Consider the following 57,671-nt stretch of genomic DNA (forward strand, 5'->3'; position numbering starts at 1 on the left):
TAATGGCAGGCAGCACCGGGTTCGATCTGGTGGTGCCATCGGCCAGTTTTCTTGAGCGCCAGCTCACCGCGGGCGTTTTTCAGCCGCTGGATAAAAGCAAACTTCCCGGCTGGAAAAACCTCGATCCTGAACTGCTGAAACTGGTAGCGAAGCACGATCCTGACAACAAATACGCCATGCCCTATATGTGGGCCACGACGGGCATTGGCTATAACGTTGATAAAGTGAAAGCGGTGCTGGGGGATGATGCGCCAGTGAATAGCTGGGATTTAGTCCTCAAGCCGGAAAATCTGGAGAAGCTAAAAAGCTGCGGCGTCTCTTTCCTTGATGCGCCTGAAGAAATTTTTGCCACCGTGCTGAACTATCTGGGTAAAGATCCGAATAGCAGCAAAGCGGATGACTATACCGGCCCGGCAACCGATCTGTTGTTGAAGCTACGGCCAAACATTCGCTATTTCCACTCCTCGCAATACATTAACGATCTGGCTAATGGCGATACCTGTGTGGCCATCGGTTGGGCGGGCGATGTCTGGCAGGCCGCTAACCGGGCGAAAGAGGCGAAAAATGGCGTCAATATCTCTTTCTCGATCCCCAAAGAGGGGGCAATGGCGTTTTTTGATGTGTTTGCCATGCCGGCTGACGCCAAAAATAAAGACGAGGCCTACCAGTTCCTTAATTATCTGCTGCGCCCTGATGTGATTGCCCATATTTCCGATCACGTTTTCTACGCCAATGCGAATAAAGAGGCGACGGCGCTGGTCAGCCAGCAGGTGCGCGATAACCCGGGAATTTATCCGCCGGCGGATGTGCGGGCCAAGTTGTTTACCCTGAAAGTGCAGGAGCCGAAGATTGATCGCGTCCGCACCCGCGCATGGACGAAGGTGAAAAGCGGTAAGTAATTGATTAACGGTATGGCCTGATAAGCGTGCGCTATCGGGCATTCCACCGTTTGTATCGTTTGATTGTGTTATGCCGGAGAGCGCCTTGTGAATGATGTCCCCCACCGCCCGCAGGTGAAAACCCGTAAAGCGCTGACGCCGCTTCTGGAAATTCGCAACCTGACGAAGTCATTCGACGGGCAACATGCTGTCGATGATGTCAGTCTGACTATCTATAAAGGCGAGATTTTTGCCCTGCTGGGCGCGTCAGGTTGTGGAAAATCGACTCTGCTACGGATGCTGGCAGGTTTTGAACCGCCGAGCAGCGGGCAAATTATGCTCGACGGCGTCGATCTGGCGCATGTTCCGCCGTATCAGCGTCCGATTAATATGATGTTTCAGTCCTATGCGTTGTTTCCGCATATGACGGTAGAGCAGAACATCGCTTTTGGTCTGAAGCAGGACAAACTGCCGAAGGCGGAGATTATCAGCCGCGTCAATGAGATGCTGGGTCTGGTGCACATGCAGGAGTTTGCAAAACGTAAGCCGCATCAGCTTTCCGGCGGTCAGCGTCAGCGCGTGGCCCTGGCGCGCAGCCTGGCGAAACGTCCTAAGCTGCTCTTGTTGGATGAACCGATGGGCGCGCTGGATAAAAAATTACGCGACCGGATGCAGCTTGAAGTAGTGGATATCCTTGAGCGCGTCGGCGTGACTTGCGTCATGGTGACGCACGATCAGGAAGAAGCGATGACGATGGCGGGGCGCATTGCCATCATGAACCGTGGAAAATTTGTGCAAATTGGCGAACCGGAGGAGATTTACGAGCATCCGACGACCCGCTACAGCGCCGAGTTTATCGGATCGGTAAATGTTTTTGAGGGCTTACTGAAAGCGCGTGAAGAGGACGGTCTGGTCATTGACGCGCCCGGTTTGGTTCATCCGTTAAAAGTCGATGCAGATGCCTCTGTCGTTGATAATGTGCCGGTATATGTGGCGCTACGTCCGGAAAAAATCATGCTCTGTGAGTCGCCGCCTGCCGATGGCTATAATTTCGCCGTCGGCGAAGTGGCGCATATTGCGTATCTCGGCGATCTGTCTATTTATCATGTGCGGCTAAAAAGCGGGCAGATGATCAGCGCTCAACTGCAGAATGCGCACCGTTACCGGAAAGGGTTACCGACCTGGGGCGATGAAGTGCGTTTGTGCTGGGAAGCGGATAGCTGCGTGGTCCTGACGGTATAAGGGGGAAACATGAGCACACTTGAACCTCCGGCACGCATCAGTAAACCTGGCGGCGCGGCGCTATGGTTGGCGCGAATGCAAATGAAACATGGGCGTAAGCTGGTTATTGCTTTGCCTTATATCTGGCTCATTCTGCTGTTTTTACTGCCGTTTCTTATCGTCTTTAAGATAAGCCTGGCGGAAATGGCGCGGGCGATCCCGCCGTATACCGATCTGCTGGAATGGGCTGACGGTCAGTTGTCGATTACGCTCAATCTCGGTAATTTTTTGCAACTGACCGACGATCCGCTTTATTTCGAAGCCTATCTGCAATCGTTACAAATTGCCGGTATTTCCACAATCTGCTGCCTGCTGCTGGGCTACCCGCTGGCGTGGGCGGTGGCGCACAGCAAGCCCTCCACGCGCAATATCCTGCTGCTGTTGGTGATTCTGCCCTCGTGGACGTCTTTTTTAATACGCGTCTATGCCTGGATGGGCATTTTGAAAAACAACGGTGTGCTGAACAATGTGTTGCTGTGGCTCGGGGTTATCGATCAGCCGCTGACGATCCTGCACACTAACCTGGCCGTCTATATCGGCATTGTTTATGCGTATCTGCCGTTTATGGTTCTGCCCATTTATACCGCATTAACGCGTATTGATTATTCGCTGGTGGAAGCGTCGCTGGATCTCGGCGCCCGACCGCTGAAAACATTTTTTAGCATCATTGTCCCGCTCACCAAAGGCGGAATCATCGCCGGCTCGATGCTGGTTTTTATCCCGGCGGTGGGCGAGTTTGTGATCCCGGAACTGCTTGGCGGGCCGGACAGTATCATGATTGGTCGCGTCCTGTGGCAGGAGTTTTTCAATAACCGCGACTGGCCGGTGGCTTCTGCGGTCGCCATTATTATGTTGCTGCTGCTGATAGTACCGATCATGTGGTTCCATAAACATCAGCAAAAAAGTGTGGGGGAGCATGGATGAATAACTTACCGGTCGTTCGCTCGCCCTGGCGCATTCTGATTCTGGTGCTGGGGTTTACTTTTCTCTATGCGCCGATGTTAATGTTGGTGATTTACTCGTTTAACAGTTCGAAGCTGGTGACGGTGTGGGCGGGATGGTCGACGCGCTGGTATGGCGAGCTCTTTCGGGATACCGCCATGATGAGCGCAGTGGGACTAAGCCTGACAATTGCCGCCTGCGCGGCGACGATGGCGGTGGTGCTCGGTACTATCGCCGCGGTGGTGATGGTGCGATTTGGACGATTTCGCGGCGCAAACGGCTTTGCGTTTATGATCACCGCGCCGCTGGTGATGCCGGATGTGATTACCGGGCTGTCGCTGCTGTTGCTGTTTGTCGCGCTCGGTCATGCTATCGGCTGGCCCTCCGATCGCGGGATGCTGACCATCTGGTTGGCGCACGTCACTTTCTGTACCGCCTACGTGGCAGTGGTGATCGCTTCGCGATTACGCGAACTGGATCGTTCGATTGAAGAGGCGGCGATGGATCTTGGCGCGGCGCCGTTAAAGGTCTTTTTTGTCATTACGTTACCGATGATCATGCCAGCGGTGATCTCGGGCTGGCTGTTGGCCTTTACGCTTTCCCTTGACGATCTGGTGATTGCCAGCTTCGTTTCCGGTCCCGGCGCCACCACGCTACCGATGCTGGTTTTCTCCAGCGTGCGCATGGGCGTGAACCCGGAAATCAACGCGCTGGCGACGTTAATCCTCGGCGTGGTAGGAATCGTCGGATTTATTGCCTGGTACCTGATGGCGCGAGCGGAAAAACAGCGGATTCGCGATATCCAGCGTGCAAGACGCGGCTGAAGCCACTAAAATCTTCCACTATGGCAATGCGTTGCCGCGCGGGTCGCGGCATCATTTTCAGGGAAGACATTCATTGGGATTTATAAAGCAATCAACCTCATCACATGCCCGTTTAAATGTGCCTACGCTGGTGCAGGTTGCGGCTATGGCGATTATTTTGATTCGCGGTCTCGATGTGCTGATGATTATGAATACCCTCGGCATACGCGGGATGGGCGAGTTTATTCATCGCAGCGTGCAGACGTGGAGCTTAACCCTGGTCTTTCTGGCCAGCTTAGTGCTGGTCTTTGTTGAAATTTATTGTGCGTTTTCGCTGGTGAAAGGCCGTAGCTGGGCGCGCTGGGTGTACCTGGCGACACAAATTATTGTGAGCGGATATCTGTGGGCGGCGTCGTTAGGCTACGGGTATCCGGAGTTGTTTAGCATCGCGGGAGAATCGAAGCGTGATATCCTGCATTCCCTGGTCATGCAAAAACTCCCCGATCTTTTAATTCTGTTTCTACTGTTTATTCCCGCTCCCAGCCGTCGGTTCTTCCGGCTGCAATAATGTGTATAATCGTCGCCCCGGATAATATGAAGGTTTTTTGGTATGCAGTGCGCACTCTATGACGCGGGTCGCTGCCGTTCCTGTCAATGGATTACGCAGTCGGTTAACGAACAACTTTCCGCAAAAACAGCCGATTTACATCGTTTGCTCGCCGGGCTACCTGTTGAACAGTGGTGCGCGCCGACTGGAGGCCCGGAACAGCGTTTCCGCAACAAAGCGAAAATGGTCGTGAGCGGTAGTGTAGAAAAACCGCTCTTCGGGATGCTGCATCGCGACGGTACGCCGGTCGATCTTTGCGGCTGCCCGCTGTATCCCGCCTCCTTTGCCCCCGTATTCAGCGCGCTAAAACCTTTTATTGCCCGTGCCGGACTCACGCCTTATAACGTGGCGCGAAAACGCGGCGAACTGAAATACCTGTTGCTGACGGAAAGTCAGTTCGATGGTGGCATGATGCTACGCTTCGTGTTGCGTTCAGAAAACAAACTTACGCAACTGCGCGCGGCGTTACCGTGGCTGCGCGCGCAACTGCCGCAGCTCAGAGTGATCACCGCAAATATCCAGCCGGTACATATGGCGATTATGGAAGGGGAGACGGAAATCTACCTGACGGATCAGCAGGCGCTGGCGGAACGTTTTAACGATGTGCCGCTGTGGATTCGTCCGCAAAGTTTCTTTCAGACCAACCCTACGGTCGCCAGCCGATTATATGCGACGGCGCGTGACTGGGTAGGGCAACTGCCGGTACGCCATATGTGGGATCTTTTTTGCGGAGTGGGCGGATTCGGCCTGCACTGCGCGACGCCGCAGATGCAATTAACCGGTATTGAGATCGCGCCGGAGGCGATTGCCTGCGCGAAGCAATCCGCTGCCGAGCTGGGATTGACCCGCCTTCATTTCCAGGCGCTGGATTCCACTCAATTCGCCACCGCCCAAGGCGAAACGCCCGACCTGGTGTTGGTGAATCCTCCCCGCCGCGGCATTGGCAAGCCGTTGTGCGATTACCTTGCACAAATGGCGCCGCGTTTTATCATTTATTCGAGCTGTAACGCGCAGACGATGGCGCAGGATATTCGTCATCTGCCGAACTACCGTATTCAACGTGTTCAGCTTTTCGATATGTTCCCGCATACCGCGCATTATGAGGTTTTAGCGTTACTGCGCAGGTCAATATAATATATTCACAATATTTATTGTTATCCCTTAACTATTCCATAAAAATAATAAATACAATCAATTGATTATTTAATTCAATTGATTGTATTTATATATTATCCTATTTTTGCAAATCAAATCACAAATAATCACTTTAAATCTTTTAATGACTACTTTTGATTATTACAGTGCGTGTAAGGCAAAATCAGACAAGGTGGTTTATCGGGTAACTTTCAATAGCATCAGCGAAGCAATACGTAACGTCAGTAAAGGGGTCAATCATGACAACGAATAGGCACGCTTATGGAGGGCGTTCAGACGATGTTTGCCAAATTTATAGATGTTATTCAAACGTTTTTAACTGAACCGGCAATATTAATTGGGATATTAGTCGGTGTTGGCTATGCGCTGGATAAAAAGACGCCTATAAAAATTATCACCGGTATGATCAGCGCGATGGTCGGTTTGATGATGGTGTTATTTGGCGGCTTTCAATTTTCAGCCACTTTTAAACCGGTTGCAGAGGCAGTCAGCAAAGCTTATGGCGTGCATGGATACTTAATGGATTCATACGCCATGAAAGCCGCGACGCAAATAGCGCTGGGCGATAATTTCGGCTATGTAGGATACGTTTTTGTACTGGCGTTTTTTACTAACCTGTTATTAGTTTTATTTGGCCGTTATACCGGCGCAAAAGGTATATTTCTTACCGGTAATACCGGGGTCTCTCATTCACAGGCGGTACTGTGGTTAATCGTCTTCTGGCTGGGGTTCGGTTGGGTACAATCCATTGTGATTGCCGGGGTATTGACCGGGGTCTTTTGGGCGTTTTCAACTACGCTTATTGTTAAACCCATCGCCAAAGTGACCAATAACGCCGGTTTTACCATTGCGCATAACCAGATGCTGGGACTGTGGTTTTTCTCGAAATTCGCGCATAAATTCGGCGATCCGGAAAAGCATGACGCCGAAAACCTGAAACTTCCCGGTTGGTTAGCCATTTTTAACCACAACGTGACGGCAATCGCCATTGTGATGACGCTCTTCGTTGGCGGTTTTCTATTGGCGACAGGGATCGATAACGTACAGTTAATGGCGAAAGGCAAACCCTGGTATATCTATATCATCAATCTGGGCCTGCAATTCTCTATGTATATGGTCATCTTGCTGCAGGGCGTGCGGATGATGGTAGGTGAAATTAACGGTTCGTTTAAAGGTTGGCAGGATCGCTTTATTCCTAACGCCATACCGGCTGTGGATGTTGCTGCTTTATTACCTTTTTCGCCGAACGCGGCTACGCTGGGATTCGTCTTTTGTACCTTCGGCACGATTTTTTCCATGGGCATTCTGCTGCTCATCCATAGCCCTATTATGGTATTGCCTGGTTTTGTTCCGCTCTTCTTTTCCGGCGGTCCCATCGGCGTATTAGCCAACCGAATGGGGGGATATCGTTCCGTTATTATTTGTACTTTCCTGTTAGGGATTATTCAGACTTTCGGTACGGTATGGGCCATTCCTTTAACCGGGCTGGCAAAAGAAGGTGTGGGCTGGACGGGAATATTTGACTGGGCGACTCTGTGGCCTGCGATTTGTGAATTACTGAAATTTATTGCTTCAACGTTCCATCTTGGTCCTTATTCCATTTAATTGATTCGGTTTATATAAAGGATTTTATTATGAAAGATTCTGTAAATATTTTATTCGTATGCGGTTATGGTGTAGGCAGTAGCGTAATGTTACAGACTGTTGTTAAAAAAGCGTTAGCAAAATATGACTTCTCTTTTGATATGGAGCATACGGCAGCGGGAGAGGTCGGTGGATTTACCGACTGGGCAGATATTTATGCGATTTCGAAAAAATTGCTTGATGTTGTTAGCCTCGATCCTAAACACGGACAATATCTCATTCCCATTGAAAATATCATGGATGGCGAATCAATAGGTAAACAGATTTACGATGTGGTAGAGAAAAATTTTCCGCACCTGCTCAACAAATGAGGGTGAGTCATGAAAGCGATTATTCTGCTGTTTGACAGTCTGAATAAAAACTATTTGCCGCCCTATGGTGATTTGCTAACGAAAGCGCCTAACTTTCAACGCCTGGCGGCACATGCCGCTACCTTTGACAATAGTTATGTCGGCAGTATGCCCTGTATGCCAGCCCGTCGGGAACTGCACACCGGGCGCTATAACTTTCTGCATCGTGAGTGGGGGCCGCTGGAACCCTTTGATGATTCCATGCCGGAATTATTGAAAAAAGCGGGGATCTACACCCATCTTATCAGCGATCATCTGCATTACTGGGAAGACGGCGGCGGTAACTACCATAACCGCTATAGCTCCTGGGACGTAGTACGCGGTCAGGAGGGCGATCACTGGAAGGCAAGTGTTGGCGAGCCGCCCATTCCGGAAGTACTGCGCGTTCCACAAAAACAAACCGGAGGCGGCGTTTCCGGGCTATGGCGTCATGACTGGGCGAACCGCGAATACATCCAGCAGGAAGCCGATTTTCCCCAGACGAAAGTTTTTGACGCCGGGTGCGATTTTATCCATAAAAATCATGCCGAAGATAACTGGTTATTGCAGGTTGAGACGTTCGATCCGCATGAGCCGTTTTATACCACCGAGGAATATTTATCGCTCTATGACGATGAGTGGCAAGGCCCGCATTATGACTGGCCGCGCGGCAAAGTCAGTGAAAGTGAGGAGGCGATAGCGCATATTCGCTGTCGTTATCGGGCCCTGGTTTCCATGTGCGACCGCAATCTGGGACGTATCCTTGATCTGATGGATGAACACGATCTCTGGCGCGATACGATGCTGATTGTCGGTACCGATCACGGCTTCTTGCTGGGGGAGCACGGTTGGTGGGCTAAAAATCAAATGCCCTATTATAACGAGGTGGCGAATAACCCGCTGTTTATCTGGGACCCGCGCAGCGCGGTATGCGGAGCGCGACGGCAGTCGCTGGTGCAGATGATTGACTGGGCGCCAACGCTACTGGATTATTTTCAGCAACCTATTCCCGCAGATATGCAGGGCCAACCGCTGGCGAAAGTCATTGCCAGTGATGAACCCGTCAGGGAAGGCGCGCTGTTTGGCGTGTTTAGCGGACATGTTAATGTTACCGACGGACGCTATGTTTATATGCGGGCCGCGCAGCCGGGGCGTGAGCATGACATTGCGAACTACACGTTAATGCCGATCAAGATGAATGCGCGTTATGACGTGGATGAACTGGGAAAATTATCTCTGGCACCTCCGTTTAAATTCACTAAAGGGCTTCAGGTATTACGTATTCCGGCCAGGGAAAAATATAAAGGTGTGAATAGCTTTGGTCATCTCTTATTTGATCTCAGAGACGATCCGCAGCAGCAACATCCTATTCATGATGAGGCCATCGAAGCAAGGATGATCAACTTACTTATCCGTTTGATGAAAGAAAATGATGCTCCGGCGGAGCAGTATCGCCGTCTGGGTCTGGATGTTGTCTAAAAACGTAACAATGTTGTAAGCCGGGTGCGCGTTAGCGTCACCCGGCAAGTATTAGTCCGAATCGCCTGTTGATGCAGGCGTTTGAGACTGATGACAAACTGTAGAATGCTCAATGGCGCTGCGCTTATCAGGCCAGGATAGTTTCCGATGGCGGCCCGTGGGCTGAATAAGGTATTTATACTGCCATTTCGCAACACGGTGGGCTAATCACATACGTCTTACTGCGGGAACCACTGATCGCTGATTTTCTGATAAGTGCCGTCCGCTTTAATGGCGGCCAGCGCATTATTCAGTTTTTCCAGCAACGCCTTATTGTCCGGGCGCACCGCGATGCCAAGTCCGGTACCGAAGTATTGCGGATCGGTCACTTTCTCTGTTGCCGGACCCAGTTGCGGATTCGTTTTCAGCCACTCATTGACCACTGCGGTATCGCCAAAGACGCCGTCAATACGGCCATTTTTCAGGTCGATAATCGCATTCTGGTAGCTGTCGTAGGCCACGGTTTTGACCTCCGGATGTTTATCCTGGAGATATTTTTGATGCGTGGTGCCATTTTCCATACCGATACGCTTACCTTTTAGATCGGTAAAGGTTTTATAGGTGTCTTTTTTGGCAATCACCAGCGCGGAGTTCGCATAATAGGGATTGCTAAAGGCGACCTGCTTACTGCGCTCCGGGGTAATGTCCATTCCGGAAATGACGGCATCATATTTTCTGAATTTCAGCGCCGGGATAAGACTATCGAAAGCATGATTGGTAAAAGTACATTCTGCCTGCATTTGCTTGCATAATGCGGTTGCCAGATCGATATCGAAGCCCACAATTTTATTACTCGCATCCAGGGATTCAAACGGGGGATAGGTGGCGGAAACCCCGAAATTGATTTTTTCAGCGGCGATGCTGCCAGTGGCGAAAGAGGCGAGTAATGCAGCCAGAACTAACTTTTTCATGATGTCACTCCCGTAATCTTATGATTATGCGCCGTGTCTGCGGCATAGATTTACAATGCCATTAATTGAATTTGTATGCAATAAAAATGATTAAATATTTTGAAATGGATAAAAAAAGACGGACAGGTTAACCACTTGTCCGTCGGGTTTATTCAATATTATGCATCGTAGACCTGATAAGCGCAGCGCCATCTGACCATTGTCGAACGGCGGCGAGAATGCCTTATCCTGCCTGGTTAATTGCGCCGCTCAAACGCCAGGGCTTTACGCTCAATCAAACGCATCATCAGCGTCAATAGACCGTTGACGACCAGGTAAATTACGCCTGCCGCGCCAAATACCACCACATCGTAGGTACGACCATAGAGCAACTGACTGTACCCCATGACTTCCATCAAGGTGATGGTATAGGCCAGCGAGGTACTTTTGAAGACCAGTACCACCTCATTAGAATAGGAGGAGAGGGCGCGTTTAAACGCATAGGGCAACAAAATCGCCAGCGTATCTTTCTTACTCATCCCCAGCGCGCCGCAGGACTGCCACTGACCTTCCGGAATCGCGCGAATCGCGCCATAAAATAGCTGCGTGGTATAAGCGGCGCTGTTTAGCGACAACGCGATCAGTGCGCACAGCCACGGTTCAGACAGTAGATGCCAGAGTAGCGGATACTCTTGCAGCGTCGGGAATTGACCGGGTCCGTAGTAGATCAGGAAAATTTGCACCAACAACGGCGTACCGGTAAACAACGTGATATAGCCGCGCACCAGCCACACCACGAACGGCGTTTTTAGCGTCAGGATAATGGTAAAAACTAACGCCAGCACCAAAGCGACGGCAATAGAAGCCACGGTCAGCGTCAGGCTGGTGTGTAGCCCTTTTAGCAGTTCAGGTAAGTACTCAAGCATTAGTCCGGCCTCCGCTCAAAACGTGTCGCGCGCAGGTCTATGCGTTTGAGAATGTACTGACTGATCAGCGTAATGACCAGGTAAATAGCCGCCGCAATAATGTACCAGTTAAACGGTTCCTGGGTGCGTGTGGCAATACTTTTGGTCTGCAACATCAGATCGTTAACGCTGATAAGGCTGACCAGAGCCGTATCTTTTAGCAACACCAGCCACTGATTACCCAGCCCTGGCAGGGCGTGACGCCACATCTGCGGCATCACCAGACGGAAAAAAATCGCCGTCTTTGATAATCCCAGTGCCTGACCCGACTCCCACTGACCAGACGGAACGGCTTTCAGCGCGCCGCGTAGCGTCTGCGACGCATAGGCCGCATACAGCAGGGACAACGCAATCACGCCGCACAGGAACGGACTGACGTCAAAGTTCTCAATCTCCATTTGCACCGGGATCTGCGTAAAGCCGAGATGGAGGGTAAACCCGTCAGACAGCGTAAGCAGGAGTTGCGAGGAGCCGAAATAGATAAACAGCACCACCAGAATTTCCGGCAGGCCGCGCAAAATAGTGACCAGCGCGGAGCCTATCCAGGCAATCGGGCGCCATTTTACGGACTCCCAGACGGCAAAGAACATGGCTAACGCGAGGCCAATGATCAGCGCACAGACGGCAAGGCCGACGGTCATCCCGGCGGCGCTTGCTAAAGGAAAAAATTCGTTCATCAAAGATTACTTCTGGAACCATTTGTTATAGATGGTCTCGTAAGTCCCATCTTTCTTCACTTTTTCCAGCGCAGTATTGAATTTCTGCTGCAGCTCGGTGTTGCCCTGACGTACCGCGATACCCAGGCCGGTGCCGAAATAATCTTTATCGGTGACTTTATCGCCGACCGGCGCCAGCTTAGGATTGGCTTTCAGCCATTCGGTCACGACCGCCGTGTCGCCGAAAACAGCGTCGATACGGCCATTTTGTAGATCCAGCTTCGCGTTCTGATAGCTGTCATACGGTACGGTGGTGATTTCCGGATGCTTATCCATGATGAATTTCTGGTGCGTCGTACCGTTCTGTACGCCGACTTTCTTACCTTTCAGTTGATCGACGCTGGTGTATTTGCCCTGCTGACCCACGAACAGCGCGGAGTTGTCGTAATATGGCGTGGTAAACAGCACCTGCTTTTCACGTTCCGGCGTGATATCCATTCCCGCCATTACAGCGTCGAAGCGGCGGAATTTCAGGCTGGGGATCAGGCTGTCGAACGCCTGATTGGTAAAGGTACAGGAGGCGTCGATCTCTTTACATAGCGCGTTGGCCAGGTCGACGTCAAAGCCGACAATCTTGTTATTAGCATCCATCGATTCGAACGGCGGATAGGACGCTTCGGTCGCAAAACGAATGGTCTGGGCTGCTGTAGCGGAAAGGCTAAAGCCTGCAATTAGCGCGGCAATCAGAACTTTTTTCATTGTCATTGTCCCGAATCTTAGTGAGAGAGATAGTTTTTGAACGCTTCGGTCTGAGGGTGGGCAAAGCAACCCGCATCACCGTGCTCGACGATGTGACCATTTTCCATATAAATCACACGACTGGCGGTCTTACGCGCCACTTCGACTTCATGCGTAACGATCACCTGAGTAATGTTCGTTTCCGCCAGCTCATGAATAATGCTGACGATTTGAGCGGTAATTTCCGGGTCCAGCGCGGCGGTCGGTTCATCAAACAGCAGCACCTGCGGCTCCATCATCAGCGCGCGGGCAATCGCGACGCGCTGCTGCTGACCGCCGGAAAGGTGCAACGGATAACGATCGCTATATGGCTTCAGACGTAAACGCTCCAGCAGCTTTTCTGCGCGCGCCAGCGCCTGATCTTTTGTCAGACCCAGTACGCGGCAGGGCGCTTCAATCAGATTCTGCACAACGGTGAGATGTGGCCAAAGATTATATTGCTGAAAGACCATTCCGACATTTTGACGTAGCTCACGAATCGCCTTATCGGACGGCGTTTTCGTAAAGTCAAAATGGTTCCCGGCGATAGTCAGAGTGCCGGAGCGCGGCATCTCAAGCAGATTGAGTACACGCAGCAGCGAACTTTTACCCGCCCCGCTTGGGCCAAGCAACACCAGCGTTTCGCCTTCGGGGCAATCCAGCGTGATATCGAACAGCGCCTGATGCGCGCCGTAAAAGCAATTAATGCCGTTTAATTGAATACTCATTGACACTCGTATACAGGCAGTCTGATAGCTATTGAAGCCGCAGATAGTACCTTTCGCAGAATAGTTATGCAATATTTATGCGTTAAAAGTTAAATATATCCCACATTCTTCCCTAAACATAGCACAAAATAGCAGGAGGAATAGTAGGTAAGAAGAATTGTCGGCATCCCGGGCAGAATGCCAGACAATTTACGGGGTTATGGGTGCAAAAGCGGGGGAATACTGGCTGTTAACGGTTTTCTATCGACTGGCGCAGCGTACCGGCAGGGGCATGGACATCTCCGCCCAGATAGCGAACGTCGTCAATCACCCAGCATGAGCCTTCGTGAATCATAAGCACTTCATCCTGCCAGCTTTGATCGCCCTGTTTTAACGCTACCCGCAGAGGAATGTTGCGCGCATCTCGGTTCGGAATGGTTGATGCGCTGGCGACGTTGGCGCTATCCGGCAGCGTAGCGCGGCTGGAGAACAGATCGCCGCTCATCAACTGGCGGTGCTCCGTATCGCGGCTGGCGTCGGTCAACAATTTCGCCAGGTTATCACTCAAGTAGGGGCGAAGCGCGGCGATATCATTGCTGTGGTGTTGAATACGGTAGTCGTAAAATTGTTGAGCCACGCTGTCCGGGCCGCCTTCCACACACGCGCCGATACGCGGGCCATTATCTTTGTAGGCGGGAGTGACGGTCGTACAGGCGCTAAGCAGAAGCGCGCACGGGATGAGCAAAGAGAGTTTAGAATAGCGCATGATGATTTCCTTATAGGCGATCGAGCAAAAACCGATCTACGATAATCAATTATATCCTTTCAATGATAGCGTATCAGCTTGATAATGCGTTTGAGATCGTGTGCTTAGCTAACCCGGGAGATTCACTATGCAGTTTTCAACAACCCCAACGCTGGAAGGACAAAGCATCGTGGAGTATTGCGGTGTGGTAACGGGCGAAGCCATTTTAGGCGCCAATATTTTCCGCGATTTTTTCGCCGGCATTCGGGATATCGTCGGCGGACGTTCCGGCGCGTATGAGAAAGAGCTGCGTAAAGCGCGTGAAATCGCTTTTCAGGAACTTGGCGAGCAGGCTAAAGCGTTGGGCGCCGATGCGGTGGTAGGCATCGATATTGATTACGAAACTGTCGGCAAGGATGGCAGTATGCTGATGGTCAGCGTCAGCGGAACGGCGGTGAAAACGCGCCGATGAGAGCGCTACTGTGGCTGGTGGGTCTCGCGTTGCTGTTAACAGGCTGCGCGAGCGAAAAAGGAATTATCGATAAAGAGGGATATCAGCTTGATACCCGACATCGGGCGCAGGCGGCCTATCCGCGCATTAAAGTCCTGGTGATTCACTATACGGCGGAAAACTTTGACGTTTCGCTGGCGACGTTAACGGGCCGCAACGTCAGTTCGCATTACCTGATTCCCGCAACCCCGCCATTATATGGCGGTAAACCGCGCATCTGGCAACTGGTGTCGGAACAGGATCAGGCCTGGCATGCGGGCGTCAGTTTCTGGCGAGGCGCCACGCGTCTCAATGATACGTCTATTGGCATTGAGCTGGAAAATCGCGGCTGGCGAATGTCCGGCGGGGTGAAATCTTTCGCGCCGTTTGAATCCGCGCAAATTCAGGCATTGATTCCGTTAGCGAAGGACATTATCGCGCGCTATGACATCAAACCGCAGAATGTGGTGGCCCATGCGGATATCGCGCCGCAGCGTAAAGACGATCCCGGCCCGCGCTTCCCGTGGCGCGAGCTGGCGGCGCAGGGGATTGGCGCCTGGCCTGACGCCCAGCGTGTGGCGTTTTATCTGGCTGGACGCGCGCCGTATACGCCAGTCGATACCGCAACGGTGCTTGCGTTACTCTCGCGCTATGGCTATGAAGTCAAAGCCGATATGACGGCGCGCGAGCAGCAGCGGGTGATTATGGCGTTCCAGATGCACTTCCGTCCGGCGCAATGGAACGGTATCGCAGATGCCGAAACGCAGGCGATTGCCGAAGCATTACTGGAGAAGTACGGCCATGATTAACGCGGTAAATTTCCGTGATCGCGCAGCCAGGCGGCAGTGCGCTCAATGCCTTCGTCCAGCGTGACGATGGGCTGGTAGCCCAGCTCTTCCTGCGCGCGAGTCGTATCGAGCGTAAAATCAAAATTCAGTTTTGACACGCCGTAATGCGTTAGCGGGGGCTCTTTGGCGGATTTTTTGCCGAAGCGCTCCATACTGCGGGCGATCATATCCAGCATCGGGTAAGGCACAGAGCGAATGCGGCAGTCGATAGACAGTTCATCAATTAACTTTTGTACGATGCTGCGTAAGGTGCGGTTTTCGCCGTTAGTGATGTTATAAGCGCGGCCAGAAGGCAGATGATCGCAGCCCGGCTGGCTGGCCAGCCACATGGCGTGGATCGCATTTTCATAGTAGGTCATATCGACCAGCGCGCTGCCCCCGTGCGGTAATAAGACGCTACCGTAATGGTGCATCATATGCGCCAGACGTGGGATAAATACTTTATCGTGCGGGCCAAACAGGCTTTGCGGACGCAACACCGTAAAACGTGTTTGCGGATTAGCCTGCGCCAGCAGATTAATCACCTCTTCACCGGCGGCTTTACTGCGGGCGAACTCATTGGCAAACCGATGCGGACGGAAATCTTCTTTGATATCACGGTGATGGTGGTAATCAAAATAGAGTGAGGGAGAGGAGATATGAATAAAATTGCGCACGCCCCAGGCGACCGCCCATTCTCCCAGGCGGCGGGTGGCGCGAACATTCGCCAGATCGAAAGCTTGTTGGGTTCCCCAGGGCGAGGTAAAGCTGGAGCAGTGCCACAACGTGTCGATCCCGGCGAGCATCACTTTAGCCTGCGAGGAGACCAGTTCGGTTAAATCCGCATGGACGAATTCCGCGCCCATTTTTTCAAGCAGCTTGCCCATCGCTTCATTGCGACCCGTCGCTCTGACGCTGATGCCTTTATTGCGCAAAAATTCAACCGCGTTTCGACCTAAGCCGCTGGTGGCGCCGGTAACCAGTACCTTCATATCAATCCACTGTGTTTAATAAACCGTCGTGCGCATTCTTCCGTGAATTACGTCGGTATGCAATGGGAAACACGAAAGAATACAGCAACTTTTTCTCATTTTTCTGTGATTTGTTCTGCAAGTCGGGCAATACGCCTTGCCATTCCCCGGAAAATAAACAGGTGCGCCGGGATCATCAGTAGCCAGTAAATCAGGCCCGGCATTCCGTGTGGATGCCACCAGGCGCGCACGTCAATTTCGCGGTAGCGACCTTTATCGTGCAGCGTGAAGCTAAGCCGCCCCAGACCCGGCGCTTTCATGCCAAACAAGAGCGTGAGCTGTTTTTCTGGCTCGACAATGATCACTTTCCAGCTATCTACCGTATCGCCAGGCTTGAGCAAAGTATGCGACGGGCGGCCTTTCGCCAGTTTATGCCCCACCAGACGGTCCATCGCGGCGCGCGTCTGCCACAAAATATTGCCGAAAAAATAGCCCTCTTTGCCACCCAGCCGATTTACGACCTGCCAGAGCGCCGATAGGCTGGCCGGGGTCTGCGCGGTAAAGCCCGCCTGCTTTGGAAAATAGCCGTATTCGGGACGCCAGCGGGCGAAGGCCAGCGCGTCGTAGCCCCAGTCGCTGGAGTTCACCAGTTTTTCTTCTTCTTTCAGCGTGCGGCGAACGGCGTCATCAAAGGTGATAAGCGTTTGGGGGATCAACTTTTTTAACGCGGCGTCATCGGCCAGCAAATCGTGCCTTAACCCCTGGATTAACGCTTTTGCGGTAGTCGGCGGCACGGAGGTAATAACGTTTAAAAACCAGACCGAAATCCAGCGGGTCGGAAAAGGCACCGGGATCAGCGGACGCCGTTTACCGCTGACGGCCATAAAACGTTCAAACTGCTGCTGATAACTTAATACCTGTGGTCCGGCGGCTTCCAGAATACGATGCTTGTGCGCAGGGTGGTCCAGCAAGCCGACCAGGTAGTAGAGTAAATTTTCCAGAGCGATGGGCGTGGTGCGCGAACGCACCCAGCGCGGCGGCGTGAGTATTGGCAGGTTGTAAACCATGTCACGCATGACTTCGAAGGCGGCGGAGCCTGCGCCGACGATGATCCCGGCGCGTAATTCCGTCACCGGTACGCCTGCGTCGCGCAGTGTGTCAGCCGTAAGCTGGCGGGCGCGCAGGTGATCGGATTGCTCATGCGTTGGCGCCTGCAATGAACTGAGGAAAATAAGTTGTTTAACCGGCGTCTGGCGCAGCGCGTCGCGCACGTTGAGCGCCGCCTGACGCTCATGGGCGATAAAATCGCCGCCTTCGCCCATGCCGTGTACCAGATAGTAAACGGTATCAATGTCGCGAAGCAGCGCGGGTAAATTTTCCGGCCAGTGCAGATCGACCTTATGACAACTGACGTTGGCGAGGCGCTGTTTTTCCAGACGTTCGACGCGTCGCGCCGCCGCCCGCACCTGATGCCCTTGCTGACTTAGCGCAAAGACCAGGTGCTGGCCGATATAGCCGCTGGCGCCGAGAACCAGAATGCGTTGCGCCACGTTGCTCTCCTTAGCGGGCTAAAAAGGCGCGCCAGTGGGCGACGACGTCGGCAAGCTGTTCGCGAGAGACATCCAGATGCGTCACCAGACGCACAATCGGCGCGGCGTTAATCAGGATATTCCGTTCCCGCAAATAGTCGCCAAGCGCGGCGGCCTGTGCTTCGCCAACGCGAACAAACAGCATATTCGTTTCGTGGCGCATGACCTCCGCGCCCGCTTCCCGAAGCTGCTGCGCCAGCCAGGCGGCGTTATCATGATCCTCTTGCAGACGCGCCACGTTATGCTTCAGCGCATACAGTCCGGCCGCTGCCAGAATCCCGGCCTGACGCATTCCGCCGCCGACCATTTTACGCCAGCGCGTCGCGCGTTTAATGTAGTCGCGGTTGCCGACCAGCAGCGAACCGACCGGCGTCCCGAGACCTTTTGACAGGCAGATGGTAAAAGAGTCGCAATACTGCGTAATCTCTTTTAACTCACAGCCGTAGGCAACCACCGCGTTAAAAATTCGGGCGCCGTCAACGTGCAGCGCCAGTCCACGTTCGCGGGTAAATGTCCAGGCGTCTTTCAGATACGCGCGCGGCAGCACTTTCCCGTTATGCGTATTTTCCAGACTGAGCAAGCGCGTGCGCGCGAAGTGGATGTCATCCGCTTTAATCTTCGCCGCCACGTTCTCCAGCGGCAGCGTACCGTCCGCGGCGGCGTCGATGGGCTGCGGCTGAATGCTGCCGAGCACCGCCGCGCCGCCAGCTTCATAGAGATAATTATGCGCGCCCTGACCGACGATATACTCTTCGCCGCGTTCACAATGGCTAAGCAGCGCGACCAGATTGGCCTGGGTGCCGGTGGGTAAAAAAAGCGCCGCTTCTTTACCGGAAAGGTCGGCGGCGTAGCGCTGAAGGGCGTTAACAGTAGGGTCATCGCCGTATACGTCGTCCCCGACCGGGGCGGTCATCATCGCCTCGAGCATAGCGCGGCCCGGTCGGGTAACGGTATCACTGCGTAAATCAATCATGGCACATCCCTGGATTTTAAAAGGTGATGTGCACTGTTTTACCTTAGCCAGTTCGTTTTCGCCAGTTCGATCACTTCATCGCCGCGGCCGCTAATAATGGCGCGCAGCATGTACAGGCTAAAGCCTTTCGCTTGTTCCAGTTTGATCTGCGGCGGGATCGCCAGCTCTTCTTTTGCCACGACCACGTCAACCAGTACCGGGCCATCGATGGAAAACGCGCGCTGTAGCGCTCCGTCCACGTCTGCGGCTTTTTCCACGCGAATACCGGTAATGCCGCAGGCTTCGGCGATACGCGCGAAATTGGTGTCGTGCAGTTCGGTACCGTCGGTAAGGTAGCCGCCGGCTTTCATTTCCATCGCCACAAAGCCCAGCACGCTGTTATTAAAGACGACGATTTTTATCGGCAGCTTCATCTGTACCACCGAGAGAAAATCGCCCATCAGCATACTGAAGCCGCCATCACCGCACATCGCGATAACCTGCCGACCCGGCGCGGTGGCCTGAGCGCCGAGCGCCTGCGGCATGGCGTTGGCCATTGACCCGTGGTTAAACGAGCCCAGCAGGCGGCGCTTGCCGTTCATTTTTAGATAGCGGGCCGCCCAGACGGTCGGCGTGCCGACATCGCAGGTAAAAATAGCGTCGTCAGCGGCGAAATGGCTAATTTGTTGCGCCAGATATTGTGGGTGGATGGCTTTATCGCTGAGTTTGGCTAAGTCATCAAGTCCCTTACGGGCGTCCCGATAGTGCTCCAGAGCTTTATCGAGGAATTTACGATTGCTTTTTTCTTCCACCAGCGGCAGCAGGGCGCGAAGCGTGGGTTTAATATCGCCCACCAGCGCCATGTCGACTTTGCTGTGCGCGCCAATACTGCCCGGGTTGATGTCAATCTGAATGATTTTGGCATCGCTCGGATAAAAGGCGCGGTAGGGGAACTGGGTGCCGAGCAGGATCAGCGTATCGGCGTTCATCATGGTGTGGAAGCCAGAAGAAAAGCCAATCAGGCCGGTCATTCCCACATCATAAGGGTTATCGTACTCAACGTGCTCTTTGCCGCGCAGGGCATGAACGATTGGCGCTTTTAGTTTTGCCGCCAACGCGACCAACTCCTCATGCGCGCCCGCGCAGCCGCTGCCGCACATCAATGCGATATTGCTGGAGTAGCGCAGCAGTTGCGCCAGTTTTTTTAGCTCTTCCTCCGCCGGCGTGACGACGGGGTGCGGGGCATGGTACCAATGAGTGACGGCGTTTTCAGGTGCGGGTTTCAGCGCCACGTCACCCGGCAGTACGACCACGGAGACGCCGCGGTTTAGCACCGCTTTGCGCATGGCGATGGCGAGTACCTGCGGGATCTGCTCCGGGCTGGAAACCAACTCGCAATAGTGGCTGCATTCACGGAACAACTCCTGCGGGTGGGTCTCCTGGAAATAACCGCTGCCGATTTCACTGGACGGAATATGGGCGGCGATCGCCAGAACAGGGACGTGGTTACGGTGGCAATCAAACAGGCCATTGATCAGGTGCAGGTTGCCCGGTCCGCATGAACCGGCGCACACTGCCAGCTCGCCGGTAAGCTGCGCTTGTGCGCCGGCGGCGAAAGCGGCGACCTCTTCGTGGCGGGTTGGCATCCATTCAATGGTTCCCATACGATTAAGACTATCGCTCAGGCCGTTCAGGGAGTCGCCAGTGACGCCCCAGATTCGTTTTACGCCAGCCTGTTCCAGCGTTTTGGCGATGAAAGCAGCAACGGTTTGTTTCATGGTTCTCCATCTCCTTAAATGTGATAACGGTTACAAGTTTAGTTGAAGATGACGATGACGTTTTTCTTTGGCGGAGAGAGGGGCGAAAGGATGAAGCGAGTGGTAAATCGCCCGGTGGCGCTAACGCTTACCGGGCCTACGATGGAACGTTTACCGATTATGCGAGAACAAGATCGCCCTGCGGATGGCAGGAGCAGGCCAGTACGTAACCTTCGGCAATCTCCGCCTCGCTCAGCGTCATGGTGCTGCTCACCGTATAGTCGCCGGAAACGACTTTGGTTTTACAGCAGCCGCAAACACCTGCCCGACAGGCAGCGGCAACCGGTACTTTATTACTCTCCAGCGCCTCCAACAGCGTTGTACCGATCGGGGCATAAAATTCCTGCGCTGGCTGTAGTTTGGTGAATTTCAGGCCGCTGGTTGCCGTTTCCGCCACCGGCGTGAAGAACTTCTCTTTAAAGAAGCGCGTTACGCCAAGCGCTTTCACTCCCTGTTCGACGAAATCCATATAGGGCGCCGGGCCGCAGGTCATGATGGTGCGCGATGCCAAATCCGGTACGCGCTGTAACAATTCCGTGGTCAGACGGCCCGCGACAAAACCTTCCGTGGCATGATTTTCCGCCACTAGCGTGACCGGATACTGTCGCCACTCGTCGGCAAAAATCACATCATCCGGCGAACGGACGTTAAAGATGACCTGCACATCGGCCTGCGGGCGGTATTTCGCCAGCCAGCGACGCATCGACATGATTGGCGTTACGCCACAACCGGCGGCGAGCAGCAGAAACTTATCTTCTGTTTTATCGTCACAGGTAAAATCGCCCATTGCATCAGACAGCCAGATGTAATCGCCGCGCTTGATGTCATGGGTCAACCACTGTGAACCCGTGCCATCGTCAATCCGACGAACGGTCAGCGTAATATATTCACTGACGCCCGGCGTAGACGAAAGGGTGTAGGCGCGCAGCGTTTCCGCTGAATTACGCACGCTCACCAGCGCATACTGCCCGGCGCGGTAAGGGTAGTAATCATGGCATAATAGCGCAATTGTCCATACATCCGGCGTCTCCTGACGGATGTGATGCACCTGCATTCGCCAGGGACATTGTGAGGTTGGCATCGTCATCATTGACCTCCTTACGCGCTCAGCAATTGCTTCATGTCTTCTTCAACGGTGGTCACGGAGCGCAGACCGAACTTCTCGTTGAGGATAGCCAGCAGATCCGGCGTGAAGAAGCCCGGCGCGGTCGGCCCGGTGACAATATTTTTCACGCCTAATGACAGCAGCGTCAGCAGAATCACGATCGCTTTCTGCTCAAACCAGGAGAGCACCAGCGATAGCGGCAGATCGTTGACGCCGCAGCCCAGTTTTTCCGCCAGCGTCACCGCCAGGATAATTGCGGAGTAAGCATCGTTACACTGACCGGCATCGACCAGACGCGGCAGCCCTTCGATGTCGCCGAACTCCAGTTTGTTGAAACGGTATTTACCGCAGGCCAGGGTCAGGATCAGGCAGTCATCCGGTACGCTGGTGGCGAAATCGGTAAAGTAGTTACGCTCGCCGCGCGCGCCGTCACAGCCGCCGACCAGGAAGATGTGGCGCAGTTTTTCACGACTGACCAGATCGATGAGCGTATCGGCAGCGCCGAGCAGGGTCTGACGGCCAAAACCGACGGTGATGAGATGCGGAATTTCGCTATACGGGAAGCCCGCCATTTGCTGCGCCTGGGCAATGACCGGCCCGAAGTCATCGCCTTCAAGATGGCTAACGCCCGGCCAGCCGACGATGCTACGGGTCCAGATACGGTCGTCATAGCTGCCCACGGTCGGGTCGATAATGCAGTTAGAGGTCATCACGATTGGGCCAGGGAAGCGGGCGAATTCGACCTGCTGATTCTGCCAGCCGCTGCCGTAGTTACCGACCAGATGCTTGAATTTACGCAGTTCCGGATAGCCATGTGCGGGCAGCATTTCACCGTGAGTGTAGACGTTAACGCCGGTGCCTTCGGTCTGCTCCAGCAGGTTGTAGAGATCTTTCAGATCGTGACCGGAGATCAGAATGCACTTGCCTTCAGTCGCTTTGACGTTGACCTGAGTCGGCGTTGGGTGACCGTATTTGGTGGTTTCACCGGCATCCAGAATGCTCATCACTTTGAAGTTCATCTGGCCGATTTCCATTGCGCACTCCAGCAGCGCGTTCATGTCAGCAGGCCAGGTGCCCAGCCAGGCCATGATTTTGTGGTACTGCGCATAAATGTCGTTGTCGTATTGACCGAGAACGTGCGCGTGCTCCATATACGCCGCCGCGCCTTTCAGACCGTACAGGCACAGCAGACGCAGGCCGAGGATGTTCTCGCCAATGGCGGCTTTGTCTTTATTCGGGGTAAATTCCGCCGCCTGACGTTGCAGTTCGCCCAGATCGTCGCTAACCAGTTGCAGATTGGCCATCGGATTGTCGCAATGCGCATTGGCATCCACGCTCAGGCACTGCGCTTTCAACGCTTCACGCAAGGCAATCGCTTCACGGGCGTAGCCGACGATACGCGGAGAGTCGAAGTTAACATTGGTCAGCGTGGAGAAAAACGCGCGCGGCGCAAAGTTATCAACGTCGTGATTAATGATGCCATATTCACGGGCCTTCACCGCCCAGGCAGACAAACCTTGCAAAGCCGCAATCAGCAGATCCTGCAGATCGGACGTTTCAGCTGTTTTACCGCACATTCCCTGCGCGTAGGAGCAGCCGTTTCCGGCTGGTGTACGGATGGTTTGTTCACATTGCACACAAAACATGGTCACACCTTTTAAAGTTATATTTGATATACATGTTTAAGGTTATGCCTGTGAACAAAGGGATAAAAGGGATTTCTGCCATAATGTGCAAGGAGATTGATTTAGCGCAATTTTGGCGGCAGATGCCTACCGCCAAAGAGGTATCAGGCCGAGAAGAACGCCATTAAGAGGGGGACCAGCAGGCTGAGGATAAAGCCATGTACGATAGCCGCCGGAACAATCTCTACGCCGCCGGAGCGCTGTAATACCGGCAACGTAAAGTCCATTGAGGTCGCTCCGCACAGGCCCAACGCCGTTGAACGGCTGCGGCGAACCAGACCGGGAATAAGCATAATGGCTAAGAGCTCGCGGGCCAGATCGTTAAAAAATGCCGCGCTGCCGATAACCGGTCCAAACGACTCCGTCAGCAAAATACCGGAAAGAGAGTACCAGCCGAAACCTGACGCCATCGCCATGGCGGTTTTTAGCGGTAAGTCCAGGATAAACGCATTAATCACGCCGCCCAGTAATGAGCTTGCCACGACAACGACCGCGACCATCATTCCCCGACGGTTAAGCACAATTTGCTTTAAGGTCATGCCGCTATTTCGTAGCTGAATCCCCACCAGGAACAATAAAAAGATCAGCGTATATTCACTGGCTTCGGTGGCGTGCTGTAAAACAGAGAGTCCGCTCAGGCCGATAACAAACCCCAATACCACTACGCCGCACAGTTGTAGCGACTCCAGCGCCATGGCAATACGCGAAGGCAGTTTTTCCTGCTGATGATGGTGACGCCACGGGAGGATACGTTCCAGCCACAATAAGGCAGCGATATTACACAATAAAATAATCGTAATACTGACGGCGGAATAATGAAAAATCGCCACCAGATTACTGGCGAGGTTATCCAAAAACGCCAGGCTTATTCCCATAAAAAAGAGAATAAGATACACGATCCAGCTCAGTAGCCGGTTAATGAGTTGTAATGCGGCTTTATGTCGCAGTGGAATGAGATAGCCCACAATCAGTGGAACCAGAATGATTAAAAGTCCTGAAAACATGAACAGCCGGGCCCTTTTTTATTGTTTGAATAGCGTACATGACACTACCGAATTCCAGACTATCAGTAAAGCGACACCGTCAGCCGTACATTTATCAGACATTTGCCCCAGGCAAAGGGGGGGAATATCACGCCAGGCGGACGCATTTGCCGTTATACTGCGGTGAATTTTATGGAGTGATGACGTTTTTCTGGAGGAAGCATGATTCTCGAACGCGTTGAAATAGTAGGATTTCGCGGTATCAACCGACTGTCGTTGATGCTGGAGCAAAACAACGTGCTGATTGGGGAAAACGCCTGGGGCAAATCCAGCCTGCTGGATGCGCTGACTCTGTTATTGTCGCCGGAACTCGATCTCTACCATTTTGTCCGTGAGGATTTCTGGTTTCCGCCTGGCGACATAAAAGGACGCGAGCATCACCTGCATATTATTCTGACTTTTCGCGAAACGCAGCCAGGGCGGCATCGGGTACGTCGTTATCGAGCGCTGGAAGCATGCTGGTCGCCTTGCGAGGATGATTTTCACCGTATTTTTTATCGGCTAGAGGGAGAATGCGGCGCTGATGGCAGCGTGATGACGCTGCGCAGTTTTCTCAATAGTGATGGGCAGCCATTACCGGTGGAAAATATTAACGATCAGGTGCGCCACCTGGTTCGTCTGATGCCAGTGCTACGTTTGCGCGATGCGCGCTTTATGCGACGTATTCGCAACGGTACGGTGCCCAATGTGCCGGATGTTGAAGTCACGGCCCGACAGCTGGATTTTCTGGCGCGTGAGCTGGCGACCAGGCCGCAAAATTTAACCGACGGGCAGATTCGCCAGGGACTGTCCGCGATGGTGCAACTGCTTGAACACTATTTCTCAGAGCAGGGCGCAGGACAGGCGCGTCACCGACTCATGCGCCGGCGTTCGCAAAATGAGCAGCGTAGCTGGCGCTATCTGGATATTATTAATCGGATGATCGACAAACCGGGCAGCCGGTCGCATCGGGTGATCCTGCTGGGGCTTTTCTCCACGCTGTTACAGGCGAAAGGGACGCTGCGGTTACATAAAGACGCGCGACCATTACTGCTGGTGGAAGATCCGGAAACCCGTTTACATCCCATTATGCTTTCAGTCGCCTGGCAATTGCTCAATCTGTTACCGCTACAGCGGATAGCGACAACCAACTCAGGCGAATTGCTCTCGCTAACGCCGGTGGAGCATGTCGTACGGCTGGTGCGCGAATCTTCCCGCGTCGCCGCCTGGCGTCTGGGCCCGGGCGGGTTAAGCGCGGAAGATGGACGGCGCATCGCCTTTCATATCCGCTTTAATCGCGCGTCGTCGCTGTTTGCGCGTTGCTGGCTACTGGTGGAAGGCGAGACGGAAACCTGGGTTATTAATGAGCTGGCGCGTCAGTGTGGACATCATTTTGATGCGGAGGGTATTAAAGTCATTGAGTTTGCTCAGTCTGGCCTGAAACCGCTGGTGAAGTTCGCCCGCCGTATGGGAATCGAGTGGCATGTCCTGGTGGATGGCGACGAAGCGGGGAAAAAATATGCCGCGACGGTCCGCAGTCTGCTTAATAACGATCGGGAAGAAGAACGCGAACATCTCACGGCGCTGCCTGCGCTGGATATGGAACATTTTATGTATCGTCAGGGCTTTGCCGATGTTTTTCACCGGGTTGCGCAGCTTCCGCCTAATGTGCCGATGAATACCCGGAAAATTATCACTAAAGCTATCCACCGCTCGTCAAAGCCGGATTTGGCGATTGAAGTCGCGATGGAAGCCGGGCGGCGGGGAATTGACGCCGTGCCGCCGCTGTTCAGAAAGATGTTCTCGCGCGTGGTTTGGCTGGCGCGGGGCCGGGCGGATTAGCGTTTGAATGTGGCCGGAACCTGTTCGACGACGCTATCGAGTAACGCATAGCGGCGGCGATACTCGGCCCGTTTTTTACTGGCGATCTCCGATTCGCTTTTTCGGGCGATCGCCAGCGGCAGCGCATAGTAATTTCCTTTAATTCTTTCACCGCCTAACGATTCCCAAAACGCGTCATAGTCGGCATGCATTTGCGTCTTTTTATCCATGTATCGCCAGCTACGGTAAACGTGCGCATCGTTACTCACGGCTATAATCTTTTCTGCCTGAAAGACTTGCGCAAACTGACAGAGAGCCTCCATCACGATGCGTTTGGGAAAAAGACCATGGCAGGCTTTGGTCGCCTGCTGGATAATTTCGTGAGGGACGTCGTTTGCCGCGCCCTGTAATCCGCCGATAAATAGTGTGCGTTGTTGGTTAAAGCGACACAGAGTAAATGTGATCTCTGCCAGAATACGTAACTGTGCGTCGCGAACAACAATAGTGCTTTCACCTTCTTTATCCAGTGAGACCAGACTGACTAAATCAAGTTGAAACAACTCGCCGGTTTTAGTTTCAAATTTAGCAAGATTCAGGCCATACTGACTTAAATAGCTAACTTGTTGTTCCCGCGATAAAAGTTGGCGCATCTGTTGATAATGAAAACACAGCGCATCTAAGGCGAAATCGCGTTTAATATTTACAGCCATATAAGGACGATGTAGCCGAATAGGCAAACGCGGCTGACGAGCAAGTAACGTATTTAACTCCGGCCATTGGGTGAGATTGGTCAGTAATTGGCTGGTCGCACGCGGCATGACTAATGAGCGGATTAAAAACTTGCGACGAAAGCTGGCTTTACGCCAGAATTTTCCTGGCTGTAATTGCCCGCGCGTCAGACGAATAAATAATTGTAAAGGAGAGATGTAATCTGAAGTGTACCAGGTATTATCTGTAAGCTGTGTCATGATCGTAATCCGCGACATAAGATTGTCGAGATTGAACCACAGGAAACATTAACCAATCGTCAATACAGCCGACGCTATCTTTATTGTGTCAGGTTTGTTTAGATACGGTTTACTTTCTGGTTGAAATTTTGCCGTCAGGGTTTCTATGCGTGCTAAGGGAAAGAAATTTAAAAAGCGTTATCTGGTCATTATTTTAATTCTTTTAGTGGGGGGGATGGCTGGCTGGCGAATGCTAAATGCGCCGCTGCCAACTTATCAGACATTAATCGTGCGGCCAGGCGATCTTGAACAGAGTGTACTGGCGACTGGAAAACTGGACGCGTTGCGTAAAGTGGATGTCGGCGCGCAGGTGAGCGGCCAGTTGAAAACGCTGCTGGTCTCCATTGGCGATAACGTTAAAAAAGATCAGCTACTCGGCGTGATTGATCCGGATCAGGCGGAGAACCAGATAAAAGAGGTCGAGGCCACCCTGATGGAGCTGAACGCAGAGCGTCAGCAGGCAGCCGCTGAGTTAAAGCTGGCGCGGGTTACGCTGGCGCGCCAGCAGCAGTTAGCTAAGACTCAGGCGGTATCGCAACAGGATCTGGATACCGCGGCGACGGAGATGGCGGTTAAACAGGCGCGTATTGGCACCATAGATGCCCAGATCAAACGTAATCGGGCCTCGTTGGACACCGCGAAAACCAACCTGGAATATACCCGTATTGTTGCTCCCATGGCGGGGGAAGTGACGCAAATCACTACCCTGCAAGGACAAACGGTGATTGCAGCTCAGCAGGCGCCCAATATTCTGACGCTGGCGGATATGAGCACCATGCTGGTAAAAGCGCAGGTCTCGGAAGCGGACGTGATCCATCTTCGGGCGGGGCAGAAAGCATGGTTCACCATTGCAGGCGATCCGCAAACGCGCTATGAAGGCGTTTTAAAGGATATTCTGCCGACGCCGGAAAAGATCAACGACGCTATTTTTTATTACGCCCGGTTTGAAGTGCCGAATCCCAAAAGAATCTTGCGTCTTGATATGACCGCACAGGTTTATATTCAACTCATGGATGTCAAAAATGTGCTGATTATTCCTCTCGCCGCGCTTGGCGAACCGGTGGGCGGCAATCGTTATAAAGTGGCGCTGTTGCGTAACGGCGAAAAACGTGAGCGCGAAGTGATCATTGGCGAGCGTAACGATACAGACGTGGAAGTGGTTAAAGGTCTGGAAGCGGGCGATGAGGTGATCATCGGCGAGAGCAGGCCAGGAGCGACGCCATGACGGCATTGCTTGAACTGCGCAATGTGAGTCGCAGCTACCCCTCCGGAGAAGAGCAGGTGGCGGTGTTGAAAGATATCTCCCTGCAAATCCACGCCGGGGAGATGGTGGCGATCGTCGGCGTTTCCGGTTCTGGAAAATCAACGCTGATGAATATCCTCGGGTGCCTGGATAAACCGACCAGCGGCACTTATCGGGTGGCGGGGCGGGACGTCTCGACGCTGGACCCGGACGCGCTGGCACAGCTGCGGCGTGAGCATTTTGGCTTTATCTTTCAGCGCTACCATCTATTGTCGCATTTAACGGCAGCGCAAAATGTTGAAATCCCCGCCGTCTACGCCGGCATTGAACGCAAAAAACGCCAGGCGCGCGCCAGAGAGTTGCTTTTGCGGCTGGGATTAAGCGATCGCGTCGATTACCCACCTTCACAGCTTTCTGGCGGACAGCAGCAGCGTGTCAGTATTGCCCGCGCGCTGATGAACGGCGGACAGGTGATTCTGGCGGATGAGCCAACCGGCGCGCTGGATAGCCATTCCGGCGAAGAGGTGATGGCGATTTTGCGCCAACTGCGCGATCGCGGACATACGGTGATCATTGTGACGCACGATCCGCTGATTGCCGCCCAGGCGGAGCGGATTATTGAAATTCACGATGGCAAGATTGTCCATAATCCGCCCGCGCAGGAAAAGAAACGCGAACAGGGCGTTGACGCTGCCGTAGTTAATACGGCTCCCGGCTGGCGGCAATTTGCCAGCAGCTTTCGCGAAGCGCTGTCAATGGCGTGGTTAGCGATGGCCGCTAACAAAATGCGTACTTTACTGACCATGCTGGGAATTATTATCGGTATTGCGTCGGTGGTGTCGATTGTGGTGGTCGGCGACGCCGCAAAACAGATGGTACTGGCGGATATCCGCGCTATGGGCACTAACACGATTGATATTCATCCAGGCAAAGATTTCGGCGACGACAACCCGCAGTATCGACAGGCGCTGAAATATGACGATCTGGTCGCTATTCAGAAACAGCCGTGGGTTAACTCTGCGACGCCCAGCGTTTCAAAGAGCTTACGTCTTCGCTATGGCAATATTGATATTGCCGTAAATGCTAATGGCGTCAGTGGCGATTATTTTAACGTTTACGGCATGTCCTTTAGGGAGGGGAACACCTTCAATGCTGTACAGCAACAGGATCGCGCGCAGGTGGTGGTGCTGGATGCCAACACGCGACGCCAGCTATTTCCAAATAAAGCGAATGTCGTAGGGGAAGTGGTGCTGGTGGGTAATATGCCGGTTATTGTTATTGGCGTGGCGGAAGAGAAACCGTCCATGTACGGCAATAGCAATCTGTTGCAAATTTGGTTGCCCTATAGCACGATGTCAGATCGCATAATGGGTCAGTCATGGCTTAACTCGATCACCGTTCGTGTGAAAGATGGCGTTGATAGCGATCAGGCTGAACAGCAGCTTACTCGCCTGCTCACCTTACGCCACGGTAAAAAAGACTTCTTCACCTGGAATATGGACAGCGTCCTGAAAACGGCTGAAAAAACCACCTATACTCTTCAGTTATTTCTGACGCTGGTGGCTGTCATTTCGCTGGTTGTCGGCGGCATCGGCGTTATGAATATTATGCTGGTTTCCGTCACCGAGCGAACGCGTGAAATCGGCATCCGTATGGCGGTAGGCGCGCGCGCCAGCGATGTGCTACAGCAGTTTCTTATTGAAGCGGTGCTGGTTTGCCTGGTTGGTGGAGCGCTGGGGATTAGCTTGTCGATGTTCATCGCATTTATGCTACAGCTTTTCCTGCCCGGCTGGGAGATCGGTTTTTCACTGACTGCGCTGGCGAGCGCGTTTTTATGTTCGACGTTTACCGGGATACTGTTTGGCTGGCTACCGGCGAGAAACGCGGCGCGACTGGACCCGGTGGATGCGCTGGCAAGGGAGTAATCTTGCTGACGTCATTTGTCGGCCTGATAAGATGCAACAGTGTCGCCACCAGGCACTGGCGTTAAATAAAAATGCCAGCCGATCGGGCTGGCATTTTGCCTCCTGGATGTACACAATGAGACAGAGGAGCTATGCAACGGCCTCTGCTTCGATGGGCACGATGACGCTGGCGTGATTGCCTTTTGGCCCCTGGTGGACATCAAACCGGACAGACTGTCCGGCTTTAAGCGTTCTGTAACCATCCATTTGAATGGTGGAATAATGGGCGAAAATATCCTCGCCGCCGCCTTCAGGGCAGATGAAACCAAACCCTTTGGCATTGTTGAACCACTTTACAGTACCCGTTTCCATGCTTCGACATCCTTCGTAAATCTTATATAAGTAAGATGGAATGAACCGGTGACGGAGTGGGGGCTGTTCAAAACCTCACCAACTCTCGACATTACAATTTAGAGAAATCAGGCGAGGCGTCAAGCATCAGGCAGGGGGGATCGGGTAAAAATGAATCAAAAATTTGAAGCAGTTAACGCTATTGCCGGGAATGTGACAGATGTCGCGGATGGTACTGATAGATGTTAGTTATCTATCAATTGAGGTAGATTGATTGTGTGCATAGACTCTGGTCAGCGGCAGATTTTCCTGCCGACAACCGTAACCGATAATGACGACTGACAATGGGTAAGACGAACGATTGGCTGGATTTTGACCAGTTGGTGGAAGATAGCGTGCGCGACGCGCTAAAACCGCCATCTATGTATAAAGTGATATTAGTCAATGATGACTACACTCCGATGGAGTTTGTTATTGACGTGTTACAAAAATTCTTTTCTTATGATGTAGAACGTGCAACGCAATTGATGCTTGCGGTTCACTATCAAGGCAAAGCTATCTGCGGCGTGTTTACCGCCGAGGTGGCGGAAACCAAAGTGGCGATGGTGAACAAGTATGCAAGGGAGAACGAGCATCCGTTGCTGTGTACGCTGGAAAAAGCCTGAATGCAGGTATAAAAATTGGGGGAGGTGCCTATGCTCAATCAAGAACTGGAACTCAGTTTAAACATGGCTTTCGCCAGAGCGCGCGAGCACCGTCATGAGTTTATGACCGTCGAGCATCTGTTGCTGGCGCTGCTCAGCAACCCATCGGCTCGCGAAGCGCTGGAAGCATGCTCCGTGGATCTGGTGGCGCTCCGTCAGGAACTCGAAGCCTTCATTGAACAAACCACACCCGTACTGCCTGCCAGTGAAGAAGAACGTGATACGCAGCCGACGTTAAGTTTCCAGCGTGTCCTGCAACGTGCCGTCTTCCATGTTCAGTCTTCCGGGCGTAGTGAAGTGACTGGCGCGAATGTGCTGGTGGCTATCTTTAGCGAACAGGAATCACAGGCGGCTTATCTGCTGCGCAAGCATGAAGTGAGCCGTCTGGATATCGTGAACTTTATTTCTCACGGGACGCGAAAAGACGAACCGAGCCAATCTTCCGATCTCGGCAATCAGCCAACTGGCGACGAACAAGCTGGCGGGGAGGAGCGTATGGAAAACTTCACGACGAATCTTAACCAACTTGCTCGCGTGGGCGGCATCGATCCGCTGATTGGTCGTGAAAAAGAACTGGAACGCGCGATCCAGGTCTTGTGTCGTCGCCGTAAAAATAACCCGTTGCTGGTAGGGGAATCCGGCGTCGGCAAAACGGCGATTGCCGAAGGGCTGGCCTGGCGTATCGTGCAGGGCGATGTGCCGGAAGTGATGGCCGATTGCACCATTTACTCGCTGGATATCGGTTCGCTGCTGGCGGGCACCAAATACCGCGGCGATTTTGAAAAACGGTTTAAGGCGTTGCTGAAACAGCTTGAGCAGGATACCAACAGCATCCTGTTTATCGATGAAATCCATACCATTATCGGCGCTGGCGCGGCGTCGGGCGGACAGGTGGATGCGGCAAATCTGATTAAACCGCTGCTTTCCAGCGGTAAGATCCGGGTGATCGGCTCAACGACCTATCAGGAATTCAGCAATATTTTTGAGAAAGACCGCGCATTAGCGCGCCGTTTCCAGAAAATTGATATTACCGAGCCTTCGGTGGAAGAGACGGTGCAAATTATCAACGGCTTGAAACCTAAGTACGAAGCGCACCACGACGTGCGTTATACCGCGAAAGCGGTGCGTGCGGCGGTCGAGCTGGCGGTAAAATATATCAATGACCGCCATCTGCCGGATAAAGCCATTGACGTGATTGACGAAGCGGGCGCTCGGGCGCGTCTGATGCCGGTGAGCAAACGTAAGAAAACGGTCAACGTGGCGGATATTGAGTCCGTAGTGGCGCGAATTGCGCGAATTCCTGAAAAGAGCGTCTCGCAGAGCGATCGCGATACGCTGAAGAACCTGGGCGATCGTCTGAAAATGCTGGTCTTCGGCCAGGATAACGCGATTGAGGCGCTGACCGAAGCTATTAAGATGAGTCGTGCGGGTCTGGGCCATGAGCATAAACCTGTCGGCTCATTCTTGTTCGCCGGGCCAACTGGCGTAGGGAAAACTGAAGTTACGGTACAGCTTTCAAAAGCGCTGGGTATTGAGCTGTTGCGCTTCGATATGTCCGAATATATGGAGCGCCATACGGTGAGCCGTTTGATCGGCGCACCTCCGGGATACGTCGGTTTCGACCAGGGCGGGCTGCTGACGGATGCGGTGATTAAGCATCCTCATGCGGTGCTGTTGCTGGATGAGATCGAAAAAGCGCACCCGGATGTCTTTAACCTGCTGCTGCAGGTGATGGATAACGGTACGCTGACCGATAACAACGGCCGTAAGGCGGATTTCCGCAATGTGGTGCTGGTGATGACCACCAACGCCGGCGTGCGAGAAACCGAACGTAAATCTATTGGTCTTATTCATCAGGACAACAGTACCGATGCGATGGGCGAGATCAAGAAAGTGTTTACGCCGGAGTTCCGTAACCGTCTCGACAACATCATTTGGTTCGATCATCTGTCTGGCGAGGTGATTCATCAGGTTGTCGATAAGTTTATCGTCGAGTTGCAGGCTCAGTTGGATCAGAAAGGCGTCTCCCTGGAAGTCAGTCAGGAAGCGCGCGACTGGCTGGCGGAAAAGGGCTATGACCGGGCGATGGGCGCACGACCAATGGCGCGTGTGATTCAGGATAACCTGAAAAAACCGCTGGCCAATGAGTTGCTGTTTGGATCGCTGGTTGATGGCGGACAGGTCACCGTCGCGCTGGATAAAGAGAAAAATGCGTTGACGTATGGCTTTCAGAGCGCGCAAAAGCACAAGCCGGAAGCCGCGCATTAATCTTCGTTTCACTGCCGTACAAACCGGGCCTTAGCGCCCGGTTTTTTTATGCCGGCTAATAGTTAGCCTAATGGCGTTGTGCTCGCGGTAGGCGGATAAGGCGCTTGTAAGTTGCGCCATCATCCGGTAATCGACGGGTCATATGTGAAAAAAAAGCCCGTACTTTCGTACGAGCTCTTTCTTGAATATGGCGGTGAGGGGGGGATTGACTCGCTGCGCTCGCCCTTCGGGCAGCCCGTTCGCTGCGCGCCCGGTCTGTCCAACTGGCTGCGCCGCTACTCAGCCCATCCCTGGGCCTCGCCCCTTCGGGGCCAGAGCAAGCTCTGTTCAAAAACGCTCCCGGCGTTTTTGTGTCGAACCCCGGTCGGGTGTTCTCATCCCCCCTTGGTTTGGGGGATACATATAAGCAAAAAGCCCGTACTTCTGTACAGGCTCTCAACTTAAATATGGCGGTGAGGGGGGGATTCGAACCCCCGATACGTTGCCGTATACACACTTTCCAGGCGTGCTCCTTCAGCCACTCGGACACCTCACCATATTGTATTGCTGCCTGACCACTTGGGGGGCAACGGGGCGCTACTATAGGGAGTTGCGCTAAAACGGTCAAGCAGAATTTACATATTCACTGTCGTTTGCTCATGCAATAGACATAATCCCCGCCCAAACTGGCGCGGGGAGGCAAATTAGCGCTGTGAATCCAACATTTCGTTGTTTTTCACCACATCCTGCGCTTTGCTGTAGCTTTCGATCAGCAGTTGATAGGCCGGGAACACCTGAGTATAAACGTCGGCCCACGCGGCGGCGTCTTCACGGTTCCAGGTGCCTTGCAGCTCAGAGGCGACTGCGGCAGTATCCATCGGTACGACGCCAGCCTGTACGATACGCGCCAGGGTGATCTCCTGCGCCATCTTACTGTAGGTACCGGATGCGTCGATCACGGCAAATACCTTATAACCTTCCGCTACCGCGCTAATGGCCGGGAATGCCATGCACACGCTGGTAATCGTCCCGGCAATGATCAGCGTCTTACGACCCGTCGCTTTTACCGCCTTAACGAAATCTTCGTTATCCCAGGCGTTAATTTCACCTTTGCGCGCAATGTACTGCGCATGTGGCGCATTAGCGTGGATCTCCGGGATCAGCGGGCCGTTCGGACCTTGCGGTACGGATGCCGTGGTAATGACCGGCATTTTCGCTAACGTCGCCATCTTCGCCAACGCCGCGGCGCGAGCGCGTAATTCCGGCATTGGCATATCGCCTACGGTCTGGAAAAGACCGCTTTGATGATCGATTAAAAGCATCACGGAATCGTTAACATCAATTACCGGGCGCAAACCATTAAAATTAGCAGGACTTGACATCGTGTTCTCCTTCATGTTTTCAGATTTGGCCAAAACGGCCGGAGTTGAAATCGCGGACTGCTTCTGCGATCTCTTGTTTCGTGTTCATAACAAATGGGCCGTAACCCACAATCGGTTCATTCAGCGGCTCGCCTGATAACAGCAATACGCTGGCGTCGCTGCTGGCCTCAAGGTGCAGCGTTTTCCCTTGCTGGCTCAACACCACCAGTTGCGCTTCGTTGACCGGCGTCGTGCCGTTCACCGTGATATTGCCTTTCAGTACCACCAGCGCGGTGCTCCATCCTTCCGGCTGCGCCAATGTAAGCTGGCGATTGCGTTGCAGGCGCATATCCCAGACATTGAGCGGCGAGAAAGTGTGCGCCGGGCCTTTTGTCTCTTCATAACGCCCTGCGATGACCCGCACGACTCCGGCGTCATCCGGCAACGTAACGGTCGGGATAACATCGTGGGTAATGCTTTGATAACCCGGGGTGGTCATTTTGTCCTTCATGGGAAGGTTAACCCACAACTGCACCATTTCCAGTTCGCCGCCCCGACGGGTAAACGCGTCGGAATGGAACTCTTCATGCAAAATGCCTGCGCCTGCGGTCATCCACTGAACGTCGCCCGGGCCGATAACGCCGCCGCGACCGGTAGAGTCCCGATGCTCGACTTCGCCACTATAAACAATCGTCACGGTCTCGAAACCGCGGTGTGGATGCTCTCCAACGCCGCGTTTTTCATTACCCGGCGTAAATGTGTGCGGCCCGGCATAATCCAGCAGCAGGAATGGACTCAACTGCTGCGCATGTGACTGATAAGAAAAGAGTGAACGAACCGGAAATCCATCGCCAACCCAGTGCGGGCGAGGTGCGGTATAGACGCCTGTAATCTGTTTCATGGTGTTCTCCTCAGTGGCGTTGTCTTGATGTGAATAAGCTTATATTCATGACAAAAGGTTCGGTAGTGGCTAAAATGGCTCATACCGTTCCATTAATAGGACAATGTAATGATAAAAACGGATCTCAATGATTTTGCGTGGTTTGTGCATGTGGTCGAAGAGGGTGGGTTTGCCGCGGCGGGGCGTGCGCTTGATGAACCAAAATCAAAACTGAGCCGGCGTATTGCGCAACTGGAGGAACGGCTGGGCGTGCGATTGATTCAGCGAACCACCCGGCAGTTTAACGTTACCGAAGTGGGGCAAACATTCTATGAGCACTGTAAAGCGATGCTGGTGGAAGCTCAGGCGGCGCAGGATGCCATTGCCGCATTGCAGGTAGAGCCTCGCGGTATCGTGAAGCTGACCTGCCCGGTGACGCTGCTGCATGTACACATCGGCCCAATGCTGGCGAAATTTATGGCGCGTTATCCTGATGTTTCGCTACAGCTTGAAGCGACCAATCGTCGGGTGGACGTCGTAGGGGAGGGGGTGGATGTGGCGATTCGCGTCAGGCCGCGCCCGTTTGAAGATAGCGACCTGGTGATGCGCGTCCTGGCTGACAGAGGGCATCGCCTGTTTGCCAGCCCGGATCTTATCGCACGGATGGGAATCCCTTCCGCGCCGGCGGAGTTGAGTCATTGGCCAGGGCTAAGTCTTGCATCCGGCAAGCATATCCACCGCTGGGAACTTTACGGCCCGCAGGGCGCGCGTGCGGAAGTCCATTTTACCCCGCGTATGATTACTACAGACATGTTGGCGCTACGCGAGGCGGCGATGGCGGGCGTGGGGCTTGTGCAGTTACCTGTCTTAATGGTGAAAGAACAACTGGCCGCCGGTGAACTGGTCGCGGTGCTGGAAGAGTGGGAGCCCCGGCGGGAGGTTATTCATGCTGTGTTCCCATCCCGGCGAGGATTATTACCTTCCGTACGCGCGTTGGTCGATTTTTTGACGGAAGAGTATGCGCGGATGGTGGAAGAGTAACCTGCTCGTCATTCATCGACTTAATGGACGCAAAAAAGGCCGGTTAAACCGACCTTTTATCCAGCCGCCCTTCAGGGCGTGAGGAGACAATTAGCGACTACGGAAGACAATGCGGCCTTTGCTCAGGTCGTACGGGGTCAGCTCAACGGTCACTTTGTCGCCCGTCAGGATGCGGATGTAGTTCTTACGCATTTTACCGGAGATGTGTGCAGTAACCACGTGACCGTTTTCTAACTCTACGCGGAACATGGTATTAGGTAACGTTTCGAGAACGGTACCTTGCATTTCAATATTGTCTTCTTTGGCCATCTAATCCTCTGGGGTATCACTACCATAATTTGAACCGGCAAGATAATGCCGAACTTCTTTTGATAAGTAAAGATTTGTGCGTTTAAAACACAGCAAACCAGGTTTAGCACATGATTCCGCGACACACGACAACGCCGCGTTATACACCTTTTCCCTGATACTACCGCCTGATGTATCGACATAAGCGCAACATATAAGGGAACGGTGAAATAAACGATGGGCGTTACCTGACAACGGGCTGCGGGATAATGAGCTAAACCAATTCTGCGGCAGCAATTATAACACCCCAATAAAAAATGTGCCGAAAACATTCACTTCCGGGGCAAAAATAATGTCCGCGGCACCCAAAAACGGGAGGCCAGCGGCTGTTGGCGTAAGGCCGCGAGGTGATCGAGGTAGTCACGACGTGGAATTTCAATGGCGCCGAGCGAGGCGGTATGACTATTAAGTACCTGACAATCAATAAGTTTACCGCCGTGACGGATAAATTCAGCGCAAAAAACCAGCAGTGCGGTTTTAGAAGCATTCTCCTGGCGGCTAAACATCGATTCGCCGCAAAACAGCGCCCCCTGCGAGACGCCATACATCCCGCCGACCAGTTCCCGATCGCGCCACACTTCAATGGAGTGCGCGTGGCCCAATTCATGTAATCGGCGATAGGCTTCCTCAATACCACGCGTTATCCAGGTGCCTTCGTCACGGTGATTGGCGCATCCATCAATGACCCGGTCGAAAGCGTAATTGAGCGTCACGCGGTAAGGGGATGCGTTGTGAAAGCGCTTCATGCTGCGACTGAGGTGAAACTTTTCAGGCCACAGCACGGCGCGCGGATCGGGCGACCACCACAGAATCGGGTCGCCCGGCGAAAACCACGGGAAAATCCCGTGCTGGTAGGCCATTAACAACCGGGCAGGGCTGAGATCGCCGCCCAGTGCCAGTAAACCGTTAGGCTCGCGTAAAGCGCCTTCCGGCGAAGGGAAGGCGATAGAATGTCGGGAAAGCTGAACCAGACGCATGACGGCGAAACTCCAGTACGCAAGTCGGATCGTTCAATAATAGCTTACAGACGTTGTTTAAACTGATAATAGCGCCCTTGCCCGGCTAACAATTCTGCATGAGTGCCTCGCTCAATGATGCGCCCGTCGTCCATTACGATGATTTGATCAAAACGGGCCAGGCCGCGCAAACGGTGAGTCACCATCAGGACGGTTTTTTCGCGCATCACATCGGCAAGTAATTCCAGCATTTCGCTCTCGGTGGTCGCATCCAGCCCCTCAGTGGGCTCATCCAACAGCATTAACGGAGCATCATGCAACAGCGCGCGGGCGATGGCCAGACGACGAAGTTCGCCGCCGGATAGCAGGCGACCGCCTTCGCCGAGCCAGCTATTAAGCCCACTATCTTCGAGCAGATTTTCGAGGCCGACGCGACGCAGCATGTCGGAAAGGGCTTCGTCGCTGGCATTGGGCGCCGCCAGTAATAAATTATCACGCAGCGTGGCGCTGAACAGGTGGACACGCTGCGGCACCACGCTGATAGTCCGGCGTAAGGCGGATTCGCTCAGCGAGGATAGCGGAAGATCGTTGAGCAGAATTTCGCCTTGTTGCGGGTCCCAGGCGCGGGTGAGTAGCTGCAACAGCGTTGATTTTCCGCAGCCGGTACGCCCCAGAATAGCGACATGCTCGCCAGGATTAGCCTGTAATGAGAGGGCATTGAGCGCATTAATCGGCTGGTCGGGATAACGAAACGAAACGTCCCGCAGGGTGAGTGTGACCTTTTCCGGCGCGGGAGTTTCTGCCTGTGGAAAGGTCACCTCCGGTTTTTGCTCCGTTAATTCAGTGATACGAAGCGCAGAGGCGATAACCTGCCCCAGATGCTGGAATGCGCCGGTAACGGGCGCAAGCGCCTCGAAAGCCGCCAGCGCGCAGAAGACAAACAGCGCGATGAGCGCGCCGGGCTGCGTATTGCCGCCAACGCCGCCGGAGGCCATCCACAACATTAACGTCACCGCCAGCGCGCCAATCAACAGCATTAACGCCTGCGATAAGGCGGTCAGTTCAGACTGTCGGCGTTGGGCCTCATGCCATTGTAATTCGGTGGCTTCCATTTGCGCCCGATAGCGTTTGCTGGCGCCAAAAATGGTGAGTTCCGCCTGGCCCTGTAACCATGACGTGAGCTGTTGGCGATACTGACCTCGTAGATGCGTCAGATTTTGGCCGGTATTTTTGCCGGCGCGATAAAACACCGGCGGCATAATAAACAGCGTCAACAGCATAATGCCGCCCAGCGTGATCGCCAGCGTCACGTCGAGAACGCTAAGCCCCAGGGTGACAATCATAATCACTACAAAAGCGCCGACCAGCGGGGAGATGACGCGCAAATAGAGATGGTCCAGCGTGTCGACGTCGGCAACGATGCGGTTCAGCAGTTCACCTTGCTGATATCGCGCCAGACCCGCGGGGGAGAGCGGTAAAAGTTTGCTAAAGGTATAAATACGCAGATGTTGCAGCACGCGGAACGTGGCGTCATGACTTACCAGACGTTCAAAATAACGACCAGCGGTACGGGTAATGGCCGCGCCGCGCACGCCGGCCGCCGGGAGCATATAGTTAAAACTGTAAATTCCCGCGAAGCCTGCGATAGCGGACGCGGACAGGAACCAGCCGGAAAGCGTCAGCAGCCCGATACTGGCAAGCAGGGTCAGGATTGCCAGCGCAATTCCCAGCGTTAGCATCCATTTGTGGCGTTTATAAAGCGTCAGATAAGGGAGTAGCGCGCGCATTTAAATATCCTCCTGACGGTGAGCCAATAACGTCGCAAAAGCGCCGTTGGCGGCGCTGAGTTCGGCATAACTGCCTTGTTCGACAATCGCGCCATCTTGCATAACCCAGATAGCGTCCCAGTCGGAGAGATCTTCCAACTGATGCGTCACCATTAATGTGGTCTGGCGTTTTGACGCCGCTTTTAACGCCTGCATGACGCGTTGCTCGCTGTGAGCGTCCAGGCTTGCCGCCGGTTCATCCAGCAGTAGCAGTTGACAGGGATTAAGTAGCGCACGGGCGACCGCTACACGCTGTGCCTGGCCGACGGAAAGTCTGCTGGCATGATTGCCGAGCGGGGTGTCTACTCCCTGCGGCAGCAGCGGTAAAAACTCGCTTACCCATGCGGCGTCAAGCGCGGCATAAAGTTCCTGCTCGCTGGCGTCCGGGCGCGCCAGTAATACATTTTCGCGTAGCGTCGCCGCAGGTAATTGCGGGTTTTGTCCGACCCAGGAGAGATGCTGGCGCCAGGATTCCGGCGAGAGATCGCGAAGCTCGACACCGTTAATACGCAAAGAGCCCTGATAGGAGAGAAAACCGGATAATACATTCAACAGAGAGCTTTTACCGGAACCGCTGCGTCCTACCAGGACGGCGCGTTCTCCTGCCGCTAATGAGAAATTCAGCGGCCCGGCAAGCGTTTTGCCTTCTGGCGAGGTGATAATAAGATTGACTGCGTCAATGGTTACAGGTTCGTTTTCCGCCAGCTCAACTTCGCCGCGCGCCGGGTGGGCGAGGGGCGTTTCCAGAAACGTCTTCAGACTATCCGCCGCGCCAACCGCCTGCGCCTTAGCATGATAAAACGTGCCGAGGTCGCGTAATGGCTGGAAAAACTCCGGCGCGAGGATCAAGGCGAGGAACCCGGCGGCGAGCGTCACACCGGTACCGTAATGACCAAAGTTCAGCTCGCCCAGGTAAGAGAAGCCAAAATAAACGGCGACCAGCGCAATAGAAAGCGAGGTGAAAAATTCCAGCACGCCGGAAGATAAAAAGGCGAGGCGCAGAACTTCCATCGTGCGCTGACGAAAATCCTGCGATGCTGCGCGAATGCTCTCGGTTTCCGCTTCTCCACGACCGAAAATTCGCAGCGTTTCCATCCCGCGCAGACGGTCAAGAAAATGGCCGCTTAGCCGGGCAAGCGCCAGGAAATTGCGGCGGTTGGCGTCAGCCGCGCCCATTCCTACCATCGCCATAAATAGGGGAATGAGCGGGGCGGTGCCCAGCAGAATCAGCGCCGCCGCCCAGTTTGACGGGAAAATCGCCGCCACGATTAAGAGCGGTACGCAAACGGCAAGCGCCATTTGCGGCAGATAGCGCGCATAATAGTCATGCATATCGTCAATCTGCTCCAACACCAGCGTCGCCCAGCTACCGGCGGGCTTGCCCTGAATCCAGGCTGGGCCGGCTTGCTGCAGACGATCCAACACCTGACGGCGGATCTCAAAGCGAATATGCTGTCCGGCATGAAAACCGACGCGCTCGCGCAACCACACCACCCAGGCGCGGAGGACAAAGACCAGTATCAGCAGGATAAAAGGGAGCAACAGCGCTTCCCGTGGAATGTTCTCCATGATCATATGTTGCAGGATACGCGCCATGATCCAGGCCTGAGCGACAATTAATACGCCACTCATGAACCCCAACAGGCGGGAAATATTCAACCACCGTTGGGAGATTACGCTTTGCTGTTTTAACCAGCGGGTCAGCTCTTTTTGACGGGTTTTATTCATTGCACGCTTAGCAGGTGAGTTATTGGAATTTCAGGCAGGGCAATGTTACAATGACGCAAAAATAAAGGCGACTTATAGTCGCCTTTTTTACTTTTGTTACTGATTTGTAAAAACTATTTGCTCGCGTCGGCCAGACCATCGAGATAGCGTTCAGCATCCAGCGCCGCCATACAGCCCGTACCTGCAGAGGTGATCGCCTGACGGTAAATATGATCCATGACGTCACCCGCCGCGAATACGCCAGGGATGCTGGTTTGTGTGGCGTTGCCATGGGTGCCGGACTGAACTTTGATATAACCATTTTCCAGCTCAAGCTGGCCTTCGAAGAGCGCCGTGTTTGGGCTATGACCGATGGCTACGAAAAGTCCGGCGATGTCCAGCGTCTCAATATTATCGCTTTGCTGCGTGTCGCGAAGACGCAGACCAGTAACGCCCATCTGATCGCCGGTCACTTCTTCCAGCGTCCGGTTGGTGTGCAGAATGATATTGCCATTTTCGACTTTATCCATCAGGCGCTTAATGAGGATTTTTTCAGCGCGGAAACCGTCACGGCGATGGATAAGGTGCACTTCCGAAGCGATGTTGGACAGATAAAGCGCTTCTTCAACCGCGGTGTTGCCGCCGCCGATCACCGCCACTTTCTGATTGCGGTAGAAGAAACCGTCGCAGGTTGCGCAGGCGGAAACGCCGCGCCCTTTAAAGGCTTCTTCCGATGGCAGCCCCAGATAGCGCGCGGAAGCGCCGGTCGCAATGATCAACGCATCACAAGTGTACTCTGCGCTGTCACCTGTCAGACGGAACGGACGATTTTGCAGATCCACGTTGTTGATGTGATCAAAGATTATCTCGGTTTCAAATTTTGCCGCATGTTCATGCATGCGTTCCATTAGCAGCGGGCCGGTCAAATCGTTTGGATCGCCGGGCCAGTTTTCCACTTCCGTCGTGGTAGTCAGTTGACCGCCTTTTTCCATACCGGTAATAAGTACCGGCTGTAAATTTGCGCGTGCGGCATACACCGCCGCGGTATATCCCGCCGGTCCTGAGCCCAGAATAAGCAGCTTACTGTGTTTGGTCGTGCCCATGAGATCCCCATAGTTGTTGGCAGACAATGAGCAGAATTGTAGGGAATTTACAGACGTAAAAAAAGAGCATAACGATTTTGTTAACAATATGTGTAATAGCATGAACCGATGAACGACCGCGACAGCGACGTTATCATCACAAACTTTAATTAAAATCGGTAACTTATAAGGTGACGAAATGACAGTTTACCGCCCTCTCTAATGAATAACTGGCATGTTGTACTAAAAATCGATGTTTTGCTTTGACAATCACCTGCTGTTTTGCGAAAACATTCGAGGAAGAAAAAAACTGTGTTATGTATGTGCTGCATAATCATGCATGTAAATACCATGTTTACCGGGCTAGTGAAATCTACGCATGGCGTGGACAGACGCCATTCGTGATGTCGATAGCTGCCGTGAGGCAACGGTCTTCTCACCATAGACCAGGCATTGCGCGCCGTTAATCCCTCTGGGTTTCGGTCTATTGTGATGGGCAGCGACTCTGAACAGTGATGTGAGTAGAGTCAGGCAGGAGTAGGGAAGGAATACAGAGAGACAATAATAATGGTAGATAGCAAGAAGCGCCCTGGCAAAGATCTCGACCGTATCGATCGTAACATTCTTAATGAACTGCAAAAGGATGGGCGTATTTCCAACGTCGAGCTTTCTAAACGAGTAGGACTTTCGCCGACACCTTGCCTTGAGCGTGTGCGTCGGCTGGAGCGACAGGGGTTTATCCAGGGCTATACGGCGCTGTTGAACCCGCATTATCTGGATGCGTCACTTCTGGTATTCGTTGAGATTACCTTAAATCGCGGCGCGCCGGATGTGTTTGAACAGTTTAATGCCGCCGTGCAAAAGCTTGAAGAGATTCAGGAGTGTCATTTGGTTTCCGGCGATTTCGACTACCTGTTGAAAACCCGTGTACCGGATATGTCAGCGTATCGAAAACTATTGGGAGAGACGTTGCTGCGCTTGCCTGGTGTGAACGACACCCGAACTTACGTAGTGATGGAAGAGGTAAAACAGAGTAATCGTCTGGTTATTAAGACACGCTAACACGGAACAGGTGCAAAATCGCCGTAGTTTGATTACACTCCTGTTAATCCATACAGCAACAGTGCCGGGGCAACCCGGTGCTGTTGTCCGTTTTAGCATCGGGCGGGAAAAGCCTGGAACCTGGAGAGCCTTTTTTGAGCCAGGAATATACTGAAGACAAAGACGTCACATTGACGAAGTTAAGCAGCGGGCGCCGACTTCTGGAAGCGTTGTTGATACTTATTGCCCTTTTTGCCGTCTGGTTGATGGCGGCCTTGTTGAGCTTTAACCCTTCGGACCCCAGTTGGTCGCAAACCGCCTGGCATGAACCCATCCATAATTTAGGCGGCGCGCCGGGCGCGTGGCTGGCCGATACACTGTTCTTTATTTTTGGCGTAATGGCCTACACCATCCCTGTCATTATTGTCGGCGGGTGTTGGTTTGCGTGGCGTCATCAGTCTACGGATGATTACATCGACTATTTTGCTGTGTCGCTACGCCTTATCGGCGTGCTGGCGCTGATTCTCACTTCCTGCGGTCTGGCGGCCATTAATGCTGACGATATCTGGTATTTCGCCTCTGGCGGCGTAATTGGCAGCCTGTTAAGCACCACGCTGCAGCCGTTGTTGCATAGTAGCGGCGGAACGATAATGCTTCTCTGTATTTGGGCTGCCGGGCTGACGCTCTTTACCGGCTGGTCCTGGGTCAGTATCGCCGAAAAATTAGGCGGCTGGCTGCTTAATATACTGACCTTCGCCAGCAACCGTACCCGGCGTGATGATACGTGGGTTGACGACGAAGAGTATGATGACGAATACGATGAAGAAACCGACGGCGTGCAGCGTGAATCTCGCCGGGCGCGTATTTTGCGCGGCGCGTTGGCGCGTCGTAAGCGACTGGCTGAAAAATTCAGCAATCCACGGGGCCGTCAGACCGATGCCGCGCTCTTTTCCGGCAAACGGATGGATGATGACGAGGACATTCAGTATAGCGCGCGCGGCGTCGCTGCCGATCCCGACGACGTTCTGTTTTCGGGCAACCGTGCGACGCAGCCGGAATATGATGAATATGATCCGCTGTTAAACGGCCATTCTGTCACCGAACCGGTCGCCGCCGCTGCGGCTGCAACTGCCGTCACCCAGACGTGGGCAGCGTCCGCCGATCCCATAATGCAAACGCCGCCCATGCCTGGGGCTGAGCCGGTTGTCGCGCAACCGACCGTGGAGTGGCAGCCCGTACCGGGGCCGCAAACCGGCGAACCGGTTATCGCGCCTGCGCCGGAGGGGTATCAGCCGCATCCGCAATATGCTCAACCGCAAGAGGCGCAAAGTGCGCCGTGGCAGCAACCTGTGCCTGTCGCTTCCGCGCCGCAATACGCCGCGACGCCAGCGACCGCAGCAGAATATGACTCTCTTGCGCCGCAGGAAACACAGCCGCAATGGCAGGCGCCGGATGCCGAACAACACTGGCAGCCGGAGCCGACCCATCAGCCGACGCCGGTTTATCAGCCGGAGCCGATAGCGGCTGAACCTTCTCACATGCCGCCGCCGGCTATCGAACAGCCGGTTGCCACCGAGCCTGAACCTGACACAGAAGAGACCAGACCTGCCCGTCCTCCGCTTTACTATTTTGAAGAGGTGGAAGAGAAACGCGCCCGTGAGCGCGAACAACTGGCGGCATGGTATCAACCGATTCCGGAGCCGGTAAAAGAGAACGTGCCGGTCAAACCTACGGTATCTGTCGCGCCGTCCATACCGCCAGTGGAAGCGGTAGCCGCCGCCGCGTCGCTTGACGCAGGTATTAAGAGTGGCGCCCTGGCAGCAGGCGCCGCGGCCGCTGCGCCTGCATTTAGTCTGGCTACCGGCGGCGCGCCGCGTCCGCAGGTGAAAGAGGGGATTGGTCCGCAACTGCCGCGTCCGAACCGCGTTCGCGTGCCGACCCGACGGGAACTGGCATCGTACGGTATTAAGCTGCCGTCACAGAGGATTGCAGAAGAAAAAGCCCGCGAGGCGGAGCGCAATCAGTACGAGACGGGCGTGCAGCTAACCGATGAAGAAATAGATGCAATGCATCAGGACGAGTTAGCCCGTCAGTTTGCGCAGTCGCAGCAGCATCGTTATGGTGAGACGTATCAGCATGATACGCAACAGGCAGAAGATGACGATACCGCTGCGGAAGCTGAATTAGCCCGCCAGTTTGCCGCTTCGCAACAGCAGCGCTATTCCGGCGAGCAACCCGCTGGCGCGCAGCCGTTCTCACTGGACGATCTGGATTTCTCGCCAATGAAGGTATTGGTTGATGAAGGTCCGCACGAACCGCTGTTCACGCCGGGTGTCATGCCCGAATCAACGCCTGTTCAGCAACCGGTAGCGCCGCAGCCGCAGTATCAGCAGCCGCAGTATCAGCAGCCGCAACAGCCGGTAGCGCCTCAGCCGCAGTATCAGCAGCCGCAACAGCCGGTAGCGCCTCAGCCGCAGTACCAGCAGCCGCAACAGCCGGTAGCGCCGCAGCCGCAGTATCAGCAGCCGCAGTATCAGCAGCCGCAACAGCCGGTAGCGCCTCAGCCGCAGTATCAGCAGCCGCAACAGCCGGTAGCGCCGCAACCGCAGTATCAGCAGCCGCAACAGCCGACAGCGCCGCAAGACAGCCTGATCCACCCGCTGTTGATGCGTAACGGCGACAGTCGTCCATTACAGCGTCCGACGACGCCGCTGCCTTCGTTAGATCTTTTGACGCCGCCGCCGAGCGAAGTTGAACCGGTAGATACCTTTGCGCTGGAACAAATGGCGCGTCTGGTTGAAGCGCGTCTGGCGGATTTCCGCATTAAAGCTGATGTGGTGAACTATTCGCCAGGCCCGGTCATTACTCGTTTTGAACTGAATCTGGCCCCGGGCGTTAAAGCAGCGCGTATCTCCAACCTTTCCCGGGATCTGGCGCGCTCATTGTCAACGGTAGCCGTACGCGTTGTGGAAGTCATTCCAGGCAAACCTTACGTAGGGTTGGAATTGCCGAACAAGAAACGGCAAACCGTTTATCTGCGCGAAGTGTTGGATAACGCCAAATTCCGCGAGAATCCGTCGCCGCTTACCGTGGTGTTAGGTAAGGATATCGCGGGCGATCCGGTAGTGGCGGATCTGGCGAAAATGCCTCACCTGCTGGTGGCCGGTACGACCGGTTCCGGTAAGTCGGTCGGGGTTAACGCCATGATCCTCAGTATGCTGTATAAAGCGCAGCCGGAAGACGTTCGCTTTATCATGATCGACCCGAAAATGTTAGAACTCTCGGTCTATGAAGGTATACCGCATCTGCTGACAGAAGTTGTTACCGACATGAAAGACGCGGCTAACGCGTTACGCTGGAGCGTCAATGAGATGGAGCGTCGCTATAAGCTGATGTCCGCGCTCGGCGTACGTAATCTGGCTGGGTATAACGAGAAAATCGCCGAAGCGGCCCGCATGGGACGCCCGATTCCGGACCCGTACTGGAAGCCGGGCGACAGTATGGATGTTCAGCATCCGGTTCTGGAAAAACTGCCGTATATCGTGGTACTGGTTGATGAATTTGCCGACCTGATGATGACCGTCGGTAAAAAAGTTGAAGAGCTGATCGCGCGTCTGGCGCAGAAAGCGCGCGCCGCGGGGATTCATCTGGTACTGGCGACGCAGCGTCCGTCGGTCGATGTGATTACTGGTTTAATTAAAGCCAACATTCCAACCCGTATCGCTTTTACCGTATCCAGCAAGATCGACTCCCGCACCATTCTTGATCAGGGTGGCGCTGAGTCGCTATTGGGAATGGGGGACATGCTCTATTCCGGACCAAACTCCACCATGCCGGTACGTGTCCATGGGGCGTTTGTGCGTGACCAGGAAGTCCATGCGGTGGTGCAGGACTGGAAAGCGCGCGGTCGTCCGCAATATGTGGATGGCATTACCTCCGACAGCGAAAGCGAAGGTGGCGGTGGCGGTTTTGACGGCGGCGAAGAATTAGATGCGCTATTCGATCAGGCCGTTAATTTCGTCACCCAGAAGCGTAAAGCGTCCATTTCCGGCGTTCAGCGTCAGTTCCGCATCGGCTATAACCGTGCGGCGCGTATTATCGAACAGATGGAAGCGCAGGGTATTGTCAGCGCTCAGGGGCATAACGGTAATCGTGAAGTGCTGGCTCCGCCGCCTTTTGAGTAAACCTGTAAGCCGGATGGCGCTGTGCAGGCTGCCATCCGGCAACAAAATTCAGTATTTTCTTCTTTCCTCATGCTGATTTTTGGCCTGGAATAGAAAGCAAAAGGAGCTCCTGGTCGGGAGTGTCGAAACCTGAGGAATAATGATGAAAAAAATGGCAATCGCCTGTGCATTACTTTCAAGCGTTGTAGCCAGCAGCGTATGGGCTGACGCCGCCAGCTCTCTGAAAAGCCGTCTGGATAAAGTGAGCAGCTTTCATGCCACCTTTACTCAAAAAGTCACCGATGGCAGCGGTGCCGCGGTGCAGGAGGGACAGGGTGATTTATGGGTTAAGCGGCCAAATCTATTCAACTGGCATATGACGCAACCTGACGAGAGTATTCTGGTTTCTGACGGCAAAACGTTATGGTTCTATAACCCGTTTGTAGAACAGGCTACCGCCACGTGGTTGAAAGATGCCACCGGAAATACACCGTTTATGCTGATTGCCCGCAACCAGGCCAGCGACTGGCAGCAATATAATATTAAGCAGGATGGCGATAATTTTGTGCTGACGCCGAAAGCCAGCAACGGCAATCTGAAACAGTTCACCATCAATGTGGGACGCGACGGGACTATCCACCAGTTTAGCGCCGTAGAACAAGACGATCAGCGTAGCGCCTATCAGCTAAAATCCCAGCAAAACGGCGCGGTTGATCCGTCAAAATTTACGTTTACTCCGCCGCAAGGGGTAACGATAGACGACCAACGTAAGTAGAGGCGATGAGTGAGCAATCTGTCGCTCGATTTTTCTGATAATACGTTTCAACCGCTGGCCGCGCGAATGCGGCCGGAAAATTTAGCGCAGTATATCGGCCAGCAGCATTTGCTGGCCGCAGGTAAGCCGTTGCCTCGCGCTATTGAGGCCGGGCATCTGCACTCCATGATTTTATGGGGGCCGCCAGGGACGGGGAAAACCACGCTCGCTGAAGTGATCGCCCGCTACGCCAGCGCCGATGTCGAGCGTATTTCCGCCGTCACTTCTGGGGTAAAAGAGATTCGTGAAGCTATCGAGCGCGCCCGCCAGAATCGTAATGCCGGTCGCCGTACCATCCTGTTTGTCGATGAAGTGCATCGCTTTAACAAAAGCCAGCAGGACGCCTTTTTACCGCATATCGAAGATGGCACTATCACCTTTATCGGCGCGACCACGGAAAATCCCTCTTTTGAGCTGAACTCGGCGCTCTTGTCGCGAGCGCGGGTCTATCTGCTGAAATCGTTGACCACTGACGATATCGAGCAAGTACTGGACCAGGCGATGCAGGACAAAACGCGTGGTTACGGCGATCAGGATATTGTGTTACCGGATGAGACACGGCGAGCGATTGCTGAGCTGGTCAATGGCGACGCGCGGCGCGCCTTAAATACGCTGGAAATGATGGCTGATATGGCGGAGGCGGATGACAGCGGCAAACGCGTTTTATTGCCCGCCTTGTTGACCGAGATCGCCGGCGAGCGCAGCGCGCGTTTTGATAACAAAGGCGATCGCTTCTACGATCTTATTTCCGCCTTACATAAATCAGTGCGCGGCAGCGCGCCGGATGCCGCCCTCTATTGGTATGCCCGTATCATTACCGCGGGAGGCGATCCGCTGTACGTGGCGCGTCGCTGCCTGGCGATTGCCTCGGAAGATGTGGGTAATGCCGATCCGCGCGCGATGCAGGTCGCTATTGCCGCGTGGGATTGTTTCACCCGCGTCGGTCCGGCTGAAGGCGAAAGGGCGATCGCGCAGGCTATCGTTTATCTCGCCTGCGCGCCGAAGAGCAACGCCGTCTATACCGCCTTTAAGGCTGCGCTGGCCGACGCGCGCGAACGCCCTGATTATGACGTTCCTGTCCATCTGCGTAATGCGCCAACCAAACTGATGAAAGAGATGGGCTATGGCCAGGAATACCGCTATGCCCACGATGAGCCCAATGCCTATGCTGCGGGTGAAGTGTACTTCCCGCCGGAAATCGCGCAAACGCGCTATTATCATCCGACAAATCGTGGTCTGGAAGGCAAGATTGGCGAAAAGCTCGCCTGGCTGGCTGAACAGGATCAAAATAGCCCCACAAAACGCTACCGCTAGTGTAAACGTTGCGGTAAGGTTATCTCTAAATATGATGCTCCAGGTATCATGGCGTTGATGATGAGTCTCGTTATGCCTGATAGCACGTTGCTTATGAGGTCCGCGGGTATAGCGCAATGGATGCGTTGTTGCTGTCGTCGGTCAGGTAAGGCGAAAGCGTCGCTATTACGTAAACGGGGTTTACGTTCATCAATACAATCAGAGGCGATCATCAATTGATCGCGTTTCCTTTTATTATTCGATAAGCACAGGATAAGCATGCTCGATCCCAATCTGCTGCGTAATGAGCCAGACGCAGTCGCTGAAAAACTGGCACGCCGGGGCTTTAAGCTGGATGTAGATAAGCTGCGCGCTCTTGAAGAGCGTCGTAAAGTTTTGCAGGTCAACACGGAAAACCTGCAGGCGGAGCGTAATTCTCGATCGAAATCCATCGGCCAGGCGAAAGCGCGCGGGGAAGATATCGAGCCTTTACGCCTGGAAGTGAATAAACTGGGCGAAGAGCTGGATGCGGCGAAAGCCGAGCTGGATACCTTGCTGGCGGAGATCCGCGATATCGCGCTGACCATCCCAAACCTGCCTGCGGATGAAGTGCCGGTAGGTAAAGATGAAAACGACAACGTTGAAGTCAGCCGCTGGGGTACCCCGCGTGAGTTTGATTTTGAAATCCGCGATCACGTCACCTTAGGGGAAATGCACTCCGGCCTCGACTTTGCCGCCGCGGTTAAGCTGACCGGCTCCCGTTTTGTGGTGATGAAAGGACAGATTGCGCGTATGCATCGCGCATTGTCGCAGTTCATGTTGGATCTGCATACGGAACAGCACGGCTATAGCGAAAACTACGTGCCGTATCTGGTTAACCACGACACGCTGTATGGCACGGGTCAACTGCCGAAATTCGCAGGCGACTTGTTCCATACCCGTCCGCTGGAAGAAGAAGCAGACAGCAGCAACTATGCTTTGATCCCGACGGCGGAGGTTCCGCTGACCAATCTGGTACGCGATGAAATCATCGACGAAGATCAGCTGCCGATTAAAATGACGGCGCATACGCCTTGTTTCCGTTCTGAAGCAGGTTCTTATGGTCGTGATACCCGTGGCCTGATTCGTATGCATCAGTTTGACAAAGTTGAGATGGTGCAGATCGTTCGCCCGGAAGATTCTATGGCTGCGTTGGAAGAGATGACCGGCCACGCGGAAAAAGTGCTCCAGCTACTGGGACTGCCGTATCGTAAAATCATTCTGTGCACTGGCGATATGGGCTTCGGCGCCTGCAAAACCTATGACCTCGAAGTCTGGGTTCCGGCGCAGAATACCTACCGCGAGATCTCTTCCTGCTCTAACGTCTGGGACTTCCAGGCGCGTCGTATGCAGGCACGCTGTCGCAGCAAGTCCGACAAAAAGACCCGTCTGGTCCATACCCTGAATGGTTCTGGTCTGGCGGTAGGTCGTACCCTGGTGGCCGTGATGGAAAACTATCAGCAGGCTGATGGCCGCATTGAAGTGCCGGAAGTATTACGTCCGTACATGAACGGACTGGAATATATCGGCTAATCCTCGCTTTCTCCTCTTCTAAAAAGCGCCTTCGGGCGCTTTTTTTATGCCAGTTTGATACCGGACAATAATCCCTACCCTATTAGGGGTAATACTGATTTCGAATGAAGGTCAGTTTTTAACACTATTTTTCTACTTTTTCGATATATATCAGACTTTATAGCGATGCTATCGCTATATAAAATTCTATACATCGTTTTATTGTTTTTTTTATTGTGAGCAGCAGAGTGAGCCCTTATGAAAACTAAGATCCCTGATGCCGTGCTGGCAGCCGAGGTGAGCCGTCGTGGTTTAGTCAAAACCACCGCGATAGGCGGCCTGGCGATGGCCAGTAGCGCATTTACCCTGCCATTTACCCGCATCGCTAACGCCGCAGAGGCGATAAGCCCGGCGAAAACCGGCGAGAAAGTCGTCTGGAGCGCTTGTACGGTAAACTGTGGCAGCCGTTGTCCGCTACGTATGCATGTTGTGGATGGCGAAATCAAATATGTAGAAACGGATAATACCGGATACGATGATTACGATGGCCTGCACCAGGTTCGCGCCTGCTTGCGCGGTCGTTCTATGCGTCGTCGCGTCTATAACCCGGATCGTCTCAAGTATCCGATGAAGCGCGTCGGCGCGCGCGGCGAAGGTAAATTTGAGCGTATTAGCTGGGACGAAGCCTACGATATCATTGCCACCAATATGCAGCGTCTTATCAAAGAGTATGGCAACGAGTCCATTTATCTGAACTATGGCACGGGAACGCTGGGCGGCACTTTGACACGTTCATGGCCGCCAGGAAAAACGCTGGTCGCTCGTCTGATGAACTGCTGCGGCGGTTATCTGAACCACTACGGTGATTACTCTTCCGCGCAAATCGCAGCGGGTCTGAACTACACCTATGGCGGCTGGGCGGATGGCAATAGTCCGTCCGACATTGAAAACAGTAAGCTGGTGGTATTGTTTGGCAATAACCCTGGCGAAACCCGCATGAGCGGGGGCGGTGTAACCTATTATCTTGAACAGGCGCGGCAGAAATCAAACGCGCGGATGATCATTATCGATCCTCGTTACACCGACACTGGCGCTGGTCGCGAAGATGAGTGGATTCCGATTCGTCCAGGTACCGATGCGGCGCTGGTCAATGGTCTGGCATATGTCTTAATCACCGAGAACATGGTCGATCAGCCGTTCCTGGATAAATATTGCGTCGGTTATGACGAAAAAACCTTGCCTGCCAGCGCGCCGAAAAACGGTCACTACAAAGCCTATATTCTGGGCCAGGGTAAAGACGGTATTGCAAAGACGCCGGAGTGGGCGGCGCAAATTACCGGTATTCCGGCGGATCGCATTATTAAGCTGGCGCGAGAAATCGGCAGCGCTAAACCCGCCTATATTTGCCAGGGGTGGGGGCCACAGCGTCATGCTAATGGAGAAATCGCCACGCGCGCCATCTCGATGCTGGCGATCCTGACGGGTAATGTTGGGATTAACGGCGGTAACAGCGGCGCGCGCGAAGGGTCTTATGCCCTGCCATTTGAACGTATGCCCACGTTGGAAAATCCGGTTGAAACCAGCATCTCCATGTTTATGTGGACCGATGCCATTGAACGCGGCCCGGAAATGACGGCGTTGCGTGATGGCGTGCGGGGGAAAGATAAGCTGGACGTGCCGATCAAAATGATCTGGAACTATGCTGGCAACTGTTTGATTAACCAGCACTCTGAGATTAATCGCACCCACGAAATCCTGCAGGATGACAAGAAATGCGAAATGATCGTCGTTATCGACTGTCATATGACTTCGTCGGCAAAATACGCCGATATTCTGTTGCCTGATTGCACTGCTTCTGAGCAGATGGACTTTGCGCTGGATGCCTCCTGCGGGAACATGTCTTACGTTATCTTCACTGACCAGGCGATTAAACCTCGTTTCGAGTGTAAGACGATTTATGAGATGACCAGCGAACTGGCGAAACGTCTTGGCGTGGAACAACAGTTTACCGAAGGCCGGACGCAAGAAGAGTGGATGCGTCATCTGTACGAACAGTCGCGTAAATCCATTCCGAATCTGCCTACCTTTGAGGAGTTCCGTAAGCAAGGCATCTTCAAACAGCGTGACCCCGAAGGCCACCATGTCGCCTATAAAGACTTCCGCGAAGATCCGCAAGCGAATCCACTTACAACGCCATCGGGCAAGATTGAAATCTATTCACAGGCGTTGGCGGATATCGCCGCCACCTGGGAGCTGCCGGAAGGCGACGTGATCGATCCATTACCGATCTACACGCCAGGTTTTGAAAACTATAACGATCCGCTAACGGATAAATTCCCGCTGCAGTTGACGGGTTTCCACTATAAAGCGCGTGTGCATTCCACTTATGGCAACGTAGACGTACTGAAAGCCGCCTGTCGCCAGGAAATGTGGATTAACCCAATGGATGCGCAGAAACGCGGTATCAACAATGGCGATAAAGTCCGCATCTTCAACGATCGCGGCGAAGTACATATCGAGGCTAAAGTGACGCCGCGCATGATGCCGGGTGTGGTCGCCCTGGGAGAAGGCGCATGGTATGACCCGGATGCAAAACGCGTGGATCAGGGCGGATGTATTAACGTACTGACGACCCAACGTCCTTCTCCGCTGGCGAAGGGGAACCCGTCACATACGAACCTCGTTCAGGTTGAAAAGGCGTAAGGAGTAACCGATGACAACCCAGTATGGATTTTTTATTGATTCCAGCCGTTGCACCGGTTGCAAAACCTGCGAACTGGCCTGTAAGGACTACAAAGATTTGACCCCGGATGTCAGCTTCCGCCGCATTTATGAGTATGCGGGCGGCGACTGGCAGGAAGATAACGGCGTCTGGCACCAGAACGTCTTTGCCTACTATCTCTCCATCTCCTGTAACCACTGCGAAGACCCGGCCTGTACCAAAGTCTGTCCGAGCGGCGCGATGCACAAGCGCGATGACGGTTTTGTGGTGGTGAACGAAGAGGTCTGTATCGGCTGCCGCTACTGCCACATGGCCTGCCCGTACGGCGCGCCGCAGTACAACGCGGCCAAAGGTCATATGACCAAGTGCGACGGCTGTTATGACCGGGTGGCGGAAGGCAAGAAACCGATTTGCGTGGAATCCTGCCCGCTGCGGGCGCTGGATTTTGGCCCGATAGACGAACTGCGTAAAAAACACGGTGAGCTGGCTGCCGTCGCGCCGTTGCCGCGCGCGCATTTCACGAAGCCGAATATTGTGATTAAACCCAACGCCAACAGCCGCCCGACCGGGGATACTACCGGTTATCTGGCCAATCCGAAGGAGGTATAAGATGGGAAGTGGATGGCATGAATGGCCGTTGATGATCTTCACGGTCTTTGGTCAGTGCGTGGCCGGTGGTTTTATTGTTCTGGCTCTGGCGCTGATGAAGGGCGACCTGCGCGCGGAAACGCAGCAGCGGGTGATCGCCTGTATGTTTGGTCTGTGGGTGCTGATGGGGATTGGCTTTATCGCCTCGATGCTGCATCTGGGCTCGCCGATGCGCGCGTTTAACTCGCTTAACCGCGTGGGTGCTTCCGCACTGAGCAATGAAATTGCCAGCGGCTCGGTGTTTTTTGCGGTCGGCGGGATTGGCTGGCTGCTGGCGGTACTGAAAAAGCTGCCGCCGGCACTGCGCACACTCTGGCTGATTATCACGATGGTACTGGGCGTCGTCTTCGTTTGGATGATGGTACGCGTCTATAACAGCATCGATACAGTACCGACCTGGTATAGCGTCTGGACGCCGCTGGGCTTCTTCCTGACGCTCTTTATGGGTGGCCCGCTACTGGGTTATCTGCTGCTGCGCATCGCAGGCGTGAACGGTTGGGCGATGCGTTTGTTGCCTGCGGTGTCGGTGCTGGCGCTGGTGGTTATTGCCATTATGGTGGCCATGCAGGGCGCGGAACTGGCGACGATTCACAGTTCCATTCAGCAGGCGTCTGCTCTGGTGCCGGATTATGGTTCGCTGATGGCCTGGCGTATGGTGCTGCTTGCGGCGGCGTTGTGCTGCTGGATTGTGCCACAGTTAAAAGGGTATCAACCTGCGGTACCGTTGCTCTCTGTCGCCTTCATTCTGATGCTGGCGGGGGAATTGATTGGCCGCGGCGTATTCTATGGGCTGCATATGACCGTGGGCATGGCGGTAGCCAGCTAACGCGTTGACGCGCATTCGGCCTGCAGAACGTGCAGGCCGAATACGTCTTTAGCCGCCATCAATCTAAGGAATATAACCGGGGCGTAGAAGACGCATATAAATCCATAGAGAAGAAAACGAAGCTAAAGGAACCATGAAATTTTTCGACTGAACAAAACGCCGATTTTGCGGGTTAGATCAATAAAAACAAGGGGATGAATTTTTAGCCTTTCAATATATTCACGCGCAGAATAAGTAAATCAAATCGATAGTCTCAAAACTTGCGGATCGCCCATGCGGAGCCGATTGACAATGTTTTTGGCGATGGCATGATGCGCATGAAATTTGAACTTCCTCACGGTTTTTATTCATGTCCACCTATACCCGTCCCGTCATGCTTTTGCTGTGCGGGCTACTTTTGTTGACCCTGGCCATTGCGGTACTGAATACGCTTGTGCCGCTGTGGCTTGCTCAGGCAAACCTTCCGACCTGGCAGGTGGGGATGGTCAGCTCGTCTTATTTTACCGGCAATCTGGTCGGGACGTTATTTACCGGGTATTTAATTAAACGCATTGGGTTTAACCGTAGCTATTATCTTGCCTCGCTGATCTTCGCCGCGGGTTGTGTCGGGTTGGGGGTGATGGTGGGGTTCTGGAGCTGGATGAGCTGGCGTTTTATTGCCGGTATCGGCTGCGCCATGATTTGGGTGGTTGTCGAAAGCGCGTTGATGTGCAGCGGAACCTCGCATAATCGCGGGCGCCTGCTGGCTGCCTATATGATGGTCTATTACATGGGGACCTTCCTTGGACAATTATTGGTCAGTAAAGTATCTGGTGAATTGCTGCATGTCCTTCCTTGGGTGACCGGAATGATTCTGGCGGGAATTCTGCCGCTACTCTTTACCCGAATTGTAAATCAGCAAACGCAGGCACGTCATTCTACTTCTATTAGCGCCATGCTGAAGCTACGCCAGGCGCGTCTTGGCGTGAATGGTTGTATTATTTCCGGCATTGTTCTTGGTTCATTATATGGTCTGATGCCGTTATATCTGAAGCATCAGGGGATGGCTAACGCCAGCATCGGTTTCTGGATGGCGGTGCTGGTGAGCGCCGGTATTTTGGGGCAATGGCCAATGGGACGTCTGGCGGACAAATTTGGTCGCTTGCTGGTGTTACGCGTACAGGTATTCGTTGTCATACTCGGCAGTATTGCCATGTTAACCCAGGCGGCGATGGCGCCAGCTCTGTTTATTCTGGGGGCGGCGGGTTTTACGCTTTATCCCGTTGCAATGGCCTGGGCCTGTGAAAAAGTCGAACACCACCAGCTTGTGGCAATGAACCAGGCGCTGTTGTTAAGTTATACGGTAGGGAGCCTGTTGGGGCCGTCTTTTGCTGCGATGTTAATGCAGAATTATTCAGATAATCTGCTGTTTATTATGATCGCCAGCGTATCGTTTATTTATCTGCTGATGCTGTTACGTAACGCCGGCCAGACGCCTAATCCTGTCGCCCACATCTGACTGTTCTCTGAATCGTATGCAGGACGTGAGTCTTGCATACTCTTTGTTTATGTTTTACGTGAAATAATTGACCTGCATAATTTTCTTGCTTTACTGAAAAATAAAATGTGCCGAAGGTTATAATTTTGCGCTCCTCTATTTTCTCTCTTCGTCTTTACCGCGCATAATCCCCCGCTTCATTTATAGTAATAGCATTGTGTTCACGAAGGATCGCGTTATGCCGAATGTGCAGGAAAAACAGTTGCGATGGTACAACATCGCCCTGATGTCGTTTATTACCGT

The 57,671-nt window shown here is 53.6% G+C and carries 50 protein-coding genes and 1 tRNA gene (2 of these 51 running past the window's edge); 28 read left to right on the top strand and 23 right to left on the bottom strand.

Annotated features, from left to right (window positions below):
- From potF to NA986_RS17235, 9 genes are all read left to right on the top strand, one after another.
- On the top strand, positions 1–899 hold the 3' portion of the coding sequence (gene potF, locus NA986_RS17195; protein ID WP_000125769.1) for a spermidine/putrescine ABC transporter substrate-binding protein PotF. 214 nt of this gene lie to the left of the window's left edge; only the last 899 of its 1,113 coding nucleotides appear in the window; its start codon lies beyond the left edge, outside the window; the stop codon is at positions 897–899.
- 87 nt (positions 900–986) lie between these two features.
- Positions 987–2,120 (top strand): putrescine ABC transporter ATP-binding subunit PotG, encoded by a 1,134-nt coding sequence (gene potG, locus NA986_RS17200; protein WP_023216246.1) that lies wholly within the window; start codon positions 987–989, stop codon positions 2,118–2,120.
- A gap of 9 nt (positions 2,121–2,129) precedes the next feature.
- Entirely contained in the window at positions 2,130–3,083 is a 954-nt protein-coding gene (gene potH, locus NA986_RS17205) for a putrescine ABC transporter permease PotH (RefSeq protein WP_000105453.1), read from the top strand.
- Positions 3,080–3,925, top strand: a complete 846-nt coding sequence (potI, locus tag NA986_RS17210; protein WP_001061629.1) for a putrescine ABC transporter permease PotI — start codon at positions 3,080–3,082, stop codon at positions 3,923–3,925. The genes potH and potI overlap by 4 nt, the downstream gene beginning before the upstream one ends.
- Before the next feature lie 73 nt (positions 3,926–3,998).
- Positions 3,999–4,472 carry a YbjO family protein gene (locus NA986_RS17215; protein ID WP_000505788.1) on the top strand — a complete coding sequence of 158 codons (474 nt, stop codon included), beginning with the start codon at positions 3,999–4,001 and terminating at the stop codon, positions 4,470–4,472.
- Between the two features lie 42 nt (positions 4,473–4,514).
- Positions 4,515–5,645, top strand: coding sequence for a 23S rRNA (uracil(747)-C(5))-methyltransferase RlmC (gene rlmC, locus NA986_RS17220; protein ID WP_023181382.1), 1,131 nt, complete (start codon positions 4,515–4,517; stop codon positions 5,643–5,645).
- A 282-nt stretch (positions 5,646–5,927) separates the two neighbouring features.
- Complete coding sequence (locus NA986_RS17225; RefSeq protein ID WP_000399323.1) at positions 5,928–7,271, top strand: PTS sugar transporter subunit IIC; 1,344 nt, start codon at positions 5,928–5,930, stop codon at positions 7,269–7,271.
- 29 nt (positions 7,272–7,300) lie between these two features.
- A complete protein-coding gene (locus NA986_RS17230) occupies positions 7,301–7,621 on the top strand; it encodes a PTS sugar transporter subunit IIB (RefSeq protein ID WP_000655399.1) in 321 nt (106 codons plus the stop codon).
- 9 nt (positions 7,622–7,630) lie between these two features.
- Positions 7,631–9,118: a sulfatase gene (locus NA986_RS17235; RefSeq protein ID WP_023228841.1), complete on the top strand. Its 1,488-nt coding sequence runs from the start codon at positions 7,631–7,633 to the stop codon at positions 9,116–9,118.
- A gap of 218 nt (positions 9,119–9,336) precedes the next feature.
- On the opposite strand, the gene artJ is transcribed toward NA986_RS17235, so the two are convergent.
- From artJ to NA986_RS17265, 6 genes are all read right to left on the bottom strand, one after another.
- Positions 9,337–10,068, bottom strand: coding sequence for an arginine ABC transporter substrate-binding protein ArtJ (gene artJ / locus NA986_RS17240; protein ID WP_000737538.1), 732 nt, complete (start codon positions 10,066–10,068; stop codon positions 9,337–9,339).
- A 236-nt stretch (positions 10,069–10,304) separates the two neighbouring features.
- Positions 10,305–10,973: an arginine ABC transporter permease ArtM gene (artM, locus tag NA986_RS17245; RefSeq protein ID WP_000895396.1), complete on the bottom strand. Its 669-nt coding sequence runs from the start codon at positions 10,971–10,973 to the stop codon at positions 10,305–10,307.
- A complete protein-coding gene (gene artQ, locus NA986_RS17250; RefSeq protein WP_001001677.1) occupies positions 10,973–11,689 on the bottom strand; it encodes an arginine ABC transporter permease ArtQ in 717 nt (238 codons plus the stop codon). The genes artM and artQ overlap by 1 nt, the downstream gene beginning before the upstream one ends.
- A gap of 6 nt (positions 11,690–11,695) precedes the next feature.
- The gene (gene artI, locus NA986_RS17255) at positions 11,696–12,427 is read right to left on the bottom strand and encodes an arginine ABC transporter substrate-binding protein ArtI (RefSeq protein WP_000756586.1); all 732 of its coding nucleotides are present in this window, start codon (positions 12,425–12,427) and stop codon (positions 11,696–11,698) included.
- Positions 12,428–12,444: 17 nt separating this feature from the next.
- Positions 12,445–13,173: an arginine ABC transporter ATP-binding protein ArtP gene (gene artP / locus NA986_RS17260; protein WP_000027186.1), complete on the bottom strand. Its 729-nt coding sequence runs from the start codon at positions 13,171–13,173 to the stop codon at positions 12,445–12,447.
- A 229-nt stretch (positions 13,174–13,402) separates the two neighbouring features.
- Complete coding sequence (locus NA986_RS17265) at positions 13,403–13,918, bottom strand: lipoprotein (RefSeq protein WP_001270724.1); 516 nt, start codon at positions 13,916–13,918, stop codon at positions 13,403–13,405.
- 127 nt (positions 13,919–14,045) lie between these two features.
- Here NA986_RS17265 and NA986_RS17270 point away from each other — a divergent pair, with 127 nt between their 5' ends.
- On the top strand, positions 14,046–14,369 hold the full coding sequence (locus NA986_RS17270; protein WP_001160725.1) for a heavy metal-binding domain-containing protein: 324 nt from the start codon (positions 14,046–14,048) through the stop codon (positions 14,367–14,369).
- On the top strand, positions 14,366–15,196 hold the full coding sequence (locus NA986_RS17275; protein ID WP_023216391.1) for an N-acetylmuramoyl-L-alanine amidase: 831 nt from the start codon (positions 14,366–14,368) through the stop codon (positions 15,194–15,196). Before NA986_RS17270 ends, NA986_RS17275 begins: the two co-directional genes overlap by 4 nt.
- Here the strand turns inward: NA986_RS17275 and NA986_RS17280 are convergent.
- The 7 genes from NA986_RS17280 to NA986_RS17310 all read right to left on the bottom strand — a co-directional run bounded on the left by NA986_RS17280 (position 15,193) and on the right by NA986_RS17310 (position 24,337).
- The gene (locus NA986_RS17280) at positions 15,193–16,206 is read right to left on the bottom strand and encodes an NAD-dependent epimerase/dehydratase family protein (RefSeq protein WP_023216392.1); all 1,014 of its coding nucleotides are present in this window, start codon (positions 16,204–16,206) and stop codon (positions 15,193–15,195) included. The genes NA986_RS17275 and NA986_RS17280 overlap by 4 nt on opposite strands.
- A gap of 95 nt (positions 16,207–16,301) precedes the next feature.
- Positions 16,302–17,735 (bottom strand): SDR family oxidoreductase, encoded by a 1,434-nt coding sequence (locus tag NA986_RS17285; protein ID WP_000079015.1) that lies wholly within the window; start codon positions 17,733–17,735, stop codon positions 16,302–16,304.
- A gap of 10 nt (positions 17,736–17,745) precedes the next feature.
- A complete protein-coding gene (ltaE, locus tag NA986_RS17290) occupies positions 17,746–18,747 on the bottom strand; it encodes a low-specificity L-threonine aldolase (RefSeq protein WP_000566346.1) in 1,002 nt (333 codons plus the stop codon).
- A gap of 38 nt (positions 18,748–18,785) precedes the next feature.
- On the bottom strand, positions 18,786–20,504 hold the full coding sequence (gene poxB, locus NA986_RS17295) for a ubiquinone-dependent pyruvate dehydrogenase (RefSeq protein WP_070793874.1): 1,719 nt from the start codon (positions 20,502–20,504) through the stop codon (positions 18,786–18,788).
- A gap of 157 nt (positions 20,505–20,661) precedes the next feature.
- Entirely contained in the window at positions 20,662–21,630 is a 969-nt protein-coding gene (gene hcr, locus NA986_RS17300; RefSeq protein WP_023216393.1) for an NADH oxidoreductase, read from the bottom strand.
- A gap of 11 nt (positions 21,631–21,641) precedes the next feature.
- On the bottom strand, positions 21,642–23,294 hold the full coding sequence (hcp, locus tag NA986_RS17305) for a hydroxylamine reductase (RefSeq protein WP_000458792.1): 1,653 nt from the start codon (positions 23,292–23,294) through the stop codon (positions 21,642–21,644).
- Positions 23,295–23,437: 143 nt separating this feature from the next.
- Positions 23,438–24,337, bottom strand: coding sequence for a lysine exporter LysO family protein (locus tag NA986_RS17310; protein WP_000491119.1), 900 nt, complete (start codon positions 24,335–24,337; stop codon positions 23,438–23,440).
- Between the two features lie 201 nt (positions 24,338–24,538).
- Between NA986_RS17310 and NA986_RS17315 the strand changes: the two genes are divergently transcribed.
- Positions 24,539–26,197, top strand: coding sequence for an ATP-dependent endonuclease (locus tag NA986_RS17315; protein ID WP_000599770.1), 1,659 nt, complete (start codon positions 24,539–24,541; stop codon positions 26,195–26,197).
- Here the strand turns inward: NA986_RS17315 and NA986_RS17320 are convergent.
- Complete coding sequence (locus NA986_RS17320) at positions 26,194–27,144, bottom strand: VirK/YbjX family protein (RefSeq protein WP_001617140.1); 951 nt, start codon at positions 27,142–27,144, stop codon at positions 26,194–26,196. The genes NA986_RS17315 and NA986_RS17320 overlap by 4 nt on opposite strands.
- Positions 27,145–27,289: 145 nt before the next feature.
- On the opposite strand from NA986_RS17320, the gene macA reads away from it, so the two are divergent.
- Positions 27,290–28,408, top strand: a complete 1,119-nt coding sequence (gene macA / locus NA986_RS17325) for a macrolide transporter subunit MacA (protein WP_001201754.1) — start codon at positions 27,290–27,292, stop codon at positions 28,406–28,408.
- Positions 28,405–30,351: a macrolide ABC transporter ATP-binding protein/permease MacB gene (gene macB, locus NA986_RS17330; RefSeq protein ID WP_000125893.1), complete on the top strand. Its 1,947-nt coding sequence runs from the start codon at positions 28,405–28,407 to the stop codon at positions 30,349–30,351. The genes macA and macB overlap by 4 nt, the downstream gene beginning before the upstream one ends.
- Positions 30,352–30,480: 129 nt before the next feature.
- Here the strand turns inward: macB and cspD are convergent, their stop codons facing one another.
- Positions 30,481–30,702 (bottom strand): cold shock-like protein CspD, encoded by a 222-nt coding sequence (gene cspD / locus NA986_RS17335; protein ID WP_000447499.1) that lies wholly within the window; start codon positions 30,700–30,702, stop codon positions 30,481–30,483.
- A 150-nt stretch (positions 30,703–30,852) separates the two neighbouring features.
- On the opposite strand from cspD, the gene NA986_RS17340 reads away from it, so the two are divergent.
- From NA986_RS17340 to clpA, 3 genes are all read left to right on the top strand, one after another.
- The gene (locus NA986_RS17340; protein ID WP_212742690.1) at positions 30,853–30,930 is read left to right on the top strand and encodes a hypothetical protein; all 78 of its coding nucleotides are present in this window, start codon (positions 30,853–30,855) and stop codon (positions 30,928–30,930) included.
- A gap of 95 nt (positions 30,931–31,025) precedes the next feature.
- Positions 31,026–31,346 carry an ATP-dependent Clp protease adapter ClpS gene (gene clpS, locus NA986_RS17345; protein ID WP_000520789.1) on the top strand — a complete coding sequence of 107 codons (321 nt, stop codon included), beginning with the start codon at positions 31,026–31,028 and terminating at the stop codon, positions 31,344–31,346.
- Between the two features lie 30 nt (positions 31,347–31,376).
- Positions 31,377–33,653: an ATP-dependent Clp protease ATP-binding subunit ClpA gene (gene clpA / locus NA986_RS17350; RefSeq protein WP_000934064.1), complete on the top strand. Its 2,277-nt coding sequence runs from the start codon at positions 31,377–31,379 to the stop codon at positions 33,651–33,653.
- A 447-nt stretch (positions 33,654–34,100) separates the two neighbouring features.
- On the opposite strand, the gene NA986_RS17355 is transcribed toward clpA, so the two are convergent.
- The 3 genes from NA986_RS17355 to NA986_RS17365 all read right to left on the bottom strand — a co-directional run bounded on the left by NA986_RS17355 (position 34,101) and on the right by NA986_RS17365 (position 35,894).
- A tRNA-Ser gene (locus NA986_RS17355) sits at positions 34,101–34,188 on the bottom strand.
- Between the two features lie 148 nt (positions 34,189–34,336).
- Positions 34,337–35,014 (bottom strand): hydrolase, encoded by a 678-nt coding sequence (locus NA986_RS17360; protein WP_000097893.1) that lies wholly within the window; start codon positions 35,012–35,014, stop codon positions 34,337–34,339.
- A 19-nt stretch (positions 35,015–35,033) separates the two neighbouring features.
- Positions 35,034–35,894 (bottom strand): pirin family protein, encoded by an 861-nt coding sequence (locus NA986_RS17365; RefSeq protein WP_000809969.1) that lies wholly within the window; start codon positions 35,892–35,894, stop codon positions 35,034–35,036.
- Positions 35,895–36,002: 108 nt separating this feature from the next.
- Here NA986_RS17365 and NA986_RS17370 point away from each other — a divergent pair, with 108 nt between their 5' ends.
- Positions 36,003–36,914, top strand: a complete 912-nt coding sequence (locus NA986_RS17370) for a LysR family transcriptional regulator (protein ID WP_000597928.1) — start codon at positions 36,003–36,005, stop codon at positions 36,912–36,914.
- Positions 36,915–37,004: 90 nt separating this feature from the next.
- Here the strand turns inward: NA986_RS17370 and infA are convergent, their stop codons facing one another.
- From infA to trxB, 5 genes are all read right to left on the bottom strand, one after another.
- Positions 37,005–37,223 carry a translation initiation factor IF-1 gene (gene infA, locus NA986_RS17375; RefSeq protein ID WP_001040187.1) on the bottom strand — a complete coding sequence of 73 codons (219 nt, stop codon included), beginning with the start codon at positions 37,221–37,223 and terminating at the stop codon, positions 37,005–37,007.
- A gap of 311 nt (positions 37,224–37,534) precedes the next feature.
- Positions 37,535–38,239 (bottom strand): leucyl/phenylalanyl-tRNA--protein transferase, encoded by a 705-nt coding sequence (aat, locus tag NA986_RS17380; protein WP_001241649.1) that lies wholly within the window; start codon positions 38,237–38,239, stop codon positions 37,535–37,537.
- Positions 38,240–38,283: 44 nt separating this feature from the next.
- The gene (gene cydC / locus NA986_RS17385; protein ID WP_023216394.1) at positions 38,284–40,005 is read right to left on the bottom strand and encodes a heme ABC transporter ATP-binding protein/permease CydC; all 1,722 of its coding nucleotides are present in this window, start codon (positions 40,003–40,005) and stop codon (positions 38,284–38,286) included.
- Positions 40,006–41,772 (bottom strand): heme ABC transporter permease/ATP-binding protein CydD, encoded by a 1,767-nt coding sequence (cydD, locus tag NA986_RS17390; protein WP_023216395.1) that lies wholly within the window; start codon positions 41,770–41,772, stop codon positions 40,006–40,008. It abuts the gene before it with no gap.
- A 113-nt stretch (positions 41,773–41,885) separates the two neighbouring features.
- The gene (trxB, locus tag NA986_RS17395) at positions 41,886–42,854 is read right to left on the bottom strand and encodes a thioredoxin-disulfide reductase (protein ID WP_000537407.1); all 969 of its coding nucleotides are present in this window, start codon (positions 42,852–42,854) and stop codon (positions 41,886–41,888) included.
- Positions 42,855–43,400: 546 nt separating this feature from the next.
- On the opposite strand from trxB, the gene lrp reads away from it, so the two are divergent.
- The 10 genes from lrp to NA986_RS17445 form a co-directional block, all read left to right on the top strand.
- The gene (lrp, locus tag NA986_RS17400; RefSeq protein WP_000228469.1) at positions 43,401–43,895 is read left to right on the top strand and encodes a leucine-responsive transcriptional regulator Lrp; all 495 of its coding nucleotides are present in this window, start codon (positions 43,401–43,403) and stop codon (positions 43,893–43,895) included.
- A 134-nt stretch (positions 43,896–44,029) separates the two neighbouring features.
- Entirely contained in the window at positions 44,030–48,058 is a 4,029-nt protein-coding gene (gene ftsK / locus NA986_RS17405) for a DNA translocase FtsK (RefSeq protein ID WP_198910054.1), read from the top strand.
- A 142-nt stretch (positions 48,059–48,200) separates the two neighbouring features.
- Positions 48,201–48,812 carry an outer membrane lipoprotein chaperone LolA gene (gene lolA, locus NA986_RS17410; protein WP_001519746.1) on the top strand — a complete coding sequence of 204 codons (612 nt, stop codon included), beginning with the start codon at positions 48,201–48,203 and terminating at the stop codon, positions 48,810–48,812.
- A gap of 9 nt (positions 48,813–48,821) precedes the next feature.
- Positions 48,822–50,165 (top strand): replication-associated recombination protein RarA, encoded by a 1,344-nt coding sequence (gene rarA / locus NA986_RS17415; RefSeq protein WP_000067785.1) that lies wholly within the window; start codon positions 48,822–48,824, stop codon positions 50,163–50,165.
- Positions 50,166–50,423: 258 nt separating this feature from the next.
- Positions 50,424–51,716 carry a serine--tRNA ligase gene (gene serS / locus NA986_RS17420; protein ID WP_000886697.1) on the top strand — a complete coding sequence of 431 codons (1,293 nt, stop codon included), beginning with the start codon at positions 50,424–50,426 and terminating at the stop codon, positions 51,714–51,716.
- Positions 51,717–51,953: 237 nt separating this feature from the next.
- Entirely contained in the window at positions 51,954–54,398 is a 2,445-nt protein-coding gene (gene dmsA, locus NA986_RS17425) for a dimethylsulfoxide reductase subunit A (protein ID WP_070793872.1), read from the top strand.
- 10 nt (positions 54,399–54,408) lie between these two features.
- Positions 54,409–55,026: a dimethylsulfoxide reductase iron-sulfur subunit DmsB gene (gene dmsB, locus NA986_RS17430; protein WP_000213069.1), complete on the top strand. Its 618-nt coding sequence runs from the start codon at positions 54,409–54,411 to the stop codon at positions 55,024–55,026.
- Position 55,027: 1 nt separating this feature from the next.
- Positions 55,028–55,891, top strand: coding sequence for a dimethyl sulfoxide reductase anchor subunit family protein (locus NA986_RS17435; RefSeq protein WP_000534681.1), 864 nt, complete (start codon positions 55,028–55,030; stop codon positions 55,889–55,891).
- A 349-nt stretch (positions 55,892–56,240) separates the two neighbouring features.
- Entirely contained in the window at positions 56,241–57,389 is a 1,149-nt protein-coding gene (locus NA986_RS17440) for an MFS transporter (protein ID WP_001727823.1), read from the top strand.
- 217 nt (positions 57,390–57,606) lie between these two features.
- On the top strand, positions 57,607–57,671 hold the 5' portion of the coding sequence (locus NA986_RS17445; RefSeq protein ID WP_001134264.1) for an APC family permease. 1,357 nt of this gene lie beyond the right edge of the window; only the first 65 of its 1,422 coding nucleotides appear in the window; it begins with the start codon at positions 57,607–57,609; its stop codon lies off the right edge, out of view.

This window comes from Salmonella sp. NW177 (genome assembly GCF_051811585.1).
Classification (GTDB): domain Bacteria; phylum Pseudomonadota; class Gammaproteobacteria; order Enterobacterales; family Enterobacteriaceae; genus Salmonella; species Salmonella enterica.

Excerpts from the sequence above, each read along its gene's own strand:
- serS (WP_000886697.1), top strand. The coding sequence starts at position 50,424 with ATGCTCGATCCCAATCTGCTGCGTAATGAGCCAGACGCAGTCGCTGAA.
- artP (WP_000027186.1), bottom strand. The coding sequence starts at position 13,173 with ATGAGTATTCAATTAAACGGCATTAATTGCTTTTACGGCGCGCATCAG.
- lrp (WP_000228469.1), top strand. The coding sequence starts at position 43,401 with ATGGTAGATAGCAAGAAGCGCCCTGGCAAAGATCTCGACCGTATCGAT.
- cspD (WP_000447499.1), bottom strand. The coding sequence starts at position 30,702 with ATGGAAACGGGTACTGTAAAGTGGTTCAACAATGCCAAAGGGTTTGGT.
- clpS (WP_000520789.1), top strand. The coding sequence starts at position 31,026 with ATGGGTAAGACGAACGATTGGCTGGATTTTGACCAGTTGGTGGAAGAT.
- NA986_RS17370 (WP_000597928.1), top strand. The coding sequence starts at position 36,003 with ATGATAAAAACGGATCTCAATGATTTTGCGTGGTTTGTGCATGTGGTC.
- NA986_RS17315 (WP_000599770.1), top strand. The coding sequence starts at position 24,539 with ATGATTCTCGAACGCGTTGAAATAGTAGGATTTCGCGGTATCAACCGA.
- poxB (WP_070793874.1), bottom strand. The coding sequence starts at position 20,504 with ATGAAACAAACCGTTGCTGCTTTCATCGCCAAAACGCTGGAACAGGCT.
- potH (WP_000105453.1), top strand. The coding sequence starts at position 2,130 with ATGAGCACACTTGAACCTCCGGCACGCATCAGTAAACCTGGCGGCGCG.
- rlmC (WP_023181382.1), top strand. The coding sequence starts at position 4,515 with ATGCAGTGCGCACTCTATGACGCGGGTCGCTGCCGTTCCTGTCAATGG.
- hcr (WP_023216393.1), bottom strand. The coding sequence starts at position 21,630 with ATGACGATGCCAACCTCACAATGTCCCTGGCGAATGCAGGTGCATCAC.
- cydC (WP_023216394.1), bottom strand. The coding sequence starts at position 40,005 with ATGCGCGCGCTACTCCCTTATCTGACGCTTTATAAACGCCACAAATGG.
- macA (WP_001201754.1), top strand. The coding sequence starts at position 27,290 with ATGCGTGCTAAGGGAAAGAAATTTAAAAAGCGTTATCTGGTCATTATT.
- NA986_RS17270 (WP_001160725.1), top strand. The coding sequence starts at position 14,046 with ATGCAGTTTTCAACAACCCCAACGCTGGAAGGACAAAGCATCGTGGAG.
- NA986_RS17275 (WP_023216391.1), top strand. The coding sequence starts at position 14,366 with ATGAGAGCGCTACTGTGGCTGGTGGGTCTCGCGTTGCTGTTAACAGGC.
- NA986_RS17280 (WP_023216392.1), bottom strand. The coding sequence starts at position 16,206 with ATGAAGGTACTGGTTACCGGCGCCACCAGCGGCTTAGGTCGAAACGCG.
- infA (WP_001040187.1), bottom strand. The coding sequence starts at position 37,223 with ATGGCCAAAGAAGACAATATTGAAATGCAAGGTACCGTTCTCGAAACG.
- trxB (WP_000537407.1), bottom strand. The coding sequence starts at position 42,854 with ATGGGCACGACCAAACACAGTAAGCTGCTTATTCTGGGCTCAGGACCG.
- macB (WP_000125893.1), top strand. The coding sequence starts at position 28,405 with ATGACGGCATTGCTTGAACTGCGCAATGTGAGTCGCAGCTACCCCTCC.
- NA986_RS17235 (WP_023228841.1), top strand. The coding sequence starts at position 7,631 with ATGAAAGCGATTATTCTGCTGTTTGACAGTCTGAATAAAAACTATTTG.
- NA986_RS17310 (WP_000491119.1), bottom strand. The coding sequence starts at position 24,337 with ATGTTTTCAGGACTTTTAATCATTCTGGTTCCACTGATTGTGGGCTAT.
- lolA (WP_001519746.1), top strand. The coding sequence starts at position 48,201 with ATGAAAAAAATGGCAATCGCCTGTGCATTACTTTCAAGCGTTGTAGCC.
- NA986_RS17320 (WP_001617140.1), bottom strand. The coding sequence starts at position 27,144 with ATGACACAGCTTACAGATAATACCTGGTACACTTCAGATTACATCTCT.
- hcp (WP_000458792.1), bottom strand. The coding sequence starts at position 23,294 with ATGTTTTGTGTGCAATGTGAACAAACCATCCGTACACCAGCCGGAAAC.
- artI (WP_000756586.1), bottom strand. The coding sequence starts at position 12,427 with ATGAAAAAAGTTCTGATTGCCGCGCTAATTGCAGGCTTTAGCCTTTCC.
- NA986_RS17265 (WP_001270724.1), bottom strand. The coding sequence starts at position 13,918 with ATGCGCTATTCTAAACTCTCTTTGCTCATCCCGTGCGCGCTTCTGCTT.
- cydD (WP_023216395.1), bottom strand. The coding sequence starts at position 41,772 with ATGAATAAAACCCGTCAAAAAGAGCTGACCCGCTGGTTAAAACAGCAA.
- NA986_RS17440 (WP_001727823.1), top strand. The coding sequence starts at position 56,241 with ATGTCCACCTATACCCGTCCCGTCATGCTTTTGCTGTGCGGGCTACTT.
- potI (WP_001061629.1), top strand. The coding sequence starts at position 3,080 with ATGAATAACTTACCGGTCGTTCGCTCGCCCTGGCGCATTCTGATTCTG.
- dmsB (WP_000213069.1), top strand. The coding sequence starts at position 54,409 with ATGACAACCCAGTATGGATTTTTTATTGATTCCAGCCGTTGCACCGGT.
- NA986_RS17435 (WP_000534681.1), top strand. The coding sequence starts at position 55,028 with ATGGGAAGTGGATGGCATGAATGGCCGTTGATGATCTTCACGGTCTTT.
- clpA (WP_000934064.1), top strand. The coding sequence starts at position 31,377 with ATGCTCAATCAAGAACTGGAACTCAGTTTAAACATGGCTTTCGCCAGA.
- artQ (WP_001001677.1), bottom strand. The coding sequence starts at position 11,689 with ATGAACGAATTTTTTCCTTTAGCAAGCGCCGCCGGGATGACCGTCGGC.
- NA986_RS17230 (WP_000655399.1), top strand. The coding sequence starts at position 7,301 with ATGAAAGATTCTGTAAATATTTTATTCGTATGCGGTTATGGTGTAGGC.
- NA986_RS17225 (WP_000399323.1), top strand. The coding sequence starts at position 5,928 with ATGGAGGGCGTTCAGACGATGTTTGCCAAATTTATAGATGTTATTCAA.
- dmsA (WP_070793872.1), top strand. The coding sequence starts at position 51,954 with ATGAAAACTAAGATCCCTGATGCCGTGCTGGCAGCCGAGGTGAGCCGT.
- NA986_RS17365 (WP_000809969.1), bottom strand. The coding sequence starts at position 35,894 with ATGAAACAGATTACAGGCGTCTATACCGCACCTCGCCCGCACTGGGTT.
- aat (WP_001241649.1), bottom strand. The coding sequence starts at position 38,239 with ATGCGTCTGGTTCAGCTTTCCCGACATTCTATCGCCTTCCCTTCGCCG.
- NA986_RS17340 (WP_212742690.1), top strand. The coding sequence starts at position 30,853 with ATGAATCAAAAATTTGAAGCAGTTAACGCTATTGCCGGGAATGTGACA.
- NA986_RS17360 (WP_000097893.1), bottom strand. The coding sequence starts at position 35,014 with ATGTCAAGTCCTGCTAATTTTAATGGTTTGCGCCCGGTAATTGATGTT.
- ltaE (WP_000566346.1), bottom strand. The coding sequence starts at position 18,747 with ATGATTGATTTACGCAGTGATACCGTTACCCGACCGGGCCGCGCTATG.
- artJ (WP_000737538.1), bottom strand. The coding sequence starts at position 10,068 with ATGAAAAAGTTAGTTCTGGCTGCATTACTCGCCTCTTTCGCCACTGGC.
- artM (WP_000895396.1), bottom strand. The coding sequence starts at position 10,973 with ATGCTTGAGTACTTACCTGAACTGCTAAAAGGGCTACACACCAGCCTG.